Origin of the sequence: Azospirillum sp. ST 5-10 (assembly GCF_051225715.1) — a bacterium.
GTDB lineage: Bacteria > Pseudomonadota > Alphaproteobacteria > Azospirillales > Azospirillaceae > Azospirillum.
In genome coordinates this window covers 57,024-113,312 of sequence record NZ_JBPJSP010000006.1, presented here as the reverse complement: position 1 = coordinate 113,312, position 56,289 = coordinate 57,024, and the positions used below count along the sequence as shown (strand labels likewise).

Sequence of the window (56,289 nt, the reverse complement as noted above, 5' to 3'; positions counted from 1 at the left end):
CGTCGAGGCCGAGAGCTACCGCGGTCCGTCGCTGGTCCTGGCCTACAGCCACTGCATCGCCCACGGCTACGACCTCGCCAACGGCCTGGCGCAGCAGAAGCTGGCGGTGGACAGCGGCCACTGGCCGCTCTACCGCTACGATCCGCGCCGCCTCGACCGCGGCGAGGCGCCGCTGGAGCTGGACAGCGACGCCCCGTCGGTGCCGCTGGCGACGTTCATGGCCAACGAGGCGCGCTTCCGCATGGTGGAGCGCGACAACCCCGAGCGCTACCGCGCCCTGGTGGCCGCGGCCGAAGCCAACAACCACCTGAAGCTCGACCTCTACCGCCACCTCGCCGGCTTCACCGAGCCGGTCGCCGGCGAGGACTGAAGGGGGACGGGCGATCCGCGACGCCGTGTCCGCGGGCTGAGCCTCTCTCCTCCGGGGGGCCCGGCCCGGCGGCGGGTGCGATGGCGTACCGGGGGGCGCTATGCCCCCCGGTACGCCGGCGGCCGCTTCTCCAGGAACGCGGCCGGACCTTCACGGGCGTCGGCGCTGGACATCACCCGCTCGCGCGCCGCGTCCTCCAGGCGGAACGCCTCCTCCTCGGAGCGCCCGAGGCTGGCCCGGACGGTGCGCTTGATCTCGCGCACGGCCAGCGGCCCGTTGCCGGCGATGCGCTCGGCGACCTGCAGGGCGTGCGGCAGGACCGCGTGCGCGGGCACCACCCGGTTGACCAGGCCGAGCCGCAGGGCGTCGGCGGCCGGCAGCGGGTCGCCGACCAGCATCATCTCCATCGCCGCGCACAGCGGCACCTGGTGCGGCAGCCGGCTGAGCGCGCCGGCGAACGGCACCAGGGCGTGGCGCACCTCGGGCAGGCCGAAGACCGCCTCCTCCGCGGCGATGCGGATGTCCGTGCCGAGCAGGAGCTCGGTGCCGCCAGCCAGGCAATGGCCGTTGACGGCGGCGATGACCGGCTTGTCCAGGGCGTCGCGCAGCGCGGCCCGGACGAGCAGGTCGGGGTCGGCGGCCACCCGGCGCTCGAACTCGTCCTGCGGCTGCCGCGCCCCGGTCAGCAACGGCAGGCTCTTCTCCAGGTCGCCGCCCGAGCAGAAGGCCGGCCCGGCCCCGGTCACCACCAGCACCCGCACCTCCGGGTCCTCGGCGGCCCGGGCGTAGGCCTCCACCAGGCGGCAGGCCATTTCGGGGTCGATGGCGTTGCGCACCTCCGGCCGGTTGAGGGTGATCACCGCCACCGCGCCGCGTCGCTCCCACAGCACCACGCCCATTCCGCTCGACTCCCATATTGATTTTCGCAAACTTGTTCGATAGAAACCTATCTTGTGAAAACCAATCAGCTCTGTCAATCATCGGCGCCGGAGGGACGGCGAATGGATTTCAGCTTCATCGGCGATCTCGTCAGCTTCCGCATCCGCCTGGTGCAGATCGCCGCCTTCAAGGATTTCGAGGAGGGGCTGCGCCGGTTCGGCGTGGTGCCGCGCTATTTCGGCCTGCTCACCCTCATCGAGAACAACCCCGGCATGCCGCAGGCCCGGCTGGCCGAGGCCGTCCACCTCATGCGCTCCAGCCTGGTGCCGATCCTCGACAAGCTGGAGGCGGAGGGGCTGGTGGCGCGCCGCGACTCGCCCACCGACCGCCGCGCCAAGGGGGTGTGGCTGACCGCCAAGGGCGCCAAGGCGCTCGCCCGCATCCGCCCGCTGGTCCGCCAGCACGAGGAGCGCCTGACCCACGGCATGACCGAGGAGGAGAAGGCGGCGCTGCTGGGCCTGCTGCGCCGCGTCGACGACAACCTGCGACAGGCCAAGGCCGCCCGGAGCGCGGCCTGACCCGAACACGGGGGCCGCGGCCAACGCGGTCCGATCCACGGGACACGGGAGGAAGACGGTGCAGGAAGGATTCCGCCTGCGCGGCGCCGAGGACGTCGCCGCCATCGAGGCCCTCGGCATGGACGCGTTCCTGCCGGAGCCGACGCCCTTCGCCCTGCTGCGCGCCGCCGCGACGGCCCGACCGGACGCCACCGCCCTCCTCCACCTGCGGCGCATCGGCGCGCCGGAGGAGGACGAGCGGATCACCTTCGACGCCCTGTACCGGTCGGTGTGCCGGGCCGCCAACCTGTTCCGCCGCCTCGGCGTCGGCCCCGACGAATCGGTGGCGCTGCTCATGCCGCACGTCCCGGCCGGCCAGGTCGCCCTGTGGGGCGCCGAGGCGGCGGCCCGCGCCTGCCCCGTGAACCCCATGCTGCGCCCCGACCATCTGCGCGGCATCCTGCGGGCGGCGCGGGCGAGCGTGGCGGTGGTCTGCGGCCCCAACCCGGACGTCGACATCTGGGACCGCGCCGTGCCGGCGATCCGCGAGGCCGGCTGCGTGCGCCACATCCTCGACGCCGGCGCCGAGGCCGACGCCCCCGGCTCCGACGGGCGGTTCGAGGACCTGCTGGCCGCCGAGTCCGACCGCTTCGACGACGCCCCGCCGCCCGACCGGCTGGCCGCCTTCTTCCACACCGGCGGCACCACCGGCGCGCCCAAGCTGGCCCGGCACAGCCACCGCAACCAGGCCTTCGTCGCCCGCGGCGTCGCGGCGATGGGCGACCTCGGGCCGGCCGACGTGGTGGTCAACGGCTTCCCCCTGTTCCACGTCGCCGGCAGCTTCGTCTACGGGCTCGCCGCCATCGCCGCCGGCGCGGCCACGCTGATCCCGACCCGGCTGGGCATGCGCAACCGCGCCTTCGTCTCCACCCTGTGGCGGCAGGTGGAGCGCCATCGCGTCACCTGCCTCGGCGCGGTGCCGACCTTCATCGCCGCCTGCAACGCGGTGCCGGTGGACGCCGACATCGCCTCGCTGCGGCTCACCCTGACCGGCGGCTCGCCGCTGCCGGCCGAGCTGGCCGACGCCTTCGAGCGCCACACCGGCGCGCCGGTGCGCAACGTCCTCGGCATGACGGAGTGCGCCGGCGTCGTCACCGTCGAGCCGTTCCACGGCCCGCGCACCCCCGGCTCGACCGGCGTGCGCCTGCCCTTCACCGAGGTGCGCGCCTTCCGCCCCGGGGCCGGCGGGGCCGACCTGTCGGCGCCCCTGGCGCCGGGGGAGACGGGGATCATCGCCCTGCGCGGCCCCAACGTCGGCCCCGGCTACAGCGACGTGTCACGCAATCCCGGCACGTTCGAACCGGGCGGCTGGCTGGTCAGCGGCGACCTCGGTCACGTCGACGCCGAGGGGCGCGTCCACGTCACCGGGCGCGCCAAGGACGTGATCATCCGCGGCGCCCACAACATCGACCCGGCGGTGATCGAGGACGCGCTGCTGCGCCATCCCGACGTTCTGGTCGCCGCCGCGGTCGGCCAGCCCGACGCCTACGCCGGCGAGCTTCCGGTGGCCTACGTCACCGTGCGCGAGGGAAGCCGTGTCGGCGGCGGCGACCTCGCCCGCTTCGTCGAGCCGCTGGTGGCCGAACCGGCGGCGCGGCCGCGCCACGTCACGGTTCTGGACGCGCTGCCGCTCACCCCGGTCGGCAAGATCTTCAAGCCGGCGCTGCGCGTCCTCGCCGCCCGGCGCGGCGTCGAGGACGCGCTGCGCACGGCCGGGATCGATCCCGCCGCCTGCGCGCTGGAGGTGTCGGATTCCGGCGCCACCGTCCGCGTCGCCGCCGCCGACGCGGAGCGGGCGCGGCGCGCCCTGCTCGGCATGCCCATCCCCTACACCATCAGCGCCGCGTGAAGACGGCGAAACCGCAAGGAGGGAACACATGAAGAGGACCATTCTGGCCGCCGCCGGCCTGTCCGCCCTGGTGGCCGCCACGGCGCCGGCGCGGGCCGAGATCCGGCTGGGCGCGGTGCTGTCCGTCACCGGGCCGGCCGCCTTCCTCGGCGAGCCGGAGAAGCGCACGCTCGAGCTCTACGTCGACGCCATCAACGCCGCCGGCGGCGTCGACGGCGAGAGCATCGCGCTGACCGTCTACGACGACGGGGCCGACGCCAACAAGGCGCGCCTCTTCGCCCAGCGCCTGATCGAGGACGACGGGGTCGTGGCGATCGTCGGCGCCACCCTGACCGGCCCGTCGCTGGCCGTCGGCGCCGTCGGCACCGAGGCCAAGGTGCCGGTGATGGCGCTGGGCGGCGGCGTGCAGATCGCCGAGCCGCTCAAGCCCTGGGTCTTCAAGATCGGCCACACCGACCGCATGCAGTGCCAGAAGATCTTCGAGACCCTGAAGGCGCGCGGCCTGACGCGGATCGCCCTGATCTCCGGCACCGACAGCTACGGCAACTCGATGCGCGGCGAATGCCTCGCCAAGGCGCAGGACTACGGCGTCGCCATCGCCGTCGACGAGCGCCACGGGCCGCAGGACAGCGACATGACGCCCCAGCTCACCAAGGTGCGCGGGGCCGACGGGGTGCAGGCGGTGGTGCACACCGGCTTCGGCGAGACCGCGAGCGTCCTCGCCCGCAACTACCGCCAGCTCGGCATCGCCCTGCCGCTGTACGAGAGCGCCGGCGTCGCCTCGCCCGGCTACATCGCCCTCACCGGCCCGGCGACGGAAGGCGTGAAGCTGCCGGCACCGGCGGTGCTGGTGGCCGACCAGCTCCCGCCGGACGACCCGCAGCACAAGGTGGTCACCCGCTACGCCGCGGAATACAAGGCAAAGTACGGCGAGCCGGCGGGGATGTTCGGCGGCTTCGCCTACGACGCCCTGAACCTCCTGATGACGGCGTGGCGGAAGGCCGGGACGACGGATCCGGCGAAGACCCGCGACGCGCTGGAGACGCTGGGGCCGCAGGTCGGCGTCACCGGCACCTTCATCATGACCGCCGAGGATCACCTGGGCCTCGATCTCTCGGCCTTCCGGATGGTCGAGGTGAAGAACGGCTCCTTCGTCATCCTCGAGGATTGAGGGCGGGCGGCGATGGCCGAGTTCCTGCAGTTCGGCTTCTCGGGCGTCACGGTCGGCTCGGTCTACGCCCTCGTGGCCCTGGGATTCACCCTGATCTACAACGCGTCGGACGTCGTGAACTTCGCCCAGGGCGAGTTCCTGATGATCGGCGGCATGACCTCGGCGGTGCTGTTCGCCGCCGGGGTGCCGCTGCCGCTGGCCGCGGTCACCGCCGTCGCGGCGGCGGCGGCGGCCGGGTTCCTGCTGGAGCGCCTGGCGATCGCGCCGGTGCGCGACGCGCCGCCGGCGACGCTGATCATCATCACCATCGGCGCCTCGCTGCTGCTGCGCGGCATCGCCCAGATCGTCTTCGGCAAGCAGATCCACCGCCTGCCGTCCTTCACCGGCGACGCCGCCATCGCCGTCGGCGGCGCCATGCTGCCGGTGCAGAGCCTGTGGGTGCTCCTCGGCGCCGGCGTGATGTTCGTGGCGCTGCGCGCGCTGCTCGGCGGCACGCTGGTCGGCTTCGCGGTGCGCGCCACGGCGGCCAACCGGCTGGCGGCGCGCCTCGTCGGCATCGAGGTGCCGCGCATCTTCGCGCTGGCCTTCGTCGTCTCGGCGGTGATCGGCGCCGTCGGCGGCATCCTGGTCACGCCGATCACGCTGACCCGCTACGACATCGGCACCCTGCTGGCGCTCAAGGGCTTCGCCGCGGCGATGCTGGGCGGCATGGGCAACCCGCTGGGGGCGGTGGTCGGCGGCCTCTCCATCGGCCTCCTGGAATCGTTCGGGGCGGGCTACGTCAGCTCCACCTACAAGGACGCGGTCGCCTTCGTCGCCATGCTCGGCGTGCTGATGTTCCTGCCCGGCGGCCTGCTGGGCGCCTCCAAGCTCGAGAGGGTCTAGCCATGCGGCGCCTGCTGATGTCCAGCCACGGCGGCCTTCTCGTGCTGGTCGGACTGATCGTCCTCGTGCCGCTGCTGTCCGGCAGCGGCTTCCACCTGCGGCTCGCCGCGCTGGTGTGGGTCTACGGCCTGGCGGCGGTGGGGCTGAACGTGCTGATGGGCGAGGCCGGGCAGGTCAGCCTGGGGCACGCCGCCTTCATGGGGATCGGCAGCTACACCGTCGCCATCGGCCCGGCCCACCTCGGCCTCGACCCGCTGGCGTGCGCAGCCCTGGCGACGGCGCTGTCCTGCCTGGTCGCCTTCGCCATCGGCCGCCCGGTGCTGCGGCTGAAGGGCCATTACCTGTCGCTCGGCACGCTCGGCTTCGGCTACCTGGTGGCGCTCGTCATCGTCAGCGAGCCGGCGCTGACCGGCGGTCCCGACGGCATGCCGGTGCCGCGCGTCGTCCTGTTCGGCACGCGGCTGGCCGGGGCCAGCGTGTGGTACTGGATCACCGCCGCCTTCCTGCTGGCCGGCACGCTGCTGGCGCTCAACCTCAAGGCCAGCCCGAGCGGACGCGCCTTCCGCGCGCTGCACGACAGCGAGGTGGCGGCCGGCGTGCTGGGCATCGACGTGGCCGGCCGGAAGCTGGCCGCCTTCGTCATCGCCGCCGGCTACGCCTCGCTGGCGGGGTCGCTGCTGGCGCTGATGAACGGTTTCGCGGCGCCGGCGACGGCCGGCTTCCTGCAGTCGGTCGAGCTGGTGACGATGGTCGTCGTCGGCGGCATCGGCTCGGTGTTCGGCGCCATCGTCGGCGCCGCCTTCATGGTCCTGCTGCCGCAGGTGCTGACGGTGTTCGAGGACTACGAGACCGGGCTGATCGGCCTCACCATCATCCTCTTCATGATCTTCATGCGCCACGGCATCGTGCCCGGCCTGCGCCGCGCGCTGGAGCCGGCGCGATGACGGCGGTGCTGAGAGCCGACAACGTCGGCATCCGCTTCGGCGGCGTGCAGGCGCTGGCCGACGTGAGCTTCACCGTCGCGGCGGGCGAGATCTTCGCCATCATCGGTCCCAACGGGGCGGGCAAGACCACGCTGTTCAACATCGTCTCCGGGCTCTACCGGCCGGGGTCCGGGCGGATCGAGCTGCTGGGCGGCGACGTGACCGGGCTGGCGCCGCACCGGCTGGCCCGCCGCGGCCTGTCGCGCAGCTTCCAGAACCTGCAGATCTTCTTCCGCATGACGGTGGCCGAGAACGTGATGGTCGGCCGCAACCGCGCCGAACGCACCTCGCTGCTGGCCGACCTGCTCGGCCTGCCGTCGGTGCGCCGCCAGAACGCGGCGACGCGGCGCGACGCGCTCGACCTGCTCGACCGGGTCGGGCTGGCGCACCGGGCCGACGAGAGCGCCGCCGCCCTCGCCTACGGCGAGCTGAAGCGGCTGGAGATCGCCCGCGCGCTGGCGGCCGAACCGCGCCTGCTGCTGCTCGACGAGCCCGCCGCCGGCTGCAACGCCACCGAGACGGCGGAGATCGAGGCGCTGGTCCGCGCCATCGCCGGGCCCGACCTGACCGTCGTCCTGATCGAGCACGACATGCGCCTGGTGATGACCCTGTCCGACCGCATCCTGGTGCTCAACCGGGGCACGGTCCTGGCGTCCGGCACCCCGGCCGAGGTGCGCAACGATCCCCGGGTGATCGAGGCCTATCTCGGCCGCCACGGCACGAAGGAGGCGGGCGTCCATGCTGCGGGTTGAGGGGCTGCGGAGCGCCTACGGCCGGGTCGAGGTGCTCAAGGGCGTCGACCTCGCCGTCGCGGCCGGCGAGGTGGTGGCGCTGGTCGGCTCGAACGGGGCGGGCAAGACCACCCTGCTGCGGGCGATCTCCGGCGTGCAGCCGATCACCGCCGGCCGCATCCGCTACGACGGCGAGGCGATCGAGCGGCTGCGGGCGTCGCAGCGCGTCGCCCGCGGCATCGCCCAGTCGCCCGAGGGGCGGCAGGTCTTCGGGCCGCTGACGGTCGAGCAGAACCTGCGCCTCGGCGCCTACGCCCGCCGCGACCGCGGCGTGCGCGGCGACATGGAGCGCGTCTACGCGCTGTTCCCGGCGCTGGCGGAACGCCGCGGCACGGCGGCCGGGGCGCTGTCGGGCGGGCAGCAGCAGATGCTGGCCATCGGCCGCGCCCTGATGGCGCGGCCGCGGCTCCTGCTGCTCGACGAGCCGTCGCTCGGCCTGTCGCCGCTGCTCGTCGACCAGGTGTTCGACGCCATCGCCGCCCTCCGGGCGGACGGGGTGACCATGCTGCTGGTGGAGCAGAACGCCGCGGCGGCGCTGGCGGTCTCCGACCGCGGCTATCTGCTGCGCACCGGCGAGATCGTCCAGTCCGGCGCGGCCGCCGCCCTGCTCGACGATCCGGCGGTGCAGCGGGCGTATCTCGGCATGTGAGGCGGCGTCCGTCCGACGCGAACGGGGGAGGAACGACGTGGGAAAGCTCGACGGAAAGGTGGCCCTGGTCAGCGGCTCCGGCCGGGGAATCGGCCGCGCCATCGCGCTGAAGCTGGCGTCCGAGGGGGCGTGGGTGGTCGTCAACGACCTCGACGAGGCACCGGCGGCGGAGACCGTGGCCGCGGTGCGGGCGGCCGGCACGCAGGCGCTCGCCGTGGTCGGCGACGTCGTCGCCGCCGACTTCGGCGCGCGCTTCGTCGGCGCCGCCCTCGACCGCTGGGGCCGCATCGACATCATCGTCAACAACGCCGGCTACGCCTGGGACGCCGTCGTGCAGAAGGTCGAGGACGAGCAATGGCAGGCCATGCTCGACGTCCACGCCGCCGCGCCGTTCCGCATCCTGCGCGCCGCCGCCGGCTACATCCGCGCCGCCGCGAAGGCCGAGGCGGAGGCCGGGCGGGTGGTGTCGCGCAAGGTGGTCAACGTCTCCTCGATCGCCGGCCTGTCCGGCAACCCCGGGCAGATCGCCTACGCCGCCGGCAAGGCGGCGGTGGTCGGCATGACCAGGACCCTGGCCAAGGAGTGGGGACGCTACAACGTCTGCGTCAACTGCGTCGCCTTCGGCTGGATCAGGACCCGCATGACCGAGCCGGTCGGCTCCGGCGGCGGGACGGCGGTGATCGCCGGCAGGTCGGTGCCGATGGGCCTTCCCCCGGAGACGATCGCCCGCATGGAGGGGCTGATCCCGCTCGGCCGCGGCGGCACGCCGGAGGAGGCGGCCGGCGCGGTCTATCTGCTGTGCCTGCCGGAGGCGGACTACATCAGCGGCGAGGTGCTGGTGGCGGGGGGCGGGTTCCGCGGCTGAGCGCGGGAGCGGCGCCGACCGTCCCGGGGCCGCCCGCTTTCGGCTTGGCAACGGGCCCCGGTCGCCGCCATCCTGTCCGCCTCGCCACGGCGCTGCGACGGGTGTCCCCATGGCCTTCGATCTCCTGCTCCGCGGCGCCCGCCTCGACAGCGCCGGTGGTTCCGGCCCCGGTGCCTCGGGCCCCGGTGCCTCGGGCCTCGTCGACATCGGCATCCGCGGCGGACGCATCGCCGCGGTGGCGCCGGACCTGCCCGGCGACGGGCCGGTGGAGGAGCTGGGCGGCCGGCTGGCGATGGCGGGGTTCGTCGAGACCCACATCCACCTGGACAAGTCCTGCATCCAGGAGCGCTGCGCCTGCCGCGAGGGCACGCTGGCCGAGGCCATCCGCGAGGTCGCCGCCGCCAAGCGCGCCTTCACCGAGGAGGACGTGGCAGCGCGCGGCGCCCGCACCCTGGAGCGGGCGATCGTCCAGGGGACGACGCGCATGCGCACCCACGTCGAGGTCGACCCGCGCGTCGGCCTGCGCGCCTTCCGCGCCGTGCGCGGGCTGAAGCGCGCCTACGCCTGGGCGGTCGACCTGCAGGTCTGCGTCTTCCCGCAGGAGGGGCTGACCAACGATCCCGGCTGCGAGGAGCTGCTGGAGGCGGCCTGCGCCGAGGGCGCCGACGCGATCGGCGGCTGCCCCTACACCGACAGCGACCCGCACGGGCAGATCGCCCGCGTCTTCGCGCTGGCCCGGCGCTTCGACCTCGACGTCGATCTCCATCTCGACTTCGACACCGATCCGAGCTGGATGCACCTGGACGAGGTGTGCCGGCAGACCGCGGCCCACGGCTGGGGCGGGCGCGTCGCCGTCGGCCACGTCACCAAGCTGTCGGCGGTGCCGCCGGCGCGGCTGGCCGCCGTCGCCCGCCGGCTGGCCGACTGCGGGGTCGCGGTCACCGCCCTGCCGGCGACCGACCTGTTCCTGATGGGGCGCGGGCACGACCACGCGGTGCCGCGGGGGGTGACGCCGGTGCACCGGCTGGCCGCCGCGGGGGTGACCTGCTCGCTCGCCACCAACAACGTGCTCAACCCCTTCACCCCGTTCGGCGACGCCTCGCTGGTCCGCATGGCCAACCTCTACGCCAACGTCGCCCAGGTCGGCCGGCCCGACGACCTCGCCGCCTGCTACGCCCTGGTCACCCGCGACGCGGCGCGGCTGATGAACCTGGCGGACTACGGCATCGCCCCCGGCGCCCCGGCCGACGTCGTGGTGCTGGACGCGCCGGACCCGGCGGCCGCCGTCGCCACCCTGGCGCAGCCGCTCTTCGGCCTCAAGGCCGGACGGCGGAGCTTCACCCGCGCCCGGCCCGTGCTGCACCACCCGGCGGGCGCCTGACCGCCCCGCTCGCGCTCTTTCGGGTGGGCGTCGCGAAAACTGTTGTGTACCGCCGATTGCGGCCCGACCATCCGCGGCGTGCGATCCGGAGGCGACCATGGTGCGCTCACGCCGTCTGGCCTTCCTTCCCGTCCTGTGGCTGCTGCTCGCCGGCGCCGCCGCGGCGCAGCCGGTCGGCGAGGTGGTGACGCTGATCGGCCAGGCCGAGCGGGTGCGCGGCGGCGCGGCGGAGCCGGTCGTCCGCGGCATGGCGGTGGAGCCCGGCGACGTGCTGAACACCGGCCCGGCGGGGCGGCTGCGCATCCGCTTCGTCGACGGCAGCACCGGCGTTCTCGGCGTCGAGTCGACGCTGACGGTCGCCCGCTTCGCGCAGCCCGGCGGCGCCGGCACGCGCGACGCGGCCCTCGAGCTCGGCCGGGGCATCCTGCGCAGCATCGCCGAGACGGTGCGGCCCGGCCAGCGCTTCGACGTGCGCACGCCGACCGCCGTCGCCTCCGTGCGGTCCACCGAATGGATCGTCGTGATCACGCCCGAGGGCACCGGCGTGCTGGCCCTGGACGGCCGCGTCGCCGTCCGCGGCACCGCCGCCGGCGCCGCCCGCCCAGTGGTGCTCGAGCCCGGCGAGGGGACCGACGTCGCCCCCGGCCGGCCGCCCACGCCGCCGGCGCGCTGGAGCCCGGCGCGGGTCGGCGGGGTGACGGACGCCACCGCCCTGCCCTGAGGCGCCGCGGCCATGCGCGCCGGCCTCGCCGTCACCCTCCTCCTCGTCGTGCTGCAGGTCGTGGCCGGCGACGCCGGGCCGCTGGCGCGGCTGGAGGCGCTGACCCTCGACGCGCGCTTCCATCTGCGCGGCGCGCAGCCCGTCAGCGGCGAGGTGGTCGTGCTGATGGCCGACGACGCGGCGGTCGAGGCCGCCGGGCGCTGGCCCTGGCCGCGCCGGCGCCTGGCCGAGCTGGTGGACCGGCTGCGCCTGGCGGGCGCCGGGCCGATCGTCCTCGACCTGCTGTTCGTCGAGCCCGACCCCGATCCCGGCGGCGACGCCGCGCTCGCCGCGGCGATGGCACGCTCGGGCGCCGTCGTGCTGCCGATCTACGTCGACACCGGCGCCGGCTTGGGGGCCGGCACGGAGGGCGGCACCGGGGGCGCCGCCGCGGACGGCACCGACCCGGACAGCCTCGCCGCGGTGCGCGCCTCGGCCTTCCCCGACGTCGATCTCGGCCGGGAGCAACTGGCCGCCCTGCCCGGCGCCGCGCGGGTCGTCGTGCCCGTCCCCAGGCTGGCGCGGGCCGCCGCCGCGGTCGGCCACGCCAACCTGTTCCCCGACGCCGACGGCCAGGCGCGGCACGAGGCGCTGGCCGTGCGCGGCGGCGACGCCGTGTACCCGGCCCTCAGCCTCGTCACCGCCCGCCTGCGCCTGGGCATCCCGCACGACGCGATGCGGCTGGTGCCCGGGCTCGGCGTCGACCTCGGCGGGCAGCCGGTGGCGACCGACGGCGCGCTGCGCCTGCCGGTGAACCATCTCGGCCCCGCCGGCACGGTCGAGACGATCAGCCTGGCGGACCTCTGGCAGGGGGCGGTCGTGCCGGAACGGCTGCGCGGCCGCACCGTCCTGGTCGGCGCCGCCGTCACCGGCCTGGCCGACCGCCTCGCCAGCCCCTTCGGCGAGGCCCTGTGGGGTGTGGAGCGGCACGCCGCGGTGGTGGAGAGCCTGCTGACCAACCGCCTGCTGCGCCGCGACGCGGTGACCAGGCTGGCCGACCTCGGCGTCACCGCGCTCGCCGGCGCCGCGGCGGGCGCGCTGGCACTGCTGCCGCCGGCGGCGGCGCTGACGGCGCTGGGCGCCCTGGCTTTCGCGGTCGCCGCCGCCGTCCATCTGGCGTTCGTCGCCGGGGGCCTGATCCTGACCGCGACCTTCCCGCTCGCCGCGGTGGTGGTGGGCGGTGCGGCGGTGCTCAGCGGCACCCTCATCCGCACCCGGCGCGAGCAGCGCCGCATCCGCGACGCCTTCGCCCAGTACCTGCATCCCGCGCTGGTCGAGCGCCTGGCCCGCCACCCCGGGGAGCTGCGCCTGGGCGGCGAACTGCGCACGTTGACGGTGCTGTTCGCCGACGTCCGCGGCTTCACCGGCCTGTCGGAACGGCTGGCGCCCGAGGCGCTGGTCGGGCTGATGGGGGACTATCTGGAGGCCATGGCCGCCGAGGTGCTGCGCCACGGCGGCTACGTCGACAAGTACATGGGCGACGGGATCATGGCCATCTTCGGCGCCCCCGTCGCCGGCCCGCAGCCCGAGCTGGACGCCTGCCGCTGCGCGCTGGCCATGCAGCGCGCCGCCGCCGCCGGACGGGAGCGCTGGCGGCGCTGGGGGGTGGAGGAACTGCGCATCGGCGTCGGCATCCACACCGGGCCGATGGTGATCGGCAACGTCGGCGGCGCCGGGCGCCTGAACTACACCGTGGTCGGCGACAGCGTGAACATCGGCGCGCGGCTGGAGGCGGCGACCAAGAGCCTCGGCGTGGCCGTCGTCATCAGCGACGACACGCACCGCCGAGTCGGCGACCGGCTGCCCGCCCGGCCGCTCGGCGCGATCGCGCTGGCCGGCCGCACCGCCGCCGTCGAGGCCTGGGAGCTGGTGGTCGAGGCGGACGCGCTCGCCGGGGACGCTCCCCGGCAGCCCGCGGCGCGGCGGCGCAGCGGGACCGCCTGACGGCGCCGGCGCGACGCCGTCCCGTGCCGTCCCTCGCCCGCCCCGCTGCGCACGGACGCGTCGGCGCAAACGACGCCACCGTCTTTGCACGGCCCGATAAGATACATTGAAGGATCTTGACGAGCACGGAAAGCGCGATAGGATGCGCAAATGGATCTTATATCGGGGGCTTTCCAATGCCATCACGAATCTCGAACGGCACCCTCCCGACGCCAAGCCCCTTGCCGGCGGCCGGCGGCCCCGGTCGCGGCGCCGCGGCCGTCTTCCTGCTGGCGCTGCTGGGCTGCGCGCAGGTCCCGGCCGATCCGCAGGCGCGCGCCGCGTACGAGGAGGCGAACGACCCCGCCGAACCCGCCAACCGGGTGATCTTCGCCGGCAACCAGTGGGTCGACCGCAACGCCCTGCAGCCGGTCGCCCGGGCCTACCAGGAGCATGTGCCGGACGGCGTCCGCGACCGTCTGGGCAACTTCGGCCGCAACCTCGCGGCGCCCGGAGTCCTGGTGAACGACGTGCTGCAGGCGAACTTCGACCGCGCCTGGGTCACCACCCAGCGCTTCGTCGTCAACACCACGGTCGGCGGTGCCGGCCTGTTCGACGTCGCGACCGACTGGGATCTTCCGCACCACGACGCCGATTTCGGACAGACCTTCGGCGTCTGGGGGCTGGGTCCGGGCCCGAGCCTGCAGGTTCCGCTGATGGGGCCGTCGAACGTTCGCGATCTGGCCTGCGAGGTGGCGGGAATGGTCGCCAATCCGCTCGGCTTCGTGCCCGGCGACGCGATCGAGACCGTTCAGATGGTCAACACCGGTGTCGGCACCGTGCACCAGCGCGCCGGCATGCTCGCCATGACCGACGATCTGGAGAAGAACTCCATCGACTATTACGCCGCGTTGCGCAGCGTGCACGCCCAGCGCCGCGCCGCCCTCGTCGAGGAAGGCCGGGCCGGCGGGCCGGCGGGCATCGTGGAGGTCGGTCCCGTGATGCCGCTGCCGGACGCGCCCCCGACGCCGGACGAACCCTGAAAATCGGGACGGTCCCGGCTCAACCGGTCCTGACGAGCGGCAGGAAGATGGCGTCGACCCAGTCCACCCGCAACGCCGGTGGCGGCGGCGAAAACGTCATCAGAACATGACAACGGAACAGATCGCCCAGCACCGTGGTGACCGGAGGAACGAGCTTCCGGGGATCGATCTCGCCACGCTCCACGGCCCTGTTGAAGATCTGCGAAAGCGCCTCCGTATCACCCGCCCGCAACGTGGCTCGCAAATCTTCCGGCGTCGATGACGTCTCCTGAAAATACCCGCTCGAGAACAGGGTGAAGACGGCGGTGATCGCGGTGGCGCGGGCGGAGGCGCGCTCCAGGTACTCCAGCAGCTCGGTGCGAACGTCACCGTGGTCGGCCACGTCGAGCGGGTGTTTCGCCATCTGCCGTCGGATCGCCGCGATCGCGAGCTCGGCCTTCCCGTTCCAGCGCCTGGCGATCACCGGCCGGCTCGTCCCGGCCCGTGCCGCCACGCCCTCCATCGTCAACCCGCCGCCACGCTCCGTCAGCTCCATCCAGGTGGCCTCCAGAAGGGCCTCCTCGAGATCCGTTCCCCGTCGACGTCCCTTCATCGGATCTTCGCTCCAATAAGATACATTAACGCATCTTGACGGCCACGCTGGCGGCTGTTAGGAGATGCGCCAGCGCATCTTACTCGCGGAGTGAAGGAATGACGACCGTCTTTGCGCTGCGGCGGCCGATCGCCGTCGGCGCGTGGCTCACCCTGGCTGCGGCGATTTTCGGCGCTCCGACGACCGCGGCGGCGGGACCGGGCATCGATGTCGAGCCACCGGACGAACTGGATCTCGGCGCGGGCGCGCCCGACCGGGACGACTCGGATCATTGGACGCTCGGGGCGGGCGTCGCGGTGGTCCCGCGGTTCCTGGGGTCCGACGCGTACACGGCGCAACCCGTGCCGCTCATCGACGTGCAGGTCGGACGCTTCTTCGCCAAGACCGGCGAGGGCATCGGCGTCACCGTCATCGAAACCCCGACCTTCACCGCCGGTGCGAGCGTCAACTGGGTGCAGGGCTACGACGGGGACGACGTCCCCGACGGCATCGACGGCGTGGATTCGGCTCTGGGCGCGCGCCTCTTCGCGTCGGCGCGAGTCCGGGGAGCGGTGGCCACGCTCGCCGCCACCCAGGCCGTGACCGACACCGACCGCGGCCTCCTCGTCAACGCCGGTCTCGCGTACCCCATCCACGCGACCGGCCGTCTGACGATCACGCCGATGCTCGGCCTCACCTGGGCAAACCAACGGTACATGCAGGGCTATTTCGGCATCGATCGGTCCGAGGCCGCGGCATCGGGACTCGATCGCTACGACCCAGCGAGCGGCTTCAGGGATGCCTCCTTCCGCGTCGCCGCCAACTACCGCATCACCGACAGCATCAGCGCGGTCGGCGCCATCGGCGTCGCCCGCCTGCTCGGCGACGCCGCGGACAGCCCGCTCGTCGAGCGGCCGACACAGCCGACCGCTCTGTTCGGCCTGACCTACACCTTCTAAGGAGAGTGGTGCAGGCCGGGCGAAGCTTCTTAGGCCCTGTCGGCGCTTGATCCAATCGAGAGCCGCCCTGAGACGGAGCACGCCCATGAAGGAGTTGGCGGTCTTCCCACAGCGGATCGCTATGGCGCGTCACTCCTTCGTCCTGGCCCGGAAGCGCTCGACCCGCATCGCGCCCCTTTTCATTTCCGGGCCGTGTCGATAGAAGCCCACCATCATGAAATCGGCAGATTGTACCACCTCCATCGCGCTTCGCTCGGCCTGACGTCCGACGCTTGAAGCGCATCCGCCGGGCGGGGCGCCGCCAGCCCTGAGCCTGCGCGCGTTCCCGATTGGTACGACCGGCAGCCTTCTTCGCGCTGTCCGATTTCAGGATTCAGTCATGACCAACTTTTTCGAAAGCCCGTTCAAGGGCAAGCTGCTCTCCGAGCAGGTCAGCCACCCCAACATCAGTGTGGGCCGCTATTCCTATTATTCGGGCTATTACCACGGCCACCGCTTCGACGAGTGCGCCCGCTACCTGCTGCCCGATCCCGATGCCGACAAGCTGATCGTGGGCAGCTTCTGTTCCATTGGTTCGGGTGCGGCCTTCATCATGGCCGGCAATCAGGGCCACCGGAACGAATGGGTTTCCACCTTCCCGTTCCACTTCATGCCCGAAGTGCCCGCCTTCGCCGGCGCCGCCAACGGTTATCTGCCTGCCGGCGACACCGTCATCGGCTCGGATGTCTGGGTGGGCTCGGAAGCCATCATCATGCCCGGCATCACCATCGGCCATGGCGCCGTGATCGGCACCCGCGCGCTCGTCACCCGCAATGTCGAGCCGTACACCATCGTTGGCGGCAATCCGGCCAAGCCGATCCGCAAGCGGTTCTCCGAGGAGCATATCGCCATGCTGCTCGACATGGCCTGGTGGGAATGGGGCGACGCGCTGCTCGCCCAGGCCATGCCCCTGATGACGACGGGCGACATCGACGCGCTCTACGCCTTCTGGCAGACCAACCGCTGATCAACGGCCCGCGCGCCAGGGGGCGATGCCCCCGCGCGCGGGTCACCCCCGGGTTGACGGGCCCCAAGGCTTGCCTATAGTGCCGCCCATGTTCATGACGTCCACCAAGTTCGCCGTCTTCCTGACCACCTGATCGGCGCTTCCCCGGAAGCACAGAGCGCAGGCCTCGCCGGCCTCTCCCGCCGCACACGCTGCGGCCATGCGAACTTGTGGATCATCTTATGCCCGCTGCAGCAAAAGCGCTGACCGAAGCGCAGATCGTCTCCTTTGTCACTGATGGCTTCGTCCGCATCGACAACGCCTTCCCGCGCGACGTCGCCGAGCAAGGCCGCGTCTTACTTTGGCGCGCTACCGGCTGCGATCCTCACGACCCCGCCACCTGGACCAAGCCGGTCGTCCGCCTTGGCGGCTGTCACGACAAGCCTTTCCGCGATGCCGCCAACACCCCAACCCTCCACGCCGCCTATGACGCGCTGGTGGGTGAAGGCCGCTGGATCGCGCCGCAAGGGCTCGGCACCTTCCCCATCCGCTTCCCCTCGCCCGAGACGCCGGGGGACGATGGATGGCACATCGACGCCAGCTTTTCGCTGCCCCGGGACGATCCCAACGACTTCCTCTCCTGGCGGGCCAACGTCAAAAGCAGCGGCCGGGCGCTGCTCATGCTGTTCTTGTTTTCAGACGTCCGTCCAGAGGACGCCCCCACCCGAATCCGGGTGGGCTCGCACGCGGCCATTGCACGCCAGCTCCTTCCCCACGGGGAAGCGGGCCTGACCCTTGGCCAATTGGCGGCCGACGACTTCGCTGCTACCGCCGATTGCGAGGAAATCCTGGCCACTGGGCCAGCCGGCACCGTCTATCTCTGCCATCCCTTTCTCGTCCACGCCGCTCAGCCGCATCGCGGCACGCAGCCGCGCTTCATGGCCCAGCCGCCCCTGGTGCCAAAGGGCGAGTTCGATCCCGCCCTGCCCCCGTCCCCGGTGCAGTTCGCGATCCGCAGGGCCTGCGGCCTGCCGTTTTAGTCCAAACGTCTTCAGATAAGGACAGCAGACCCTGGCCCCGAAAAGGCGCCGTCCCGCGCCGCGCTGCGCTGCAGCGGCGCGGGACGGGCTATCCCGGCGCGCCGAGGACGACGACGTCGGCGGCGGCGAGGGTGCGAACGTTCAAGGTGGCGATGGCGACCGCCGCCCCGGCCCCCGCACCGTCGGCGTCGAACGACAGAACGCCGCTGGCGGTGTCGAAGACGAACCAGTCGTCGGCGTCGCCCGGCCGGTCCAGGGCGAAATTGCCGACCGCCACGGCACCGGCCGGAAGGGCACCGAAATTCGGGCCGACGATGGCGACGCGATCCTCGCCCGCGGTGAAGTCCGCGATCACGTCCACCCCGGCGCCCGGCGCGCCGATGACGAACAGGTCCGCGCCCAGCCCGCCGTACAGGGTGTCCGTCCCGAGATTGCCGGCGAGCTCGTCGTCGCCCTGACCACCGAACAGGACGTCGTCCCCCTGCCCGCCGAACAGGGTGTCGCCGCCGCGGTTGCCGTACAGCGCGTCGTGGCCCCGGTTGCCGTAGACGAGGTCGCCGTCCTGGCCGCCGAAGACGGTGTCGCGATCCTGGCCGCCGAACAGGGTGTCCGCCCCCTGGTTGCCGTACAGCAGATCGTCCTGCTGGTTGCCGTAGAGGACGTCGGCGCCGACGCCGCCGGTGACGGTGTCGAAGCCGGTGTCCCCATAGAGCACGTCGTCGCCGCCTTCGGAGCCGACGACGTCGTCGCCGCCGCCGCCGTTCAAGGTGTCGTCGTCGGCCCCGAGCACGATGCGCTGCGCCGCGCCGTCGCCGACCACGTGCTGGGACCCGGCGCCGCCGCCGAGCTGCACGGCGCCGACGATCACCGCGAAACCGACGTCGTCCAAGTTGAGAATTGTGCCGGCCGGCAGGGCGCGGGCGTCGACGACGATCGCCTCGCCGCCGGCGCCGCCACCGGTGATGGTGAGCGGCGTGCCCGGTGCCGCGCCATCGACCGTCGGGGTCACCGTGCGCACGGTCAGGGTCGCGCCGGCCGGCAGCGTCGCGGCGAAGGCGGTGATCGCCGCCGTGAGGGTCGCCCCCTCGGCCGGGTCCGCCGCCAGCGCGGTCACCGCCGTGGTCAGGGTCTGCGCCGCCTCGGCCGGATTCTGCGGGTTCTGCGGTCCCGACGCGGCGAGACCGACCCCCGCCGGCACGGCGGCGTTGAGCACACCCGTGCCCGTGCCGCCCAGGCTCACCGCGATCGGCGTCGGCGAGGTCGGCGGCGTGATCGACACCGACACGGTCGGCGTGCCGCCGACGGTGGCGAGCGTCGTCCGCACGGTGGCGCCGCCGACGGTTTCCGTCCGCGTGCTGCCGTCGCCGCCGCCTTGCTCGCCGCCGCTCTGCGGGGGCGGGGGCGGGGGCGGGGGCGGCGGCACGTAGACGATCGCGCCGTCCGACAGCGCGAAGGAATCGACGCCGTAGGTGCCGCCCAGGGTCACGCTCAGCTCGGCGGCATCGGCGACGCCGTCGGTGTCGATGAAGAGGGTGGTGACGCCGCCCACCGTGCCGACCTGCAGCGCGTCGGCGGCGACGAGCGTTCCGTCGCCGGCGCTCACCGGTCCGACGAGGGTGTGGCCGGCCACCCGGACGGCGTCGCCGGCGCCGAAATCGGCCAGCGTGTCGCCGCCGTCGCCGGCCGCGGCGAAGAGGAAGAGGTCGTCGCCGGCACCGCCGGACAGGGTGTCGGCGCCGCCGCCGCCGGACAGCGTGTCGTTCCCGGCACCGCCGAGGACGAGGTCGGCATCGGCCCCGCCGTCGAGCGCGTCGGCGTCGGCCCCGCCGTCCAGCGTGTCGGCGCCGGCGCCGCCGGAGAGGACGTCGGCACCGGAACCGCCCGCCAGGAGGTTGGCACCGCCGTCGCCGGTCACGCTGTCGGCGAAGACGGAGCCGACCACGTTCTCGATGCCGACCAGCGTGTCGCCGGCGGCATCGCCGCCGCTGGCGGTCGCCAGATCGGTCGCCACCGCGGCCGCCGAGGCCGCGTAGTCCGCCGTGTCGATCCCGGCGCCGCCGACCAGGGAATCGCTGCCGGCGCCGCCCGCCAGCGTGTCGTCGCCGTCGCCGCCCTCCAGCGTGTCGTCCCCGCCGTCGCCGGACAGGCGGTCGCCGCCGCCGCCGCCGGACAGCCGGTTGGCGGCGCCGTCGCCGGTGAGAACGTCGGCGAAGGCGGAGCCGGCCAGGTTCTCCACACCGCCCAGCGTGTCGCCGGCGGCGTCGCCGCCCGATCCGGCCGCCAGCCCCGCCACCACGGCGGCGGTGGCGGCGCCGTAGTCGGCGGTGTCGCTACCGGCCCCGCCGTCCAGCGCATCGTTCCCGGCGCCGCCGGCCAGCGTGTCGTCGCCGTCGCCGCCGGACAGCACGTCGTCGCCAGCACCGCCGACCAGCGAATCGCCGCCACCACCGCCATACAGCGTGTTGGCGCCGGCGTCGCCGGCGAGGGTGTCGGCATGGGCCGAACCGACCAGGTTCTCGACGCCGCTCAGGACGTCGCCCGCGGCCTCCCCACCGCCGCCGCCGGCCAGACCGGCCGTCACGCCGGCGCCGGCGGCGCCGTAGTCCGCGGTGTCGATCCCGGCCCCGCCGGACAGGGTGTCGGCGCCGGCGCCGCCGGACAGCACGTCGTCGCCATCGCCGCCGACCAGACTGTCGGCGCCGCCGTTGCCCCACAGCAGGTTGTCGGCGAGGTTGCCGACGATCGTGTCGGCGCCGCTGCCGCCCCGGGCGTTCTCGATCAGCGACCGCGGGTCGCCCTCGTGGAGGTAGGGGTTCGCCAGGTTGGCGTCCGCCAGCACGTCGCCATCGAGGGCCGCGTATTGCCCGCCCAAGTCGGACCAGGCGCCCGGCTCCAGATTGATCGACAGATCGGTGGTGTAGCTCGCGAAGCTGTAGATATCGGTGCCGCCGCCGTCCCAGAGCGTCTGCAGAATGACGGCCGTCGCAGGGTTGAAGGTGTAAACGGTGTCGCCGGCGTTGGTGCTCCAGTTCGCGCCGTAGAGATGCTGGAGCGCGGCGATGTCGTTGAGCATCGGCCCGTACGGATAGCTGCCGTCCAGTATCGAGTATCCGCTCATCGGCCCACCGCGGAAGCTGCGGTAGCTCATCACCGAGACTTCGACGGAATCCTCCGCCGCGGCGGCGGCCGGAAACCCGTTCACCGCGTCGTGCGGGTGCTTCAGACCGAGGGCGTGGCCGATCTCGTGAAGCACCGTGAAATAGGAGTAGCCGCCGGTGCCCAGCGCGCCGGGGTTTATCGCCGAGCCGAGTTGGACGTCGCCGCCTTCGGGCTGATCGGAGGGGAAATCGAGGACCCGGGCGGTGAGATTGCTCCCGTCCTGGTACCAGTAGATCCGCAGGTCGCCGCCGCCCGGCTCGGCCGCTTCGGTGAAGGTCAGGCCGGACACCCTGCTCCAGAGCTCCAAAATCCCTTCGATCATCTGTTGCTGGTCCGACGTCAGCGCGCCGAAGTACGACGAGTCGAGTGGACCGGCCGACGCGTAGTCCGACACGTCGCCCACCGACGTGGGAAAGCTGTAGGTCAGCGTCGTCGTGCTCCACTTCGTGCCGTAGAGCGTCGTGTCGATTTCCGTGTCGCCGGAGCTGACAACGGTCACAGCCGTGGCGCCAGACATGCCACCTTCCCTTCCGTACTTCGGTTTGCCGCGCCAGAGGTGCCGGGGTCGGCATCGAATTGCCGACCTGTCATTCGACGCACGGCCCCTTGCTGCCCTCGACTTCGCCGGAGGGGGGACGCTGATCCACTATAGATAGGGTTGCCCTTACTACAGCAATGTAAGCTTGTAAACGCCGGGCGTGCGGCCGCGGGTGATCGCCCCGGGGTGCCGGTCCCGCCCCGGGCGACGGCGGCCGTGCGGGACCGTTACCGTTCGTGAACGGAATCGTCGACGCCGGACGACCGTCGCCCGACTCCGACGACCAGCTCCTCAAAGCAGCCGCAGCTCCGCCGCCACCCGGTCGACGACCGGGCCCCAGTCGCCGGGCGCCGCCTGGTGGAACAGCCGCATGGTCGGGTACCAGGGGCTGTCCTCGCGGTTGTCGAGCCAACGCCAGCAGGCGTCGAAGCGCGACAGCACCCACACCGGCCGTCCCAGCCCGCCGGCCAGATGGCACATCGAGGTGTCCACCGTGATCACGAGGTCGAGCTGTTCGACCAGCGCGGCGGTGTCGGCGAAGTCGCCCACCTCGTCCATCCAGTCGGTCAGCCGCAGCCCCGCCGGCGGCATCTGGCGGGCCGCCTCGCCCTTCTGCAGGCTGTAGAAGGCGACGCCCGGGACGGCGGCCAAAGGCGCCAGGGCCGCCAGCGGCAGGCTGCGCCGGCGGTCGACGGCGTTGGCCTTGAAGTCGTCCGGGCGCGGCTCGCCGGCCCACACCAGCCCGACCTTCAGGCGCTCCTCCCCGGCGAGCCGGTCCCGCCACTTCGGGCGATCGGCCGCGACGGCGCGCAGATAGGGGGCGGCCGGGACACTGTCGAGCCGCGTGCCGACGAGGCCGGGCACGCTCATCAGCGGGGCGCACAGGTCGGCCGACGGCGGCGGCTCGCCGAAGCCGGTCACCGTCGCCACGCCGGGCATGCGGGCCAGCAGGCGCTTCAGGCCGGGCTGGACGTGCAGCGCGACGCGCCCGCCCATCGCCGCCAGCAGCGGGGCGTAGCGGGCGAAGTGCAGGGTGTCGCCATGCCCCTGCTCGGCGGTCAGCAGGATGGTCCGCCCGGCCAGCGGGCTGCCGTCCCAGGCCGGGGCGTGGTCGGGAAACGCCGCCCCGGCCATGCGCCAGCGCGCCTCGTACAGCGGCCAGCCGCGGGCGAAATCGCCGAGCGCCAGCAGCGTCATCGACAGGTTGAAGCGGGCGACGTCGCTCGCCGGGTCGACGCGCAGGGCGCGCCCGCCCCAGGCGCGGGCCTCGCGAAGCCGGCGCAGGCTGTGCGCCATCAGGCCGGCGTTGATCAGGTTGGTCGGGCGGTCGGGCGCCAGGGCCAGGGCCCGCCGGGCGAGCGCGTCGGCGCGCCCGAGATCGCCGTGCAGCAGCCAGAGCTGGGAGTCGGTGGCGTCGGCTTCCGACGCGGCGGGATCGATCCGGCGGATGCGCCGGGTGAGCGCCAGCGCGCCGTCGGCGTCGCCCAGGCGCGTCGACACGCCGGCGAGGCCGCCCCAATGGGCGGGGTCGGCGGGAGCCAGCGCCAGCGCCCGGCGCAGGCCGGACGCCGCGGCGGCGTGCCGGCCCTCCTCGCACAGCGCGAAGCCGAGGGCGGCCTGCATGGCGGGGTCCCGTGGGGCCAGCAGCGCGGCGCGGCGCATCATGCGGCAGGCGGCGTCGGCCCGGTTCCGGCCGTGCGCCAGCATGCCCAGGGCGTGCCACGCGGCGGGCAGGCCGGGATCGAGCGCCGCCGCCCGCGCGAGGCCGCGCGCGGCGGCGCCCTTCCGCCCCGCGGCCTTGTGGAGGATGGCGAGCGCGGCCGTCGCCTTGGCGTGGTCGGGACGCAGGCGCAGCGCCCGCCCGAACGCCACCCCCGCCTGCTGCGGACGCCCGGCCAGACGCAGGGCTTCGCCCAGGTTGTGCAGCGCCGCGGCCCGCTCCGGCTCCAGCAGCATCAGCCGCGCGAAGCAGCGCGCCGCCACCCGCGGCCGGCCGTCGCCCAGCGCCAGGCCGCCGAGCCGCAGCCAGGCCTCGCCGACCGTGCCGTCGGCCGCCAGGACGCCGCGCAAGAGGCGTTCGGCTTCGCCGGCCGCCCCCTCCCGCGCCAGTCGGACGGCGGCCCTCACCGCAGCGGCGATCGTCTCGGGAGCCGGGTTGGCGCTCATGGCGGCACGCGTCGGGCAGGGGAAGGCGGCCGAACTTGTCGGTTGCGCGGCTCGCGATGTCAACATCGCTGCCGCACGCGGGCCGGATGGGGCGACGGGGGCCGCGGCCGTCCGCGTTCGCGACGACCCTGTCGGAACGGGCGTCCCCGTTCAGCGATCCTCTGTGAACGATCATTTTGCGGGGGCGCTGCGCATCTTAATCCGGTACCGGGTTTCTCGTCCCGGTGAGGGCGGCCATGATTCCCGGAGGCCGCCGGTGCGGCCGTCGGTTGGTCTCCCGCCGGAAAGCCGGGCCATGCCAGGACGGGCAGCGCGGGTGCAGGTCTCGCCCCACGGGCCGCAGCCGCCCGCGTCCGTTTCTTCCGCCCGGCGGCGTCAGCGCCGCGCCAGCAGCTCGTGCCGCAGCGCCGCCGACGCCTCGTCCAGGCGCTGCTGCAGGATGGCGGTGAACTCGTCGCCGCCGAGGCCCGGCGGGATCGGCGGCAGGAACTGGATCAGGACGACGCCCGGCCGCACCGATCGCGCGCCGCGCGGCCAGTGGCTGCCGGAATTGAGGGCCACCGGCACCACCGGCACCTTCAGCGACTTGTAGAGCGCCGCCACGCCCGGCCGGTGCGGCGCCGACGAACCGGGCGCCACCCGCGTGCCTTCGGGGAAGATCAGGATCGGCCGGTTCTCGGCCGCCGCCGCCCGGGCCCCGCGCAGCAGGCCCTTGAGCGCGCTGGCCCCCGACCCGCGATCCACCGGGATCATGCCGGCGCGCACCAGGAAGCGCCCCCACAGGGGCACCCGCAGCAGCTCGCGCTTGACGACGATCGCCGGATCCTCCAGCAGCAGCGGGAAGCGGAAGGTCTCCCAGGCCGCCTCGTGGCGCGAGGCGACCACGCAGGCCCCGGGCGGCAGGTGCTCCAGGCCGCGCACCTCGGCGCGCAGGCCGAGGAACACCGCCTCCAGCCAGACGGTGACCCGGCAGAAGACGCGGACCGACCGGGCCGCCCAGATCCGCGGCATCACCAGGGCGGGCGCGCACACCAGGCAGACGAGGGAGGACGCCGCCACGAAGGCGACGCGGAACGCCGCGAGGCGCATCGCGCCCCACGGCCCATGCACCTGAACGGCATCCATGCTTTCGGTGGGCATGCAGGATTCCTGGCGATCGCCGCCCCCGCGCGCAAGCCCCATCTTGCCGTCGGCGGATTCTTTTGCTGCAGCGGCGGATTCGGCCGCGCCCCCGGAGCCGGCCCTTGCGCAGCGCGCCGGCGGTCCCCATCTTCATGCAGTCGAAGTTGCTCTGGGCCATTCGATTTCCGGTCTCACGCGGTGGGCCCGGGTCCTTTCCCCAAGTGAATTTGATGCCCCCCACATGTCGTGCGGGGCCACGCCAGCGAGGGGAACGACCCATGGCTATCGGTACCGTCAAGTGGTTCAACACCACCAAGGGTTTTGGCTTCATCCAGCCGGAGGACGGCTCGGCCGACGTCTTCGTCCACATCTCCGCCGTCGAGCGCGCCGGCATCGGCAACCTCAACGAGGGTCAGAAGCTCTCCTACGAGGCGGTGCGCGACCCGCGCAAGGGCAAGGTCGCCGCCGAGAACCTGCGCGCGCTCTGACCGCTCCGCCGATCCGGCCAGCAGGGGGCGGCTTCGGCCGCCCTTTTGTTTTTCAGCCCTTCACCGCCGTCACGACAGGATGCCCATGACCGACATCATCCCTCCCGCCGCGGGACCGTCGCGCCCACCGCGCCAGGACCTCGCCGCCGCCGCACCGCCCGGACCGCGCGCCCCGGAATGGCCGCGCCTCACCCGCAGCGAGGTGCGTCGGATCGTTCTCGACGTCCTGGGCTGAGGCGGGCGCCCTTGAAGGCACCCCCCACCCCAGGCCCGGCCGACCCGTGGACGCGCGCCGCCTACCGCAGCGGCGAGCTGGCGGCGCTCGGAGGATCGCCGCGCTCGGCCAACCCGCACCCCACGGGAAGCCGGTCGGCGCGGAGCTGGTCCGACGGCTGGCGCGCCCGCACGACACCGGCCCGGACACGCGTTCCCAGCCGCCAACACAGCGAGGCCGACATGACTCTCCTGGAAAAGCTGCCCGAGATGGCCGACGACGCGCTGCAGACGCTGAGCGCGAACGCCGAGCGGCTCGCCGCCTCGGGAACGCCCAAGCAGATGAAGGACGCCCAGGCGGCACTTCCGGCCATCCACGCCGAGCTTGCCACGCGCCGCGAGCGCAAGGCGGCGGAGGCGCCGCGCCGCACCACCACCGGCCGCAAGACGGTGAAAACCGCCAAGGCCAAAGCCAAGGCCGACGTCTGACCGGAACGGCCGGCGCTCAGGCCGGCGCGACGGCGAACAGCCGCAGCACCATGAGGTGCTCGTAGATCTCCCCCGGGTCCAGGCGCACCGACGGGAAGTCCGGGCGGTTGGGCGAGTCCGGGAAGGCCTGGGTTTCCAGCGCCAGCCCGGCGAACGGGCGGTAGCGCGCACCGCCCTTGCCCGGCACGGCGTCGCCGAGCTTGCCGCCGGCGTAGAGCTGGAGCCCCGGCGCCGTCGTGGCGATCTCCAGGCCGCGGCCCGAGACGGGGTCGACCACCCGCACCCGCGGCCGCGCCGGGTCGGGGCCGCCGTTGAGCACCCAATTGTGGTCGAAGCCGCCGGGCACGCCGGCCATGGCGTCCCCCAGCGCCACCGGGATGCGCAGGTCGAAGGGCGTGCCGGCGACCGGCGCCGGTGCGCCGGTCGGGATCAGCGTGGCGTCCACCGGCGTGTAGCGGTCGGCGTCCACCCGGACCACGTGGCCCAGCACGTCGCCCGAGCCGTGGCCGCCCAGGTTCCAGTAGGAGTGGTGGACCAGGTTGAGCACCGTCGGCCGGTCGGTGGTGCCGCGCATGGTGATGCGCACGGTGCCGTCGCCGCCCAGCGCGTAGGTCGCCTCGACCTCCACCGCGCCGGGATAGCCCTCGTCGCCGTCGGCGGAGCGGTGGCGGAAGCGCACCGCGTCGGCCTGCCCGTCCGGCTCCGGCTCGGCCGTCCAGACCGCGCGGTCGAAGCCGCGCACGCCGCCGTGCAGATGGTTGGGCGGGTCGTTGCGCGCCAGCGCGTGGCGGATCCCGTCGAGGGTGAAGGCGCCGCCGGCGATGCGGTTGCCGTAGCGCCCGCAGATCGCCCCCATGTAGGCGTCGGAGCGGGCGTAGCCGGCCGCGTCGTCGAACCCCAGGACGACGTCGGCCGTCCGCCCGGCGGCGTCGGGCGCGTGCAGCTCGGCCAGCCGCGCGCCGAACGGCAGCAGCACCGCGCTCAGGCCGCCGGCCTCGATGCGCAGGCGCCCGTCGGGCAGGACGGCGACACTCACACCACCGTCTCCCCGGTGATCGGGTTGCGGCCGAGGATGATCATGCCGAGCAGGTCGTCCTTGGTGACGTCCTTGGTGCGCACCACCCCCACCAGCTTGCCGTTCTTCATCACCGCGCAGCGGTCGGCGAGGTCGTAGACGTCGTGGATGTCGTGGCTGATCAGGAAGATGCCGATCCCCTCGGCCTTGAGCTGCTTGATCAGGTCGGCGACCATGCGCGTCTCCGCCGGCCCCAGCGCCGCCGTCGGCTCGTCCATGATGAGGATGCGGGCGTTGAAGTGGATGGCCCGCGCGATCGCCACGGACTGGCGCTGGCCGCCCGACAGCGACTGCACCGGCGTCGTCAGGTTGCGGAAGTTGGGGTTGAGGCGCTGCATCACCTGGCGCGTCTCCGCCGCCATCCGCTCGTCGTCGAGCGTGCCCCAGGAGGTCATCAGCTCGCGCCCGAGGAACAGGTTGCCGGCGGCGTCGATGTTCTCGGCCAGCGCCAGGGTCTGGTAGATGGTCTCGATGCCGTAGCGCTTGGCGTCGCGCGGGTTGGCGATGTCGGCGCGCTCGCCGCTGATGAAGATCTCGCCGGATTCGCCCTGGTAGGCGCCCGAGAGCATCTTGATCAGCGTCGACTTGCCGGCGCCGTTGTGGCCGAGCAGCCCGACCACCTCGCCGGGATAGAGGTCGACCGAGACGTCGTCGACCGCCCGCACCCCGCCGAAGCGGATCGACATGTGGCGCATGGCGACCAGCGGCGTGCCCCGCTCCCCGGTGCCCGCGGCCGCGGCTTCTGTGGCGACGGTCATGTCAGAACCTCTTGCGGCGGTAGGACTGGTCGAGCCAGACGGCGAGGATCAGCACCATGCCGATGACGACGTTCTGCATCGGGCTGGGCAGGCCCAGCAGCACCATGCCCGACTGCAGGCTCTGCATGGTCAGCGCCCCCAGCACGGCGCCGAAGACGGTGCCGATGCCGCCGGCCAGCGAGGTGCCGCCGATCACCGCGGCGGCGATCACGCGCAGCTCGTCCAGCTCGCCGGTGGCGTTGAGGCCGGCCCTCAGGCGCGCCGTGGCGATGGCGGCGCCGACCGCCACCAGCAGGGCCATGACGACGAAGACCCACACCGTCGTGCGGCGCACGTCGATGCCCGACAGGGCCGCCGCCTCCGGGTTGCCGCCGATGGCGAAGACGTAGCGGCCGAAGCGCGTGCGGTTGGCGACGAAGGTCATCACCAGCGTGACCGCGATGACGATCAGCACCGGCACCGGGATGCCCATGGGCAGGCCGGTGCGCGGCTGGAGATAGGCGTTCATCACCACGACGAAGCCGATCACCGGCACGACCTGGGCCAGCAGCACCAGCGTCTCCGCCCACAGCGGCCGCACCGCGAAGCCGAAGCGCTCGCGGCGCCGGCGCATGTGCACGGTGCGCACGCACAGCAGCGCCACCGCGACGGCGCCGAGCACCCACGACCAGAAGGCGCCGATGGAGCCCTGGAAGCCGCCGCCGATCAGCTCGAACGTCGGGTTGAGCGGCGCCACCGTCTGGCCGCTGGTCATCCACCACGCCAGCCCGCGGTAGATCAGCAGGCCGGCCAGGGTGACGATGAAGGCCGGCACCCCGCGGTAGGCGACCCACCAGCCCTGGAAGGCGCCGATCACCGCGGCGAGGCCGCCGGCGAACAGCATGGCCAGGAGCCAGCCGTAGGCGCTGTCGACGGGAAAGACGCGGGTCTGGACCACCGCCATCACCATGCCGACCAGCCCGAGGAGGGAGCCGACCGACAGGTCGATGTTGCGGGTGACGATGACCAGCACCATCCCGGTCGCCATGGTGGCGACCGAGGAGGTCTGCACCGCCAGGTTCCACAGGTTCCGCGGGGTCAGGAACAGGCCGCCGGTGACGAGGTCGAAGACGACCCAGATGGCGGCGAGCGCGCCGACCATCGCCAGCATGCGGGTGTCGAGTTCGAGAGTGCCGAACAGGTTGCGGGAGGGGCCCCTGGCCTCCGCCCGGTTGGTGACGACGGCCATGGCCGCTCCCTCGTCGCGCGTCGGGGAATGGAAGCGTTCCGCCCCCCTGCCGAGGCGCACGGGCCTCGGCAGGGGGGCGGCAGCCGGCGGCTTACTTGCAGGCCGGCGGCGCCTTGGCGGCGTCGACGCCCTGGCAGACCACGTCCTTCGACACCCAGCCCGCTTCGATGATGGTGCCCAGGTTGTCCTTGGTGATCGGCACCGGCTTCAGCAGGATGGCGTCCAACTCGACCTTGTTGGGGCCGTTGGCGAACTTCGTGGCACCCTTGACCTCGTTCAGCTTGGTGCCCTTGGAGAGCTGCACCGCGATGTCGGCGGCCGTCTTGCCGAGCTCGCGCGAATCCTTCCAGACGCTGACCGTCTGCAGGCCGCGGGCGATGCGGTTCAGCGCCGCATGGTCGGCGTCCTGGCCGGAGACGGGGATGCCGGCCATGCCCTGGGCCGACAGCGCGGCGACGGCGCCGCCCGCCGTTCCGTCGTTGGAGGCGACCACCGCGTCGACCTTGTTGTTGGCGGCGGTGAGGATCTGCTCCATGTTGCGCTGGGCGTTGGCCGGCAGCCAGCCGTCGGTGTACTGCTCGCCGGCCACCTTGATGTCGCCCGCCTTGATGGCCGGCTCCAGCACTTCCATCTGGCCGGAGAACAGGAAGTCGGCGTTCGGGTCCTGCGGCGAGCCCTTGATGAAGACGTAATTGCCCTTGGGCTGGACCTTCTGGACCTCGCGGGCCTGCATGCGCCCGACCTCCTTGTTGTCGAAGGTCAGGTAGAAGACGCCGGGCACCTCGATGAGGCGGTCATAGCCGACCACCGGCACGCCGGCCCCGGTCGCCTGATCGACCGCCGGGCGGATCGCCTCGGCGTCCTGGGCGAGGATGATGAGGGCGTTGGCGCCGCGCGCCATCAGCGCCTCGACGTCGGAGAGCTGCTTGGCCGCCGAGCTCTGCGCGTCGGCGCTGACGTACTGGCAGCCCAGCTCCTGCAGGCGGGCCTTGATGGCCGCCTCGTCGGTCTTCCAGCGCTCCTCCTGGAAGTTCGACCAGCTCACGCCGACGACGCAGTTCTGCGCGGCGGCGGGCGCCGCGCCGGCGAACGATGCGGCGGAAATCACGGCCCCCGCGAGGGCCACGGACAGGGTCTTCATGACGTTTTCCTCCCTACACCACCGGACGGTCCCGAGGGGTGGTCCGCCGCCCGCCCGTCGGGTGGCGGCGGCGCTATTAGTTAGCCCCTCGAACATATCCCGATGCGGACTTCGGATCAACCGGTTCCGACACCGGTGCACCGTTCCACAAGAGGTCGAGTGGGAAGGCCGGTTTGCGCCGGCCGGGTCGCGACGGACGACCGGCCGCCGCACCTTCTGGGTGCGGCGGCCGGCTCCGCCATTCGGCATAGTAGCGCAGAACGCGAATCCCCCATCCGCGATCGTCGGTTCCGGGCGTGCGGCATAGTGTCCCCGGCGGCCGCGGCCGGCCGGCCCCGCCGCATGGAGGAAATCAAATGTTGCGCCAAGGCGGCCTCCATGCGGCGCCACCAGATGGGTGGTCATCGACGACCGCAACACAAACCGCAACACAAGGGGAGACCGACCACATGCGCACCCGTTTCCATGCCCTGGCCCTGGCCGCCGCGATCCTTCTGCCGGCGGGCACGGCCGCCGTCGCCCAGCAGCCGGCCGCCACCGCGCCGGCCGCCTCGCCGGCCGCCGGGCCGGCCGCCGCTCCAGCCGCCGATGTCGGCCTGGCCAAGGCCATCGAGGCGGCCCGCGGCGCCTTCGACGGCCGCGTCATCGAGGCCGAGCGCGAGATGAGGGACGGCCGTTTCGTCTACGAGATCGACCTGGTGAAGGGGGGCGACGTCCACCGCGCCATCGTCGACGCCCAGTCCGGCACCGTCGGATCGGTGGACAAGCGGATGCTGGCCAGCACCTGGCGCGGCTGGTTCGGCGACGACCACCGCGCCGCCGTGGAGTCGCTGTCCACCGACCTCGGGGCGCGACTCGCCGAGGTCGAGCGGCAGACCGGCGGCCGCGCCCACGAGCTCTCGCTGGAGGAGGAGGGCGGCCGGCTGTTCTACGAGGTCGAGGTGATCACCCCCACCGGCGACCGCGACGTGCTGGTCGACGCCGCCTCCGGGGAGATCCTGATGGGCGAGCTGGACGACTGACGGCGCGCCGCCGGCGGACCGGCTGCACTCCGGTGCGTCCGGTCCCATATGGTAGGCTCCGCTCCCCGGAACGCCGAGAGACCCGATGCGTGTGCTGCTGATCGAGGACGACCCGCGCGTGGCCCGCCACGTGGCCAAGGGCCTCGGCGAGGCCGGGCACCGGGTCGACCATCTGGCCGACGGGCGGGAGGGGCTCTACCGGGTGGCGGCGGAGCGCTACGACGCGGTGGTCCTCGACCGCATGCTGCCCAACGTCGACGGGCTGACCATCCTGCAGACCATGCGCGCCGCCGGCGACCGCACGCCGGTGCTGATCCTCAGCGCGCTCGGCGAGGTCGACGAGCGCGTGCGCGGGCTGCGCGCCGGCGGCGACGACTATCTCGTCAAGCCCTTCGCTCTGTCGGAGCTGACCGCCCGCCTCGACGCCCTGCAGCGGCGCTCCGCCCCGGAGGGCGCCCCCACCCGCCTGGCCGTCGCCGACCTGGAGATGGACCTGCTGGGCCGGCAGGTGCAGCGCGGCGGCCGACGCGTCGACCTCAGCCCGCGCGAGTTCCGCATCCTCGAGCACCTGCTGCGCCACGCCGGGCAGGTGGTCACCCGCAGCATGCTGCTGGAGGCCGTCTGGGACTATCATTTCGACCCGCAGACCAACATCATCGACCAGCACGTCAGCCGGCTGCGCCAGAAGGTCGACCGCGATTTCCCGACCCCGCTGATCCACACCGTGCGCGGCGTCGGCTACGTGCTGCGCGGCCCGGGCTGACGGGCCGGTCGGACCATGGCCGCGTTGCGCATCCTGCACAGCCTGACCTTCCGGCTGGCGCTCGGCTACCTGGCGCTGTTCACGGTGTCGGTGGCGCTGCTGCTGGGCGGCACCTACTGGGCGGTGGTGTACGATCCCCTGCGCCGGGTGCGCGCCACCCTGGCGGCGGAGACGGCGACCCTCGACGGCGTGCTCGGCGACATGGCGGTGCTGGCCGCCCGGCTCGCCGCCCGCGCCGACACGCCGGCCGAGCGCCGGCCGTTCCACGCCCTGGTGGCCGGGGACGGCACGGTGGTGAGCGCCAACCTGCCGCGCTGGCCGCACCGCCGGCCCGGCGAGTCCTGGCTGCGCTTCGAGCTGGAGGACTTCTCCGAATCCGACGACGACGAGTACGAGATCCTCGCCCACGACGTGCCCCTGCCCGGCGGCGGCCGGCTGCTGCTGGGCCGCGACACCGAGGACATCGACGAGCGCGAGGAGCTGATCGGCCAGGCCCTCGCCTGGGGCACCGGGGTGACGGTCTCCCTCGGCCTGGTCGGCGGCCTGCTGATGAGCCTGGCGGTGGCCCGCCGCATCGAGGCGGTCAACCGGGCCGCCCGGCTGGTGATGGACGGCGACCTCTCGGGACGGGTTCCGGTGCGCGGCGCCGACGACGACTTCGACCATCTCGCCGACACGCTGAACGCCATGCTCGACCGCATCGAGGCGCTGGTGCAGTCGGTGAGCCGCGTCTCCGACAGCATCGCCCACGAGCTGCGCACCCCGCTGACCCGCCTGCACGCCGACCTGGAGGAGCTGGTGCTGGCCCACGACGGCGACCCCGTCCGGCGCCGCCTGGCCGAAGAGGCGCTGGAGGAGACCGTGCGCCTGCACGCCACCTTCGACGCCCTGCTGCGGATCGCCCGCATCGAGACGGGACGCCACACGGTCGCCGGCCGGCCGGTCGCCCTGGCGACCCTGCTGGAGGACGCCGCCGAGCTGCACGCGCCGGCGGCGGAGGAGCGGGACCAGCGCATCGCCGTCGCCGCCGATCCCGGCCTCGGCGGTTGGGGCGACCCCGACCTGCTGTTCCAGGCCGTGTCGAACCTGCTGGACAACGCCATCAAGTACGGTCCGCGCGGCGGCCTGGTGGAGGTCGCCGGGCGGCGGTGCGGCGGCACGGTCGAGATCGCCGTGCGCGACGCCGGTCCCGGCATCCCCGCCGAGCACCGCGCCCGCGCCACCGAGCGCTTCTACCGCGTCCCCGGCAGCGAGGCGGTGGCCGGCACCGGCCTCGGCCTGAGCCTGGTCGCCGCCATCGCCGCCGCCCACGGCGGCGCGCTGCGGCTGGAGGACGGGGCCCCCGGCCTGCGCGCCGTGCTGCGGCTGCCCGGCGGCCCCGTCACCCCAGCCAGCGCTCCAGCACCGGCAGGAGGCGCTCCGCCGGCTGGTAGCCGCGGGTGACCGCGGCGTAGCGGTTGCCGGCGCCGTCGCCGGCGAGCAGGGTCGGGAAGCCGGCGACGCCGGAGCGCTGGGCGATCCCGTAGTCGCGCCAGGTCTCCTGCTTGGCCTCCTCGCCATGGAACGCCTCCAGGAAGGCGTCGCGCGCCGCCCCGGCCGGGGCGGCGAGCTCGGCCAGCACCGCCGCGTCGGTGACGTCGCGGTTGCCGGCGTAGAACGCCTCCTGGATGCGGCTGAGGCACTCCAGCCCGGCGTCCTGGCCGCCGCGGCGGGCCACCACGACGGCGCGGGCCGCCGGATCGGTGTCGTAGACGAAGCCGTCCCGCTCGAAGAAGGCGAAATCGAAGGGCTGGCCGGAGGCCTCGTGCACGTGCTGCCAGTGGCCGCGGACGTCGGCCTTGGCCGCCGCGTCCATCGGCTTGTCCGTACCCGGCCGCAGGCCGCCCATCAGGACGCGGACCGGCAGGGCGTCGGCGAAGCGGGCGCGGATCGCCGCGATCACCGGCGCGAAGCCCCAGCACCAGGAGCACATGGGGTCGGCGACGTAGACGAGGTGCGGTCCACTCGGCGCGTTCATCGAAAGCCCTCCGGAATCGGCGTCCTGCGGAAGATGGGCGCCGGCGCCGCGGTTGCCCAGGCCGCCGGCCGTCGGCGGGCGGCCGTCAGCGCAGGGCGCGCAGCCGGCCGAGCGGCAGGGGCTCGTCCTCGTAGTCCGCGTCGTCGTAGCGCACGCGGCAGCGCCTGGCGCTGCCCTTGACGATGGTGGCGGGGTACCACACCCCGTCCTCCTCGGCGACCACGGCGAGGCCCGGCCGGCAGGCGGCGACCGGCACGCCCGGGCCGGCGGCGGCCCAGGGCCGCATGCGGTCGGGGCCGACCACCTCGTCCTCGGCGGCGGAGTAGCCGTCGAAGCGCACGCTGCAGGTGCCCGGCCGCCGGCCCGGCGCGCGCGCCGTCGCCGGGTACCACGCCCCGTCGGAAAGGACGAAGAAGCGGGCGCGCACCGGACAGCCGTCCACCGGCGCCGCGGCCGCCGGCGGTTGCGGCGGCGCCACGGCGGCTCCCGTCGGCGTCCCCGCGGCCGTCCCGGCGGTCGCCGTTTCGCCGACGAAGCGGGCGGCCGGAAACACCGAGGCGATCCAGGGGCCGAGCCCGGAGACCCGGGCGAACCAGGAGGTGTCGCCGTAGCCGGCGTTGCCGTCGCCCGAGGTGTTGATGCCGACGACGGCCCACCGCCCCTCCACCGGCATCCAGGCGGAGCCGCCGCTGTCGCCGGAGCCGAGCAGCCCGGACAGCGGCGGCACCGCCTCCCCCTCGCCCTCGCGCGGCAGGACGATCGAGAGATGGTTGCCGGGATCCTCGGCCGAGCGGCGCAGCGGCGCCGCGTCCCGCACCACGCCCTGGGCGGCGGCCTTGGCGGAGCCGCGGTGGAACCGCTCGTCCTCGCCGGTCGAGCCGATGCCGCGCATCCCGAAGCCGACGAAGGTGATGGTCCGTCCCCGCTCCGCCGTGCCGGCGTACAGCGGCGGCGGCGGGCCGGCGTCGGTCACCGGGCGGACCAGCCGCACCACGGCGGCGTCCATCCCGGTGCGGTCCTCCTCGGGATCGTAGCCCGGGTGGATCCACACGCGGTCGGCGGCGAGCACGGTGCCCCCGTCGGTGCGGAACAGCACCTCCTCGGCGGCCGCCTCGTCGAACAGATGGGCCGAGGTCAGCGCGTAGCCGTGGCCGCCGTCGTTGCCGATCCAGGTGGCCGAGCCGTCGCCCCACACCGTCCCGCCGTCGTAGGACAGCGCCATCAGCGCGCGGAACTGCGGCTCGCCGGCCAGCCGCAGGTGGGCGCCGAAGCCGTCGGCCTCGCGGCCCGGGGCGCCGCCCTCGGCGCGCCAGGTGCTGTCGAGGATGACGACCGCCGGCACCGCCCGCGGCGCCAGCGCGGCGACCGCAACGGCCACAAGCCACACCGGCACGCGCATGCGACGATCCCCCCGGCCGCTGAACGCCCCACTCTAGGCACGGCAACCGGGATCGCGCCAGAGGCGGGCGCGGCGGCGCCGGGCCGGCCGAAGGGAGGCCCGCCCTACCGTCCGGCCCGCAGCCAGCCCTTCTTCTGGCCGAGGAACCAGCCGTAGAACGGCCATTCCGTCTGGGCGTGGTCGGGGCCCAGGCGGCGGAAGCGGTCGAGGGTCTCCGGGCCGGGCGGGCCGCTGGTCTCGAACTCGGCCAGGAGATCCGCGCGCTCGTCCTCGTCCAGCGCGGCGAAGCGGGCGCGCAGGGCCGCCACCGCCATGCGGTGGTCGCCCTCGCCGTCGGCCGGCGCGGGCGCCGCGGCGGTCTCGATGTCGCCGCTGGCGGCGTAGTCGTCGCGCAGCGCCGCCTTGAGGTACGCCTTGCCGAGCTTGCGGCCGCCGCGGCCGCGCTGCGCGCGCACGTACTCGACGTTGGCGGCGAGGCGGCGCGCGTCGTGCTCGCCCACCGCCTTGGCGGCCTCCGCCTCGGTGAAGCCGAACTCCTGGCGCAGGCAGTCGAGCCAGGGGCGCTTGGCCTCCTCCACGTCGGCGCCGATGGCGGCGGCGCGGGCGGCGAACTCGCCCGGCGTGCTGGTGCCCTTGAGGCAGCTGCGGACGTAGGCGTTCTTGTTCTGCGGCTTGTAGCCCGCCTTGAAGTCGGCCTCGCAGAGGCGGATCACCTCCTCCACCCGGGCCAGGCCGATCTTCTCGATGTATTCGACCGCCGCGGCCTTGTTGATGTTGTAGCTGGACAGGCGGCGCACGACGTGGCCGCGCTCGGCGTCGTTGCGCTTCTCCAGCATGGCCTGGCGGAACAGCTCGGGCAGGGTGTGGGCGTCCAGCGCCAGGGAGAACTGGAACTCCCGCTTGCGCGTCACCGTGAACTCGATGCCGTAGGCGGCGCGGTTCTGGCGCAAGGTCTTGGTGGCGACCTGGATGTCGGAGGCCTGGGAGATCTCGTCCACCGCCGGCTTGAGGACGTAGCGGTTGAGGTCGGCGAAGACGGGATAGCGGTCGGGGCCGACCCCGAGCAGGATGCGCAGGTCGGCGACGCGGATGATCTCGGTGGGCGCCGGCTTGTCGGGGTTGCGCTGCAGGGTGCGCTGCAGCACCTCGTAGAGCTTCTGGCTGTACTGGAAGGTGAAGGCGCGCTGGGTCACCAGGTTGATGTTGGTGACCAGCCGCTTCTCCCGCATGATCTGGTGGATGCGCGGGTTCAGGCGGTACTTTATGAAGCCGCGCTCGGGCACCATGCCGTCCTTGGAGCGCACACGGTAGGCGTACTCGCTGAGGAAGGTGGTGGCGGTGACCGTCATCTCGCCCTCGGGATCGACGTCGGTCTCCACCTCGGCCTCGCCGTCGCCGTCCATCTCCGGGTCGCGCTCGCCCGGCCACACCAGCTTGCCCCAGGTGATCTTGGTCAGCAGCAGCTCGTCCAGCACGCGCTCCAGGAACTGCGTGTTGTGGGAGTTCTCCGCCCCCAGCAGCAGCCGCACGTCGCGCACCGGGATGCGGCGCACGGTGTTCTCCTCGCTGGGGTTCAGCTGCTCGTTCAGCAGGATGGCGTTGACCAGGTAGGCCGCCGCCATGGAGACGTAGTTCGGGCTGTTGATCAGGTCGTCGGGCTTGCCCAGCTCGATCCGGCTGATCTCCGTCTTCATGGTCGCTGCTGCCTCCGGTCGCGTCGCGGGGTTCACCCCGGCCCATTGTCGGGCGGCGGGCCGCCCAGTCAAGCCCTAACCATGGAATCGCGATTCCACCTTTCGAATCGCGAATCCGCTCGTCCCGCTGCACGCCGGGGTGGGCCAACCATGGAAGACGGTGGGAAAGGGGGGCGGCGGCGGAAAGGGGACAAAGATGGAAAACGGTGGGAATGCGACTCCGAGTCCCCACCGCCGCCCGGTCTCCCCGCCGACCCGGACTCTCCGCCTGGAATCAAGCTTTTGCGCGCGTTTCACGACGTTTCACGGAAACATCGGCGGACAACCGCGGGGTGCGCGGCCGGGCCTGCGCGTCCCACGGGTTTCCATGTTTGCCGGGCGTTCCCACCGCTTTCCACATTTCGCCGCGGCCCGGCGGCCGGCCGTTCCCACCGGCTTCCATATTTGGCGGCCGCCCGACTCCCCTGCGGATCCGCCGCCGCCGCCGCCGCCCGTCCGCTTCCCACGGGCTTCCACATTTGGCCGGTTCCGGCCGCCGAATCGCCGGATCCCCCGAGTCTCCCACGGCGTTCCACAGTTCCTTCCCACCGCTTTCCATGTTTCGTTCCGTTTCCCACCGGCTTCCAGAATCCATTCCCATGCTCTTCCACCGGCGTCCCCCGGCGTTTCCCCGCCCGTTCCAGAAATGGCCGGACGCCATTCCCATGGGGCTCCACCTTTGCCGCCCGCAGTCCCACGGACTTCCATCCCCCATGTTCCACATATCAACGATTCCAAATACTTGTAAGGCGGTGCGCCACCGCTTTGAGAGAATATGGTCAGATTGAATCAGACTCACATATCTCTCGCCCGGGCGGACCGGCTCGGCTAGAACAGGACGGCGGTCTCACAGCGCAGGGCCCATCACCGCGTCCGGCAGCCAGGTCGCCAGGCCGGGGAACAGGCAGAGGAGGAGGATCGACAGGATCATGCAGCCGACGTAGGGCAGAGCGCCGCGCATCACCGTCTGCAGCGGCACGTCGCGGGCGATGCCGTTGATGACGTAGAGGTTGAGGCCGACCGGCGGGGTGATCAGCCCGACCTCCATGTTGATGGTCAGCACGACGCCGAACCAGACGGGATCGAAGCCGGCGGCGGTGACGATCGGCATCAGGATGGGCGCCGTCATCAGGATGATGGCGGCCGGCGGCAGGAAGCAGCCCGCCGCCAGCAGGAACAGGTTGATGAAGGCCATCAGCACCCAGCGGTTGACCTCCAGGGCGGCGATCCACTCCGCCAGCGACTGCGTCAGGTAGAGCGAGGTCAGCATGTAGCCGAAGAGGATCGAGGTGCCGATGATCATCAGGATCATCACCGATTCGCGCGTGGTGTCGCGGAAGATCGCGGCGATGTCGCGCAGGCGCCACATGCGGTAGAGCACGACCGCCAGCACGACGCAGAACAGGGCGCCGACGCCGGCCGCCTCCGACGGCGTCGCCACCCCGCCGTAGAGCGCCCACATCACCGCGGCGACGATGGCGAGGAAGGGCAGCACCTTGGGCAGCGATTCGAACTTCTCGCGCCAGGAGTAGCGGAAGCCGGCGGCGTAGGGGCTGAAGCCGGAGCGGCGCACCGCGAACCAGGTCCAGGCCATGAACAGCGCCGTCAGCAGCACCCCCGGCACCGCGCCGGCCAGGAACAGGCGGCCGATCGAGGTCTCGGTGGCGATGCCGTAGAGGATGAAGGTCAGGCTCGGCGGGATGAGGATGCCGAGCGTGCCGCCGGCGGCGATGGAGCCGGTGGCGATGGCGTCGGGATAGCCGCGCCGGCGCATCTCGGGGATGCCCATCTTGCCGATGGCGGCGCAGGTCGCCGGCGAGGAGCCGGTCAGCGCCGCGAAGATCGAGCAGGCGCCGAGGTTGGAGATGACGAGGCCGCCGGGCACCCGGTAGAGCCAGCGGTCGAGCGCCTCGTAGAGGTCCTTGCCGGCGCGCGAGGAGGCCACCGCCGCGCCCATCAGCACGAACATGGGGATCGACACCAGGGTGAAGTCGTCGAGGCCGCCGAAGAAGCTCTCGGCCAGCAGGTCGATGCTGTCGATCCCCTCGAAGGCGATCAGCGCCCCCACCGAGACCAGCCCCAGCGCGAAGGCCACCGGCATGCCGGTCATCAGCACGGCGAGGGTGGCGAGGAGGACCGTCAGGCCCGTGGCGAGCGCGCCCATCAGCGGGCCTCCGCGTGCAGCGGCGGGGCGGCCCGCCCGTCGCCGTCGCCGTGCGGCAGGTCGAACGGCAGCGCCCGGCCGGTGAGCAGGCCGGCGATGTCGGCCACGTACTGCAGGCACAGGATGCCCATGCCGAGCGGCAGGGCGGCGTAGGGGATCCACAGGGGCACCCGCCAGACGGTCTCGGAATGCCAGTTCCCGGCCCACGCCTCGTGCCACAGCCGGGCCCCCTGGACGGTCAGCAGCAGGCAGAAGGCGAGCGCCCCGGCCGCGGCCGCCAGCGCCAGCCAGAAGCGGGCGCGGCGGCCGGCGTGGAGCGCCACGATGTCCATGTTCACGTGGCCGCGGTGCAGCGCCACGTAGGGGCTGCCGATCAGGGTCGCGGCGACCAGCGCGTAGGTGACGAACTCGGTCTGCCAGATCGTCGGCGCGCCGAAGACGTAGCGCGACGCCACCATGTGGCTGACGACCAGCACCGACACCGCGATGAGAAGGGCCGCGACGACGCCGCACAGGCGCGACACCGTCGCCACGGCCCGGATGAAGACAGTCATGTGGTTCGGTTCCCAGAATGCCGGATGGCGGCGTGGTCGCGGCGGTCCCCCACCCGACCCTCCCCCACTGCGCGGGAGAGGGCCTGTTCCTCCCCCGTCGAAGATGGGGGAGGTTAGGAGGGGGGCCGACTCAGCCACGCCTCCTGTCTTGCCTCACTTCACCGCCAGGGCCTTGTCCAGCAGCTCCTTGCCGCCCTTCACCTCGTCGGCGAAGGCCTTGTAGGAGGTCTCCGCCGCCAGCTTGCGCCAGGCGTCGGCCTGCGGCTCGGTCATGTAGACGATCTCCACCCCGGCCTTGGTGAAGCGGTCGACCATCTCCTTGTCCGACTCCTCGGCCTTGCGGTAGCCGTAGTCCTCCGCCTTCTTGGCCGCCGCCATCAGGGCGTCGCGCTGCTCGGGCTTCAGGGAGTCGAAGGTCTTCTTCGACATCAGCAGCGGCTCGTACATGAACCACAGGGCGTGCTCGCCGGGCGGCGTCATGCACTTGACCTGCTCGTGCAGGCGGTAGGAGGAGAAGCTCTCCGACGAGGTGTTGGCACCGTCGAGCACGCCGGTCTGCATCGCCGTGTAGATCTCCGACGACGGCATGGAGGCGAGCGACGCGCCGGCCCCGGCCAGCATCTTCTCGAACATCGGGCCGGCGGCGCGCATCACCTGGCCCTTGGCGTCGTCGGGCTCGAGGATGCAGGTCTTCTTCGAGGCGAAGCCGCCGGCCAGCCAGCCGTCGGCGATGACGACGATGCCGGCGTCCTCGACGATCTTCTTGATGTCGGCCATGAAGGGCGAGGCGGAGAGGCGCCTGGCGTGCTCGTGGTTCTTCACCAGGCCCGGCATCAGGGTGGCGCTGAACTCCGGGTTCTTGCCGGCGGCGTAGTCCAGCGGGAACAGCGCGATGTCGATCTGCCCCTTGGCCAGCGCGTTCCACTGGTCGCGCGGCTTCACCAGCGAGGAGCCGGGGAAGATCTTGACGTCGAGGTCGACGCCGGCGGCGGCCACCTCCTTGGCGATCATCTGGATCATCTCGTCGCGGAAGTCGCCGGTGCCGCTCGGCCACTGGTGCGAGGCCTTCAGGGTGGCGGCGGCGGCCGGGACCGCGCCGAGGCCGACGATAAGTGCCGCGGCGGCGAGCCGGCCGGCGAAGCGTGCATGCATGTCCGTTTCCTCCCTTTCGTTGTCGTCCCTATCCCCGGACGCCGTCAGCCGTAGACCAGCCGCGGCAGCCACAGCACGACCTCCGGGAACAGGATGCAGACCGCCAGCCCGGTCGCCTGGATGCCCAGGAACGGCAGGGCCGAGCGGAAGATGGCGGCGGTGCTGATCGACGGCGGCGCCACGCCGCGCATGTAGAAGAGCGCGTAGCCGAAGGGCGGGCTGAGGAACGCCATCTGCATGTTGACGAGGTAGAGCACGCCGAACCACAGCGGCACCTCCTCCTGGACCACGCCGGGCAGGCCGAGCAGGCCGGGGAAGTGGAACTGGTCGATGATCGGGATGAAGATCGGCACGGCCAGCAGCAGGATGCCCACCCAGTCGAGGAACATGCCGAGGAAGAACAGGATCAGCATCATCAGCCCGAGCACGCCGTAGGCGCCGAGCCCGGTGCCGAGGATCAGCTCGGAGACGAAGTCCTGGCCGCCGCGCAGGATGTAGAAGCCGACGAAGATGGTGGCGCCGAAGATGATCCACAGCACCATGGCCGAGGCCTTGGCGGTGCCGATGCAGGCCTCCTTGACGCTGCGCAGCGACAGCCGGCCGTGCAGGGCGGCCACCACCATGGCGCCGAAGCTGCCGATGGCCGCCGCCTCCACCGGTGTCGCGGCGCCGGTGAAGATCACCCCCAGCACCAGCACGATCAGCACCATGGGCGCCGCCATCTGGCGCAGCAGCAGCAGCTTGTCGCCGAAGCTCACCCGCTCCGCCGGCGGCAGGGCGGGGCCGACCCGCGGGTCGAGCCAGGCGCGCACGCCGACGTACAGCACGTAGAGGCCCGACAGCAGCAGGCCGGGCAGGATCGAGCCGATGTAGAGCTCGCCCACCGACTGCTGGGCGACGACGGCGTAGATGATGGCGAGGATCGAGGGCGGGATGAGGATGCCGAGCGTGCCGCCGGCCATGATCGAACCGAGCGCCACGCCGGGGTCGTAGCCGCGCTTCAGCATCGCCGGCAGGGCGATGATGCCCATGGTCACCACCGCGGCGCCGATGACGCCCACCATGGCCGCCAGGATGGTCGAGGCGACGACGGTGGCGATGGCCAGCCCGCCGCGCACCCCGCCCATCCATTTGTAGAGCACGTCGAACATCTCGTCGATCAGCCCGGCGCGCTCCAGCATGCTGGCCATGAAGATGAACAGCGGGATGGCGGAGAGCTGGTAGTCCGTCATCATCGGGAAGATGCGCGTCGGGATGATGTTCAGCATGAACTGGTCGCCGACGAGATAGATGAAGATGACGCCGAGCGAGCCGGTGACGAACACCAGCGGCATGCCGGCGAACAGCAGCGCCAGGAGCGAGCCGAACATCAGGATCGACAGCCAGCCGATGGAGATGTTCGCCAGGGTCCCCTGCAGGGTGAAGAGGAAGGGCGGTTCGCTGTAGGGATCGACGAAGGCGATGTTCAGCGCCTCGACCAGGATGAGGGCGGCCAGCGCCGCGCTGACCAGCAGCACCGCCCAGCCGCGCCCGGTGCGCGGCAGCAGGCCGGCGGAGCGCCGGCCGGCCGGCCCGCCGCGCTCGTTCAGGACACTAGCCATGGGCCCCCTCCCCGCCGTCCATGGTGAAGACCTGGATGTCCTTGACCAGCCGCGCCAGCCCCTGCAGCAGCAGCAGGACGCCGCCCAGCACCAGGGTGAACTTGACCGGCCAGTAGGCGACCGCCCACTCGGTGAAGGAGACCTCGTCGGCGTAGCCGCTGGCCCACGGCCAGCGGTTCTGGTCCATGGCGCTGGCGAAGAAGGTCCAGGCCGTCCAGATGAAGGCCAGCGCGAAGACCAGGAAGAAGAAGTGGGTGACGATGTCGATCGCCGCCTGCCCGCGCGGGCTCGCCTTGGCGTAGAACAGGTCGACGCGCACGTGCGCGTCGTGCAGGTAGGCGTAGGCGCCGGCCAGCAGGTACTGCATGCCGAACATCAGGAACATGGACTCGTGCGCCCAGTTGGTGGGCATGCGCAGGAAATAGCGCGAGACCACCTCGAAGAAGTAGACGAGCACGGCGATCACCGTCCAGTAGGCGACGAAGACGCCGGTGAACTGGGACAGCGCGTCGACGGCGCGGGTGAAGCGGTTGCCGGGGATGGAGGCGAGGATGCGGCTCTTGGCGCCGGCCTGGTCGTCGAGGTCGGCGGCGGTGATGCCCTCCTCGGCGGCGTGCCGGTGCTCGCGCCAGCCGGCGAGCGCGATGTAGACCAGCGGGAACAGCAGCAGCGCCCCCCAGTAGAGCCAGTGGGGCAGCACGAAACTGTGGGTGACGTTCATGGGCGGGGGTCCGTCGTCGGTGGGCGGTCGGGCGCACGGGAAAGGGGGGCGGGCGCCGCGGCGGCCCCGCACCCCGATCGGCGGTCGACGGACCTCAGAGCTTCAGCTCATGGCCCTTGATGTCCTCCGGCGTCAGGTAGGCGACCTCGGGGTCCTGCATGACGTCGAGGTGCAGCTTGAACAGGCGCGCCGCGTCCTTGTCCTTGTTGGCCCATTCGAACCACTTGCCGATCGCCACCTTGCGGAAGCGGGCGGCGTCCTCCTCCGACAGGCGGGTGACGGTGGTGCCGGCGCTGGCGAACTTGCCCCACGCCTCCTTGTTGGCCGCCTGGATGGCGCCGTAGTGGATCGAGGAATAGGCGGCGACGAGGTGGGGCAGCAGCTCCTTCATGCGCGGCGACAGGCTGTTCCACACCCGCATCGACAGCGAGAAGTCCATGAGGTCGACCGGCTGGTGCAGGCACGGCGTCGAGGCCGGGCCCATGACGATGTACTGGGTCACCTGCTGGAAGCCGAGGTCGTAGTTGACCGCCGGTCCGGTGTAGTCGGCCGCCTCGATGGTGCCGCGCTCCAGCGCCGGATAGACCTCCGAGCCCGGCAGCAGGGTGGTGCGGGCGCCGATGGCGGCGAAGCAGTCGGCGACGATGCCGCCGGGCACGCGCAGCAGCAGGCCGTTGAAGTCCTCGAGCGAGCGGATCGGCTTCTTGGAATGGATCAGGTTCATGTCGTGGTGCACGTGGCCCACGAAGTACATGCCCTGCTTCTGGTACAGCTCGCGCGCCAGCTCGTTGCCGCCGTAGCTGTTGAACATCATGTCCCACTGGTGCGGGTGGTTCAGCCCCATGGGATAGGAGGAGAGGAAGACGCCCGCCGGCATGCGGCCCGCCCAGTAGACGGTGAACAGGTTCATGCCGTCGAGCACGCCGTTGCGCACCGCGTCCGTGAGCTGGAAGTCGCCGGCCACGGCGCCGGCCGGGAAGGTCTTGACCGACAGCTCGCCACCCGTCAGCTCGGGCACCGTCGCCGCCCACTTCTCGAAGATCCTGTAGCCGCCGGTGCCGGGCGGCCAGGAGGACTGGATGCGCAGGGTCTTGCCCTGGGCCTGGGCGTTGGCGACGTGGGGGGCCGCCACGGCGCCGACGGCGGCGGCGACGCCGGCCGTCGCCGCGGAGCCGGCCAGCCCTTTCAGGAAGTCGCGGCGGGCTTCGACCACGCCGCCGACGGATTCGCGTCCCTTGGTCTCGTTCGTCAATGGATCCTCCCTCGATTCGACGATCCGTCCCCCGGTCGTTGTTGCGACGGGCGGTCCATGCCGCCCTTTGGTGTCGGAGGACGCAGGCATCAGACATGCCGAGGAAAGAGTATCACCGGATTGTTTGGTAGGCCACCGATTTGGTCCTACCACTTGGTCGCTAGTCCGCCGCCTCCACCGCGTCCTCGAGCGCGAAGGTCTTGCCCGCCGTCCGCTCCCGCATCGGGCGGCCCGGGCGGCGGGCGCAGCGGACACCGGCGCCGTCGCCCCGGACGCAGGGAGCCGCGCCGGGCATGGACGGTCCGGCGACAGTCTTGTACTATCCGGTCAATCTTCCGTTCCCCGGGGAGGACCCGACCATGCCGGCGCTCGCCCGTGCCGTCCCGCTCTACGCCCTCTACGGCGAGGAGAGCGCCGTCGAGGACCGGGAGTTCGTGCACCTGGAGGCGCTGGCCAGCCGCAGCTCCCTCTACGACTGGGAGATCAAGCCGCACCTGCACGCCGCCCTGTTCCAGGTGCTGGTGGTGTCGGACGGCCGCGTCGGCGTGACCGTGGAGAGCGACCGCCGGGCGGTCAGCGGGCCGGCCGCCATCGTCGTCCCGGCCGGCATCGTCCACGGCTTCCAGATGAGCCCGGACACGCGCGGCATGGTGGTGTCGGTGGCCGTCGACCTGCTTCAGCCGGCGCACCATTCGCCCGACGCCCGGATCCTGGCGGACGTCCTGGCGGCCGCCGCGGTGTTGGACTTTTCCGGCTCGCCCGACCGGTTCGCCGCGGTCGAGGGCGCGGTCGCGGCGCTGCACGACGAGGTGCGCTGGCCGCAGCCCGGGCGTTCCGCCATGGTCGATGCGCTGCTGCGCCGCGTGCTGGTGCTGCTGTGGCGCCAACTCGCCGTGCCGGGCGACGGCGACCGCCGGGCCGGCCAGCACCGCCTCGTCTTCCAGCGCTTCCGCGCCCTGGTGGAGGAGCATTACCGCGAGCGCTGGCTGGTGCCCGACTACGCGGCGGCGCTGGGCACCTCGGAGAGCAAGCTCAACCGCATCTGCCGGGCGCTGGCCGGGCGGAGCGCCTTCGAGCTGCTGCAGGACCGCGTGCTGCTGGAGGCGCAGCGCTACCTCGTCTACACCGCGGCCCCCGTGTCGCAGGTCGCCTACGACCTGGGCTTCAGCGACCCCGGCTATTTCTGCCGCTACTTCCGCCGCCGGACCGGCGAGGCGCCGGGGGCGTTCCGCGCCGCCCGGGCCGGATAGGGCCGCCGCCTCCCCACCCTGCCCCGAACCCGTCCGGAACGCTGCTCCCGCTGTGAGGAAATTGGGGCGGCCGCGGCCCGGCAAGACTTTGTTGACCGTTCGTCCGTACACGCAGGGATGGTTCCTCGCTTCCGGGTCATCCACTCATGCGCAAGCTCGTCAAACTGGCCGCCGGTCTCGCTCTCGCTGGGGTCGGCGGATACGTCGTCCTCATGGAGGGGGTGGCGGTCGTCAGCTCCGACGCCGTCGTCAACGCCCGCGTGGCGGTCGTCCGCGCCCCCATCGACGGGCTGCTGACCCTGCAGCCGCGCTCGATCGGCGAACGGGTGCAGGGCGGCCAGCCGCTGGGCGTGCTCAACGACGTCCGCGCCGACGAGGCGCGCCTGCTCGAGCTGGAGCGCGCCGCCGGCGCCCTGGAGGCCGACATCGCCCGCCTGCAGGCCCAGGTGGCCAGCAACACCGCCAGCCGCGACCTCCTGCGGGAGCGGACGGAGGCCTACCGCGACGGCCGCATCCGCCAGCTCAAGTCGCGCATCGACGAGCAGCAGGCGCTGCTGTCCAGCGCCAAGGCGCAGTCGATCGAGTCCGGCGCGGCGCTGCAGCGCGCCGAGGAGCTGCGCGACCGCGGCGTCCAGTCGGCCGCCGTCCTCGACAAGGCGCAGGCGGCGAACGAGGTGAACGCCCTCACCATGCGCGCCGCGACGGCGCGCCTGGAGTCCCTGCGCACGGAGCTGGAGGCGGCGAACAAGGGGATGTTCCTCGGCGACTCCTACAACGATACGCCCTATTCCAGCCAGCGCGCCCAGGAGCTGGACCTGCGCCTGGCCGAGCTCGACGCCGACCTGGAGGAGCGCACCCGGCGCCTCGCCACGACCCGCGAGCAGATCGCCCTGGAGCGCCAGCGCGTCGCCAGGCTGCGCGACGCCTTCCTCGCCTCGCCGGTCGACGGGCTGGTCTGGGAGACGCTGCTGGGCAACGGCGAGCACGCGCGCAAGGGCCAGGACCTCCTGCGCCTGCTCGACTGCTCGACCGTCATGGTGACCGCCAGCGTCAGCGAGAGCGACTACAACCGCCTGAAGGTGGGCGATCCCGCGCGCTTCCGTCTGTCCGGCACCGACCGCACCTTCGACGGGCAGGTGCTGCGGCTGGCCGGGTCGGGCGCCGCCACCATCTACAACAGCCTGGCCATCGCCCCCGGGCCCGAGCACCTCAAGCGCTTCGACGTCGCCCTGGCGGTGCCGGGCCTGCTCGACGACCCCGAGGCCGGCTGCGCCGTCGGCCGCACCGGCAAGGTGGTGTTCTCCGGCACGCCGCGCGAGCTGCTGCGCACCGTCGGCTCCTGGCTGGGGATGCTGTGATGGTGCTCTCGCCGCTCGAGGCGAGCGTCGCCCCGGCCCTGCTGGTGTGCGGCATGGCGCTGGCCGTGCTGCCGTTCTGCGACCGCCGCGACACGCGGGTGCGGGCGGTGCTGTTCGGCCTGTGCGCCCTTCTCGCCTGGCGCTACGTCGCCTGGCGCTTCGCCGTCTCGATCCCGCCCCTGTCGTGGAGCGCCGAGGCCCTGGGCGCCTGGGCCTTCGCCACCCTGGAGGCGGCGGCGACCGTCAGCTCCACCTTCGCCTTCGTGCTGCTGTCGCGGACCCGCGACCGCAGCGCCGAGGCGGACGCCAACGCCGGCTGGTGGCGCGCCGGCGAGCCGCCCCAGGGGGCGCCGCAGGTGCCGCCCCAGGTGGACGTGCTGATCGCCACCTACAACGAGGAGGAGACGATCCTCGCCCGCACCATCGCCGGGGCGCTCGGCATCGACCACCCGCGCCTGCGCGTCTGGGTGCTCGACGACGGCAAGCGGGACTGGCTGGCCGACCTGTGCGCGCGCAAGGGCTGCGGCTACCTGCGCCGCCCCGACAACCGCCACGCCAAGGCCGGCAACATCAACAACGCCCTGCGGCACCTGGCGACGCTGCAGCGTCCGCCCGACTTCGTGGTGGTGCTCGACGCCGACTTCGTGCCCCATGCCGAGTTCGTGGCGCGGGCGCTGGCGCTGTTCCACGATCCGTCGGTCGGGCTGGTGCAGACGCCGCAGCACTTCTTCAACCCCGACCCGGTGCAGGCCAACCTGCAGATCGCCCGCGCCTACCCCGACGAGCAGCGCTTCTTCTTCGACCACCTCATGGCGTCGCGCGACGCCTGGGGGATCGCCTTCTGCTGCGGCACCTCGTCGATGATGCGCTGGGAGGGGCTGCAGGCCATCGGCGGCTTCCCCACCGACAGCGTCACCGAGGACTTCCTCGTCACCGTCCGCCTCAAGGAGCGGGGCTGGCGCACCGTCTATCTCAACGAACGCCTCAGCGAAGGGCTGGCGCCCGAGGGACTCAAGGAGTACGTGACCCAGCGCGGCCGCTGGTGCCTCGGCATGATGCAGATCGTCCGCGGCCCCTCCGGTCCCTTCTCGCGCGGCCGCCTCGGCCTGCTCGACCGCCTCGGCCTGATCGACTCCTTCCTCTACTGGTCGACGACCTTTCCCTTCCGCATGTTCTGCCTGCTGGCGCCGCTGCTCTACTGGTGGTTCGGGATCAGCGTCGTCAACGCCACGGCGCCGGACGTGGTCGCCTATTTCCTGCCCTACTACGCGGCGGTGATGATCGCCTTCAACTGGACCTCGCGCGGCCAGATGGTGCCGGTGCTGCACGACGTCGGCCAGATGCTGACGATGTTCGAGATCCTGCGGGCGGTGACGACCGGGCTGCTGAAGCCCCAGGGGCACGCCTTCAAGGTGACCGCCAAGGGCGGCCAGCGCGACCGCGTCACGGTGCAGTGGGGCATGCTGCGCCGCTTCGCGGTGCTGGCCGCGCTGACGGTCGTCGGCATGGCCTACGCGGTGCTGTCGGACTACGCCGCCGAGGGCGGGGCCGGCGACGGCAAGCTCATCGTGCTGTTCTGGAGCCTCTACAACCTGGCGGCCCTGGTGCTGGCGATGGCGGTCTGCGTCGAGCTGCCGCGCTACCGCCAGGACGAGCGCTTCTGGACCGACGAGCAGGCCGAGATCGAGGCGGACGGCCGCCGGCACCGCGTGCGGGTGCTCGACATCTCGCTCTCCGGCATCCGCCTGTGGGGTGCCGTCGACGTTCCGCCCGGCGCGCCGCTGGTCGTCCGCATCGAGGACATCGGACCGGTGGCCGCCCTGCCGGTGCGGCAGGAGGAAGGGGTGCTGGCGCTGCGCTTCGACGCCGACGAGGCGACCCGCGACCGCCTGATCCGCAAGCTCTATTCCGGCCGCTACAGCGGCGCCGCCCCGTCGATCAGCCTGGAGCGGATCCTCGCCGGGCTGCGCCTGCGCGCCGCGCGCTGACCGGCCCGGGCACTTTCGCCCCTGGAGGACGTCGCGGGACCTCTGTTCGGCAAGCAGCGCTGAGGTCGAACCATGGCGGCGACCGCACCGAGCCGGCCTCGCCCCGGCAGCGGCCGTTCGACGGTGCACCGCACGCCGTCGGGACCAAAGCCCCGGCTCGTGGCGGCGTCCCGCTCATGGGGCAGGATGTCTTCAGCCCGCTCCCGTCCGAAGCCGCGCCTCGACGGCGGAACCGTCTCCAATCATGCAACGCCCATCTCCACCCATTGCGGCCGCAGACGCCGCTCGGGGGCCGGCACTCGGACCTCCGCCCGGTCAGTTCGACCTTCGCCCTGGTCGGCACCGGCCTCCACGAGACGGGCAGCGTCTGGGACCGGTCCGGTGCGCCGATCAGCGCCTCCGACCCTTTGCGGACGCGCGTCGGTCCGCCGGCCTGTTGGAACTCCGCTGACATCGCGTCGTCTCGGCTGGGGTTTGACTGAGGTGGTTTCTTCGACGGTCGACGCTGTTCACCGGCATTTGGTGAACGGGCCGTCCACCGCATCACCTCACTCTGCCCATTGACTCATAACGCGGACCTTGATAGGTAGCGTTATGAATGATGATGAAAATTCTTTCGAAGTGAACCGCACAGCAATGCCGGACGCCGGCACTTTTGGCCGTCGGAAGGGGGCGCTGAGCCTCTATGGAGTATCGGTCGAGTACAGCCTGCATACCCTGCTTTGGCTGCTGGCCGAGCACCCCAAGCGCCCCAGCAGCCGCGATCTGGCTGAGATGCAGGGCGTTCCGGCCGCCATGCTGGCGAAGATCATGCCGAAGCTTGAGAAGGCCGGCATCGTCAATTCGAGCGACGGAATCACCGGCGGCTACGCTTTGGCGAAGCTGCCGTCCCAAGTCACCGTCCTCGACGTCGTCGATGCGGTCGATGGCGACCGCAAGTTGTTCGATTGCAAGGAGGTGCGCCGCGGCTGCGTCCTCTTTGGCGGTTCACCGCCCGCTTGGTCGATCTCGGGCGTGTGCCGAATTCATGCCGTGATGCTTCGCGCCGAAAAGCAAATGCGGGCGGAACTTGCCAGGACGACTCTCGCCGACCTCGCGCACGGCGGGCGACCGCCCGAGTTCGAAGCGTTGGTCGCCGACTGGTTCCGTGATCGCGGCGACGCCCGTGAAACCGCACGCATTACTGCTGTCAAGAAGGGGCGCCGCTCTCCACGCTGACGCGGTCCACCATCACTCCAACCATCCCAACGCCGAGCCAAGTCCCGGCGAAGGATGGATCACCTCTGATCAACAGAAGGAAAGGTAAGAAAATGTCGCGTCTGGCTTGGTATGAGGTCGCCCCGGATAGCGCAAAGGCCGTGAGCGGCCTCTATCACTACGTCACGAAGAGCACGAACCTTCCCGAGGAACTCATCCATCTCGTGTTTCTCCGCGCCTCCCAGATTAACGGCTGCGCCCATTGCATCGACAAACATGGCCGCGATCTGCGCAAGACCATGTCGATCGACAAGGTCGCGCTGGTTCCTGTTTGGGGCGAGGTTCCTCATCTGTTTTCCGACCAAGAGCGCGCGGCACTGGCTTGGACCGAGGAGGTAACCAACCTTAGCAAAACTCACGCGTCTGACGAAGCGTATGCGGCCGTCTCGTCGGCGTTCGAGCCGAAGGAACTCGTGGATTTGACGGTGGCCATCGCAGCGATCAATGCCGTCAACCGGTTGGGTGCGCCTTTCCGCCTACCAGTGGCGGCCAAGGCCTGACCATCTTGCGTAGGATCCGTCTCGCTGGACGAGCAGGGAGACGGATCTTCCAAGGCTGGCTTGACCTCCGTTCCTTACCTGGGTTTTCTGTTCCGCAGCTATTCGCATCCCGAGAACGGGGCGATCACGTCAGTGCTTGCCCAAAAATCGCAACAGCATGAAGCGGTCCGTCTTCTGTTGAGTCTGCTGTGACAAGCGATCGCCTTCGCGGCTTACAAAGTCAACTGCTTGACAACTGCTTGAGTTGAGCCGCCGTGCTAGGGAGACTCACGAGCGGGCGGCTGCGCGAGCGAGCAGGGCAGCGGAGGCTCGTATCAACGCCAATGCACCGCGAGCGGATGCCGAAAGAGCTCTGCGCCGCGCAGTATAGACACGCCAACAATTGGCTGCCATTATGAGTAGCTATCCACATTCTTGGCAGGATATATGTAAATACAAATAATATCAACGATGTCGTGGCGTGAGCGGGCTCTTCTTGTCGGATGGGGGTTGGCAATTACGGTTGCGTTGCTGTGTATGATTTCCGTATCAGATTTGCGAAGGGTGGAGATCAGACGGTGATCTTGATCATGCGGGTTTCCGGATCGTTCAAATCTCGGAAGCGTGCGGGAGGCCGACCCTTGTGGCGCTGCAATGATCGACCCTTCCCCCATTCGCCGCTGTCGAGTTTCGGCACACCGAGGTTCTCAAAGCGTTCGTGCGTGCCATTGTCTGTCTGACGCTCGGCGCCATGCCCCCCTACGGGTGCCGGCGGCCGGCCAGCGCGTCGGCGAGGCGGGTCAGGCTGCTCGCCAGGGTCACCGCTTCGGCGAAGGCCCGGGTCGGCGGGACCGTGACGGTGAGATCGCCGTCGGCGAGGCGCCGGGCCCGCTCGGCCAGGGTCGCCACGGGGCGGGCGATGCGCCCGGCCAACGTCCAACCCACGGCGCAGGCCAGCAGCGCCGCCACGGCGGTCACCGCCAGGATCCGCCGCTGGATGGACGTCGCCGCGGCCAGCGCCGTCTCGGCGTGGTCGCGCACCAGCACGATCCAGCCCACGCCGCGGTAGTCGCCCTCGCCGCGGGTCGGCGCCGCCGCGCTGTAGTACCGCCGCCCGTCCGGCCAGACGTCGAGCGATCCCTGCGCCACGCCCTGCTGGCCGGCCCGCACGCTGGGCAGGTCGAGCGTGCGCCCGCGCAGCTCGGACGGCCCCATCAGGACGGTCCCCTCGCGGCTCACCACCAGGGCCTCGGCCCCGTCCTGCCGGCCGCCGTCCCAGGCGAGCACCGAGCGGCTGACCTCGTCGACCCACGACCAGCTGAGATGGGCGCCGAGCACGCCGAGCGGCACCCCGTCCGCCCGCACCAGCGGCATGGCGATGTCGACGAAGCGCAGGGGCTCGCCGTCCTGTGGCGCCGGCAGCGCCTTGGCGAGCAGCACCGCCTCGTGGACGTCGCCGGCGAAGGGGCCCTGCATGCCGGCGCGGAACCACGGTCGGCCGGAGACGTCGGCGCCCTCGAGCAGCCCGCCGGTGCTGGCGCTCACCCGCCCCGCGGTGTCGGCGACGCCGATCCAGGCGTAGACGGGGGACTGGCGCTGCACCGCCTCGAGATCGCCGCGCAGCTCGCCGGCACCGCCCCCGGTGGCCAGCATGGTCGCCGCCAGCGCCATGTCGCGCCAGCGTTCGTGCATGCCGAGATCGAGCTTGCTGGCGATCTGCGCGCTCATGTCCAGCAGGGTCTCCTCGGCGTCGCCGCGGGCGTAGTCGCCGACGCCGGCGCTGGCGTAGAGGCCGACGGCGAGGATCGGCGCGGCGCACAGGCCGATCAGGCCGATGCCGAGGAGGGGCTTCAGGGTCTTGGGCTTGCCGATCATCGTTCCGTTCCGCTGGAACCTTTGCGAAGGGGGCACGACACCAAGAAATCCTGTACGCATCCTTAAGCCGGTGCCGTCGCCGCCGCTGCGACCCACGCTTGTCCCAGGCCGAGGCCCCCGTCGTTGGCCGGCGCCTTGCGCGGCAGCAGCGCCTCGACCCCGGCCGCCGCGAAGCCCGCCGTCAGCGCCTCCGCCAGGACGCCGTTCATCAGGCAGCCGCCGGACAGCGCCAGCCGCCGCAGGCCGCGTTCGCGCAGCGCCGGCACCGCCCAGTCCACCAGGGCCGCCGCCAGGGTGCCGTGGAACAGCTCGGCCCCCGCGGCGGCGTCCTCCACCGACAGCAGGCGCTCCAGCAGCGGCGTCAGGTCGAGCTCGCCGCCGGCGATGCGCCACGCCCCGGCCGCCACCCGCGGCCGCCGCACCAGGGACTCCAGCGCCATCGGCGCCTCGCCCTCGTAGCCGGCGACCGCCCGCACGCCGAGCAGGCCGCAGGCGGCGTCGAACCAGCGCCCGCAGGAGCTGGTCGGCGGCGCGTTGATCCCGGCCTCGATCATCCGCCGCACCCCCTCGGCCGGGCCGAGGGCGGCGAAGCGCGGGGCGATCTCCGCCGCCCGTCCCATCCGCGCCAGCGCCGCCGCCGCCATGCGCCAGGGCTGGCGCGCCGCCACGTCGCCGCCGGGCTGGGCGAGGCGCGCCAGATGGCCGACCCGCTGCACCGCGGCGCCGTCCACCAGCAGCAATTCGCCGCCCCAGGACTCGCCGTCCGTCCCCAGCCCGTAGCCGTCCAGCGCCAGCCCCAGCGCCGGCCCCTCCACGCCGTGCTCGGCCAGCACCGCGGCGACGTGGGCGTGGTGGTGCAGCACCGGCACGGCGGGGATGCCGCGCTCGGCGGCGAACCGTTCGGCGAAGCGGGTGGACTGGAAGTCCGGGTGGCGGTCATGGGCCACCGCCGCCGGGGCGACGCCGAGGACGTGCAGCAGGTGCTCCACCGTCTCCTCCAGGAAGCCCACGGTGGCGGCGTTGTCGAGGTCGCCGATGTGCTGGGACAGGAAGGCCTCGGCGCCGCGGGTGACGCAGACCGCGGCCTTGAGGTGGGCGCCCACCGCCAGCAGCGGCGGCACCGGCCGGGGCAGCCGGATCGGCTCGGGCACGAAGCCGCGGCCGCGGCGCAGGAAGGCCGGCGCCCCGGCCAGCCGGCGGACCACGGAATCGTCGGCGCGGACCAGGATGTCGCGGTCGTGGTCGACGACGACGTCGGCGATGCCGGCGAGCCGCCGGCGCGCCTCGTCGTTGGCGATGGCCAGCGGCTCGCCGCCGGGGTTGGCGGACGTCATCACCAGGGTGAGGTCCTGCGCCCCGTCCAGCCACGCCGTGCCGTCGGGCCGGCCGGCGGCCTCGTGGAACAGCAGGTAGTGCAGCGGCGTGTAGGGCAGCATCACGCCGAGCCAGGCGAGGTCCGGGGCGATGTCGGGGGCGAGCGCCGGCGCGTCGGCGCGCCGGCGCAGCAGGACGATCGGACGCGGCGTGCTCTCCAGCAGCGCCCGCTCGCCCGTGTCGAGATGGACGTACCGGGCCGCCGAGGCGGCGTTGGCGACCATCAGCGCGAAGGGCTTGCCGTTGCGCTGCTTGACCCGGCGCAGCCGCGCCACCGCGTCGGCGCGCGTCGCGTCGCAGGCGAGATGGAAGCCGCCCAGCCCCTTGACGGCGACGATGCGGCCGGCGGCGAGGTGGGCGAGGATCGCCTCGGGCGGGTGCGACAGGCGGGGGCCGCAGGCCGGGCAGGCGGTCGGCTGGGCGTGGAAGCGGCGGTCGGCCGGGTCGGCGTATTCGGCGGCGCACGCCGGGCACAGCGGGAAGCCGGCCATCGAGGTCTGCGGCCGGTCGTAGGGCAGTCGCCGCGTGATGGTGTAGCGCGGCCCGCAATGGGTGCAGTTGAGGAAGGCGTAGCGGTAGCGGCGGTCGGCCGGATCGAACAGCTCCGCCAGGCAGGCGGGGCAGACCGCGGCGTCGGGCGCCACGCCGGTCGCCACGGCGCCGCCCCCGGCGCTGTGGCGGATGGCGAAGCCGGCCTCGCCGGGCAGCGTCGGCACCGCCTCGCTTTCCACGGAGTCGATGCGCGCCAGCGGCGGCGCCTCGCCGCGCAGCGCCGCGAGGAAGCCGGCGACGTCGGTCCCCTGGACCTCCAGCAGGACGCCCTGGGCGTCGTTCAGCACCCAGCCGGCGAGGGCGAAGCGCCGGGCGAGGGCGTGCACGTGGGGGCGGAAGCCCACCCCCTGCACCTGCCCGCGCACCCGCACGCGCACGCGCCGCACCTCGTCCCGATCCATCCGCCGCCCCCTCGCTCCGGACTCCGTCGCGCAGTGTACACCCGCGCCGCCGCGGCCGCTGCCGCGGATCGCTCAGGCCACCGGCGCGGTAACGACGGTGCGCAGGCCGGGGGCGTCGTCGTGCTCCTCCAAGGTGCCGCGGATGTGGCGCACCAGGGTGCGCAGCATGCGCGTGCCGAACCCCTCCTTGCCGCCGGCCTTGCCCGTACCGGCGTCGGCGACGGTGAGGCGGAAGCGGTCGTGGTGCTGTTCGAGGCGGATGCGGACCGGCCCCGGCCGGCCGCCGTAGGCGTACTTGGTCGCGTTGATGATCAGCTCGGTCAGGATCAGCCCGACGTTGGCCGCCAGGTTGGTGGCGATGAGGACCGGGCTGAGGTCGAGGCTGAACGCCGACCGCCACTCCTCGCCCAGCGACGAGCGCATGTCGGCGCAGATCTCCTCGAGGTAGCGCGCGAGATCGATGATCTCGACGTTCTCGTCCACGTAGAGCCGCCGGTGCACCAGGGCGATGGCGGCGATGCGGCTCTGCGCCTCGCCCAGCTCGCGCACCACCGCGGCGTCGCCCGACCCCTTCGCCTGCATGCCGAGGAAGGCCGAGACCATCTGCAGGCTGTTCTTGACGCGATGGTTCACCTCGCCGATCAGGCACTCCTTCTGGCGCAGGAGGTGCTCGTTCGTCGTGTTGGTGGCGGCGAGCTGGCGGTTGAGCTCGCGGATGCGCTGGTTCTGCCGGGCCTCCAGGAAGACCCGGGCGAGCCGGCGCGCCGCCTCGAGCTCCACCAGCGTCCATGGCCGCGAGCGGCCGCGCACCGTCTCGCTCCACGCCGCGAACGATCCGCGCGGCGTCAGCTGCCCGGCCGGGCCGACGGCGGCCGGCTTGTGCGGGTTGCCGGCCCAGTTGACCACCTCGACCCGTTCGGCGCGGAACCATAGGAAGAGGATCGGCACCTCGGCGGGAACGGCGACGGCCAGCACCCCGCTCGCCAGCGCCTGGTCGTCCCGGGCCGGCGGGAAGGCCTCCGGCAGGGCGCTGGTGCTGAAGACCGGCGCCGGCGCCTGGGCGGCGATCCAGGCGGCGATCGCGCGGAGCCGCTCGGGCTCGGGATGGCGGCCGCCGAGGTGCAGGTCGGCGCCGTGCAGGGCGGCGAAGCCGTCGCCGTCGAGCATCAGCCGCAGCCGGTCGCTCGCCTCGTCGAGGAAGCGGCGCAGGTCGGCGGTGACCGCCAGATGGCCGACCACCTCGTCCTCCGCCGCCCGCACCCGCACCCGCTCGCGGTGC

Annotated in this window: 49 protein-coding genes (2 of these 49 running past the window's edge); 27 read left to right on the top strand and 22 right to left on the bottom strand. The window is 72.5% G+C overall.

Annotated elements, in window-relative coordinates:
* A protein-coding gene (nifJ, locus tag ACSBPG_RS09430) for a pyruvate:ferredoxin (flavodoxin) oxidoreductase (protein WP_435536894.1) crosses the window boundary here: on the top strand, positions 1–370 show its final stretch. The gene continues 3,194 nt to the left of window position 1, outside the view; the window shows 370 of its 3,564 coding nt (coding positions 3,195–3,564); its start codon lies off the left edge, out of view; the stop codon is at positions 368–370.
* A 98-nt stretch (positions 371–468) separates the two neighbouring features.
* Here nifJ and ACSBPG_RS09425 read toward each other — a convergent pair whose 3' ends face one another.
* Complete coding sequence (locus ACSBPG_RS09425) at positions 469–1,269, bottom strand: enoyl-CoA hydratase/isomerase family protein (protein WP_435536893.1); 801 nt, start codon at positions 1,267–1,269, stop codon at positions 469–471.
* A 102-nt stretch (positions 1,270–1,371) separates the two neighbouring features.
* Between ACSBPG_RS09425 and ACSBPG_RS09420 the strand changes: the two genes are divergently transcribed.
* The 12 genes from ACSBPG_RS09420 to ACSBPG_RS09365 all read left to right on the top strand — a co-directional run bounded on the left by ACSBPG_RS09420 (position 1,372) and on the right by ACSBPG_RS09365 (position 14,166).
* Complete coding sequence (locus ACSBPG_RS09420) at positions 1,372–1,827, top strand: MarR family winged helix-turn-helix transcriptional regulator (protein WP_435536892.1); 456 nt, start codon at positions 1,372–1,374, stop codon at positions 1,825–1,827.
* A 58-nt stretch (positions 1,828–1,885) separates the two neighbouring features.
* Positions 1,886–3,715: an AMP-binding protein gene (locus tag ACSBPG_RS09415; protein ID WP_435536891.1), complete on the top strand. Its 1,830-nt coding sequence runs from the start codon at positions 1,886–1,888 to the stop codon at positions 3,713–3,715.
* A gap of 28 nt (positions 3,716–3,743) precedes the next feature.
* Positions 3,744–4,886, top strand: coding sequence for an ABC transporter substrate-binding protein (locus tag ACSBPG_RS09410; RefSeq protein WP_435536890.1), 1,143 nt, complete (start codon positions 3,744–3,746; stop codon positions 4,884–4,886).
* A gap of 12 nt (positions 4,887–4,898) precedes the next feature.
* Complete coding sequence (locus tag ACSBPG_RS09405; RefSeq protein WP_435536889.1) at positions 4,899–5,771, top strand: branched-chain amino acid ABC transporter permease; 873 nt, start codon at positions 4,899–4,901, stop codon at positions 5,769–5,771.
* A 2-nt stretch (positions 5,772–5,773) separates the two neighbouring features.
* Entirely contained in the window at positions 5,774–6,715 is a 942-nt protein-coding gene (locus tag ACSBPG_RS09400) for a branched-chain amino acid ABC transporter permease (protein ID WP_435536888.1), read from the top strand.
* Positions 6,712–7,506 (top strand): ABC transporter ATP-binding protein, encoded by a 795-nt coding sequence (locus tag ACSBPG_RS09395; protein ID WP_435536887.1) that lies wholly within the window; start codon positions 6,712–6,714, stop codon positions 7,504–7,506. Before ACSBPG_RS09400 ends, ACSBPG_RS09395 begins: the two co-directional genes overlap by 4 nt.
* Positions 7,493–8,194: an ABC transporter ATP-binding protein gene (locus ACSBPG_RS09390; RefSeq protein WP_435536886.1), complete on the top strand. Its 702-nt coding sequence runs from the start codon at positions 7,493–7,495 to the stop codon at positions 8,192–8,194. The genes ACSBPG_RS09395 and ACSBPG_RS09390 overlap by 14 nt, the downstream gene beginning before the upstream one ends.
* Positions 8,195–8,231: 37 nt before the next feature.
* On the top strand, positions 8,232–9,059 hold the full coding sequence (locus ACSBPG_RS09385) for an SDR family NAD(P)-dependent oxidoreductase (RefSeq protein ID WP_435536885.1): 828 nt from the start codon (positions 8,232–8,234) through the stop codon (positions 9,057–9,059).
* Between the two features lie 109 nt (positions 9,060–9,168).
* Positions 9,169–10,440, top strand: a complete 1,272-nt coding sequence (locus tag ACSBPG_RS09380) for an amidohydrolase family protein (protein ID WP_435536884.1) — start codon at positions 9,169–9,171, stop codon at positions 10,438–10,440.
* Between the two features lie 97 nt (positions 10,441–10,537).
* On the top strand, positions 10,538–11,161 hold the full coding sequence (locus ACSBPG_RS09375; RefSeq protein ID WP_435536883.1) for a FecR family protein: 624 nt from the start codon (positions 10,538–10,540) through the stop codon (positions 11,159–11,161).
* Positions 11,162–11,173: 12 nt separating this feature from the next.
* A complete protein-coding gene (locus tag ACSBPG_RS09370) occupies positions 11,174–13,144 on the top strand; it encodes a CHASE2 domain-containing protein (protein WP_435536882.1) in 1,971 nt (656 codons plus the stop codon).
* A gap of 176 nt (positions 13,145–13,320) precedes the next feature.
* Positions 13,321–14,166 carry an MlaA family lipoprotein gene (locus ACSBPG_RS09365; protein WP_435536881.1) on the top strand — a complete coding sequence of 282 codons (846 nt, stop codon included), beginning with the start codon at positions 13,321–13,323 and terminating at the stop codon, positions 14,164–14,166.
* A gap of 19 nt (positions 14,167–14,185) precedes the next feature.
* Here ACSBPG_RS09365 and ACSBPG_RS09360 read toward each other — a convergent pair whose 3' ends face one another.
* Positions 14,186–14,758, bottom strand: a complete 573-nt coding sequence (locus tag ACSBPG_RS09360; protein ID WP_435536880.1) for a TetR/AcrR family transcriptional regulator — start codon at positions 14,756–14,758, stop codon at positions 14,186–14,188.
* Positions 14,759–14,856: 98 nt separating this feature from the next.
* Here ACSBPG_RS09360 and ACSBPG_RS09355 point away from each other — a divergent pair, with 98 nt between their 5' ends.
* From ACSBPG_RS09355 to ACSBPG_RS09345, 3 genes are all read left to right on the top strand, one after another.
* Positions 14,857–15,696: a MipA/OmpV family protein gene (locus tag ACSBPG_RS09355; RefSeq protein ID WP_435536879.1), complete on the top strand. Its 840-nt coding sequence runs from the start codon at positions 14,857–14,859 to the stop codon at positions 15,694–15,696.
* Between the two features lie 379 nt (positions 15,697–16,075).
* Positions 16,076–16,702 (top strand): type B chloramphenicol O-acetyltransferase, encoded by a 627-nt coding sequence (gene catB, locus ACSBPG_RS09350; RefSeq protein WP_435536878.1) that lies wholly within the window; start codon positions 16,076–16,078, stop codon positions 16,700–16,702.
* Between the two features lie 221 nt (positions 16,703–16,923).
* A complete protein-coding gene (locus ACSBPG_RS09345) occupies positions 16,924–17,721 on the top strand; it encodes a phytanoyl-CoA dioxygenase family protein (RefSeq protein WP_435536877.1) in 798 nt (265 codons plus the stop codon).
* An 88-nt stretch (positions 17,722–17,809) separates the two neighbouring features.
* Here ACSBPG_RS09345 and ACSBPG_RS09340 read toward each other — a convergent pair whose 3' ends face one another.
* From ACSBPG_RS09340 to ACSBPG_RS09330, 3 genes are all read right to left on the bottom strand, one after another.
* Positions 17,810–21,397 (bottom strand): M10 family metallopeptidase C-terminal domain-containing protein, encoded by a 3,588-nt coding sequence (locus tag ACSBPG_RS09340; protein WP_435536876.1) that lies wholly within the window; start codon positions 21,395–21,397, stop codon positions 17,810–17,812.
* A 312-nt stretch (positions 21,398–21,709) separates the two neighbouring features.
* Positions 21,710–23,584: a tetratricopeptide repeat protein gene (locus ACSBPG_RS09335; RefSeq protein ID WP_435536875.1), complete on the bottom strand. Its 1,875-nt coding sequence runs from the start codon at positions 23,582–23,584 to the stop codon at positions 21,710–21,712.
* A 375-nt stretch (positions 23,585–23,959) separates the two neighbouring features.
* A complete protein-coding gene (locus tag ACSBPG_RS09330; RefSeq protein ID WP_435536874.1) occupies positions 23,960–24,724 on the bottom strand; it encodes a lysophospholipid acyltransferase family protein in 765 nt (254 codons plus the stop codon).
* Positions 24,725–24,984: 260 nt separating this feature from the next.
* Here ACSBPG_RS09330 and ACSBPG_RS09325 point away from each other — a divergent pair, with 260 nt between their 5' ends.
* The 3 genes from ACSBPG_RS09325 to ACSBPG_RS09315 all read left to right on the top strand — a co-directional run bounded on the left by ACSBPG_RS09325 (position 24,985) and on the right by ACSBPG_RS09315 (position 25,896).
* Positions 24,985–25,194, top strand: a complete 210-nt coding sequence (locus ACSBPG_RS09325) for a cold-shock protein (protein WP_435536873.1) — start codon at positions 24,985–24,987, stop codon at positions 25,192–25,194.
* An 85-nt stretch (positions 25,195–25,279) separates the two neighbouring features.
* Positions 25,280–25,429: a hypothetical protein gene (locus ACSBPG_RS09320; protein WP_435536872.1), complete on the top strand. Its 150-nt coding sequence runs from the start codon at positions 25,280–25,282 to the stop codon at positions 25,427–25,429.
* Positions 25,430–25,650: 221 nt separating this feature from the next.
* A complete protein-coding gene (locus ACSBPG_RS09315; protein WP_435536871.1) occupies positions 25,651–25,896 on the top strand; it encodes a hypothetical protein in 246 nt (81 codons plus the stop codon).
* A 16-nt stretch (positions 25,897–25,912) separates the two neighbouring features.
* Here the strand turns inward: ACSBPG_RS09315 and ACSBPG_RS09310 are convergent, their stop codons facing one another.
* The 4 genes from ACSBPG_RS09310 to xylF form a co-directional block, all read right to left on the bottom strand.
* The gene (locus ACSBPG_RS09310; protein ID WP_435536870.1) at positions 25,913–26,932 is read right to left on the bottom strand and encodes an aldose epimerase family protein; all 1,020 of its coding nucleotides are present in this window, start codon (positions 26,930–26,932) and stop codon (positions 25,913–25,915) included.
* Positions 26,929–27,729, bottom strand: coding sequence for an ATP-binding cassette domain-containing protein (locus tag ACSBPG_RS09305; RefSeq protein WP_435536869.1), 801 nt, complete (start codon positions 27,727–27,729; stop codon positions 26,929–26,931). Before ACSBPG_RS09305 ends, ACSBPG_RS09310 begins: the two co-directional genes overlap by 4 nt.
* A 1-nt stretch (position 27,730) precedes the next feature.
* Positions 27,731–28,957, bottom strand: a complete 1,227-nt coding sequence (locus tag ACSBPG_RS09300; RefSeq protein ID WP_435536868.1) for a sugar ABC transporter permease — start codon at positions 28,955–28,957, stop codon at positions 27,731–27,733.
* 91 nt (positions 28,958–29,048) lie between these two features.
* Complete coding sequence (xylF, locus tag ACSBPG_RS09295) at positions 29,049–30,098, bottom strand: D-xylose ABC transporter substrate-binding protein (RefSeq protein WP_435536867.1); 1,050 nt, start codon at positions 30,096–30,098, stop codon at positions 29,049–29,051.
* Positions 30,099–30,547: 449 nt separating this feature from the next.
* On the opposite strand from xylF, the gene ACSBPG_RS09290 reads away from it, so the two are divergent.
* The 3 genes from ACSBPG_RS09290 to ACSBPG_RS09280 all read left to right on the top strand — a co-directional run bounded on the left by ACSBPG_RS09290 (position 30,548) and on the right by ACSBPG_RS09280 (position 33,326).
* On the top strand, positions 30,548–31,120 hold the full coding sequence (locus tag ACSBPG_RS09290) for a PepSY domain-containing protein (protein WP_435536866.1): 573 nt from the start codon (positions 30,548–30,550) through the stop codon (positions 31,118–31,120).
* A gap of 85 nt (positions 31,121–31,205) precedes the next feature.
* Positions 31,206–31,883, top strand: coding sequence for a winged helix-turn-helix domain-containing protein (locus ACSBPG_RS09285; protein ID WP_435536865.1), 678 nt, complete (start codon positions 31,206–31,208; stop codon positions 31,881–31,883).
* A gap of 15 nt (positions 31,884–31,898) precedes the next feature.
* The gene (locus ACSBPG_RS09280) at positions 31,899–33,326 is read left to right on the top strand and encodes an ATP-binding protein (protein WP_435536864.1); all 1,428 of its coding nucleotides are present in this window, start codon (positions 31,899–31,901) and stop codon (positions 33,324–33,326) included.
* Here the strand turns inward: ACSBPG_RS09280 and ACSBPG_RS09275 are convergent.
* The 10 genes from ACSBPG_RS09275 to ACSBPG_RS09230 form a co-directional block, all read right to left on the bottom strand.
* On the bottom strand, positions 33,265–33,900 hold the full coding sequence (locus tag ACSBPG_RS09275; RefSeq protein WP_435536863.1) for a DsbA family protein: 636 nt from the start codon (positions 33,898–33,900) through the stop codon (positions 33,265–33,267). The two genes, ACSBPG_RS09280 and ACSBPG_RS09275, sit on opposite strands and share 62 nt — an antisense overlap.
* A gap of 85 nt (positions 33,901–33,985) precedes the next feature.
* Complete coding sequence (locus tag ACSBPG_RS09270) at positions 33,986–35,299, bottom strand: agenet domain-containing protein (protein ID WP_435536862.1); 1,314 nt, start codon at positions 35,297–35,299, stop codon at positions 33,986–33,988.
* 104 nt (positions 35,300–35,403) lie between these two features.
* Positions 35,404–36,993 (bottom strand): replication initiation protein, encoded by a 1,590-nt coding sequence (locus ACSBPG_RS09265; RefSeq protein ID WP_435536861.1) that lies wholly within the window; start codon positions 36,991–36,993, stop codon positions 35,404–35,406.
* A gap of 886 nt (positions 36,994–37,879) precedes the next feature.
* Positions 37,880–39,196 carry a TRAP transporter large permease gene (locus ACSBPG_RS09260; RefSeq protein WP_435536860.1) on the bottom strand — a complete coding sequence of 439 codons (1,317 nt, stop codon included), beginning with the start codon at positions 39,194–39,196 and terminating at the stop codon, positions 37,880–37,882.
* Positions 39,196–39,750 carry a TRAP transporter small permease gene (locus ACSBPG_RS09255; RefSeq protein WP_435536859.1) on the bottom strand — a complete coding sequence of 185 codons (555 nt, stop codon included), beginning with the start codon at positions 39,748–39,750 and terminating at the stop codon, positions 39,196–39,198. The genes ACSBPG_RS09260 and ACSBPG_RS09255 overlap by 1 nt, the downstream gene beginning before the upstream one ends.
* Before the next feature lie 153 nt (positions 39,751–39,903).
* Positions 39,904–40,902, bottom strand: a complete 999-nt coding sequence (gene dctP / locus ACSBPG_RS09250) for a TRAP transporter substrate-binding protein DctP (protein ID WP_435536858.1) — start codon at positions 40,900–40,902, stop codon at positions 39,904–39,906.
* A gap of 44 nt (positions 40,903–40,946) precedes the next feature.
* A complete protein-coding gene (locus ACSBPG_RS09245; RefSeq protein ID WP_435536857.1) occupies positions 40,947–42,503 on the bottom strand; it encodes a TRAP transporter large permease in 1,557 nt (518 codons plus the stop codon).
* The gene (locus ACSBPG_RS09240) at positions 42,496–43,224 is read right to left on the bottom strand and encodes a TRAP transporter small permease subunit (RefSeq protein WP_435536856.1); all 729 of its coding nucleotides are present in this window, start codon (positions 43,222–43,224) and stop codon (positions 42,496–42,498) included. The genes ACSBPG_RS09245 and ACSBPG_RS09240 overlap by 8 nt, the downstream gene beginning before the upstream one ends.
* A 94-nt stretch (positions 43,225–43,318) precedes the next feature.
* The gene (dctP, locus tag ACSBPG_RS09235; protein WP_435536855.1) at positions 43,319–44,476 is read right to left on the bottom strand and encodes a TRAP transporter substrate-binding protein DctP; all 1,158 of its coding nucleotides are present in this window, start codon (positions 44,474–44,476) and stop codon (positions 43,319–43,321) included.
* A 160-nt stretch (positions 44,477–44,636) separates the two neighbouring features.
* Positions 44,637–44,771, bottom strand: coding sequence for a hypothetical protein (locus ACSBPG_RS09230; RefSeq protein WP_435536854.1), 135 nt, complete (start codon positions 44,769–44,771; stop codon positions 44,637–44,639).
* Positions 44,772–44,835: 64 nt separating this feature from the next.
* Here ACSBPG_RS09230 and ACSBPG_RS09225 point away from each other — a divergent pair, with 64 nt between their 5' ends.
* From ACSBPG_RS09225 to ACSBPG_RS09205, 5 genes are all read left to right on the top strand, one after another.
* Positions 44,836–45,726, top strand: coding sequence for a helix-turn-helix domain-containing protein (locus ACSBPG_RS09225; RefSeq protein ID WP_435536853.1), 891 nt, complete (start codon positions 44,836–44,838; stop codon positions 45,724–45,726).
* A gap of 146 nt (positions 45,727–45,872) precedes the next feature.
* Positions 45,873–47,084 (top strand): HlyD family secretion protein, encoded by a 1,212-nt coding sequence (locus ACSBPG_RS09220; RefSeq protein WP_435536852.1) that lies wholly within the window; start codon positions 45,873–45,875, stop codon positions 47,082–47,084.
* Positions 47,084–49,072: a glycosyltransferase gene (locus tag ACSBPG_RS09215; protein ID WP_435536851.1), complete on the top strand. Its 1,989-nt coding sequence runs from the start codon at positions 47,084–47,086 to the stop codon at positions 49,070–49,072. Before ACSBPG_RS09220 ends, ACSBPG_RS09215 begins: the two co-directional genes overlap by 1 nt.
* Before the next feature lie 594 nt (positions 49,073–49,666).
* Positions 49,667–50,290: an RrF2 family transcriptional regulator gene (locus ACSBPG_RS09210; protein ID WP_435536850.1), complete on the top strand. Its 624-nt coding sequence runs from the start codon at positions 49,667–49,669 to the stop codon at positions 50,288–50,290.
* 92 nt (positions 50,291–50,382) lie between these two features.
* Positions 50,383–50,829 carry a carboxymuconolactone decarboxylase family protein gene (locus ACSBPG_RS09205; protein ID WP_435536849.1) on the top strand — a complete coding sequence of 149 codons (447 nt, stop codon included), beginning with the start codon at positions 50,383–50,385 and terminating at the stop codon, positions 50,827–50,829.
* Positions 50,830–51,567: 738 nt separating this feature from the next.
* Here ACSBPG_RS09205 and ACSBPG_RS09200 read toward each other — a convergent pair.
* From ACSBPG_RS09200 to ACSBPG_RS09190, 3 genes are all read right to left on the bottom strand, one after another.
* Positions 51,568–52,683, bottom strand: coding sequence for a HAMP domain-containing protein (locus ACSBPG_RS09200; RefSeq protein WP_435536848.1), 1,116 nt, complete (start codon positions 52,681–52,683; stop codon positions 51,568–51,570).
* A gap of 62 nt (positions 52,684–52,745) precedes the next feature.
* The gene (gene hypF / locus ACSBPG_RS09195) at positions 52,746–55,010 is read right to left on the bottom strand and encodes a carbamoyltransferase HypF (protein ID WP_435536847.1); all 2,265 of its coding nucleotides are present in this window, start codon (positions 55,008–55,010) and stop codon (positions 52,746–52,748) included.
* A 72-nt stretch (positions 55,011–55,082) separates the two neighbouring features.
* Positions 55,083–56,289, bottom strand: partial view of a histidine kinase dimerization/phosphoacceptor domain -containing protein gene (locus ACSBPG_RS09190; RefSeq protein ID WP_435536846.1) — the 3' portion only. It continues 962 nt past the right edge of the window; the window shows 1,207 of its 2,169 coding nt (coding positions 963–2,169); its start codon lies off the right edge, out of view; its stop codon occupies positions 55,083–55,085.

Coding starts and splice junctions, on each gene's coding strand:
- ACSBPG_RS09270 (WP_435536862.1), bottom strand. CDS start 35,299: ATGCGCGTGCCGGTGTGGCTTGTGGCCGTTGCGGTCGCCGCGCTGGCG.
- ACSBPG_RS09265 (WP_435536861.1), bottom strand. CDS start 36,993: ATGAAGACGGAGATCAGCCGGATCGAGCTGGGCAAGCCCGACGACCTG.
- ACSBPG_RS09280 (WP_435536864.1), top strand. CDS start 31,899: ATGGCCGCGTTGCGCATCCTGCACAGCCTGACCTTCCGGCTGGCGCTC.
- ACSBPG_RS09405 (WP_435536889.1), top strand. CDS start 4,899: ATGGCCGAGTTCCTGCAGTTCGGCTTCTCGGGCGTCACGGTCGGCTCG.
- ACSBPG_RS09380 (WP_435536884.1), top strand. CDS start 9,169: ATGGCCTTCGATCTCCTGCTCCGCGGCGCCCGCCTCGACAGCGCCGGT.
- ACSBPG_RS09315 (WP_435536871.1), top strand. CDS start 25,651: ATGACTCTCCTGGAAAAGCTGCCCGAGATGGCCGACGACGCGCTGCAG.
- ACSBPG_RS09300 (WP_435536868.1), bottom strand. CDS start 28,957: ATGGCCGTCGTCACCAACCGGGCGGAGGCCAGGGGCCCCTCCCGCAAC.
- ACSBPG_RS09240 (WP_435536856.1), bottom strand. CDS start 43,224: ATGAACGTCACCCACAGTTTCGTGCTGCCCCACTGGCTCTACTGGGGG.
- ACSBPG_RS09260 (WP_435536860.1), bottom strand. CDS start 39,196: ATGGGCGCGCTCGCCACGGGCCTGACGGTCCTCCTCGCCACCCTCGCC.
- ACSBPG_RS09220 (WP_435536852.1), top strand. CDS start 45,873: ATGCGCAAGCTCGTCAAACTGGCCGCCGGTCTCGCTCTCGCTGGGGTC.
- xylF (WP_435536867.1), bottom strand. CDS start 30,098: ATGAAGACCCTGTCCGTGGCCCTCGCGGGGGCCGTGATTTCCGCCGCA.
- ACSBPG_RS09365 (WP_435536881.1), top strand. CDS start 13,321: ATGCCATCACGAATCTCGAACGGCACCCTCCCGACGCCAAGCCCCTTG.
- ACSBPG_RS09285 (WP_435536865.1), top strand. CDS start 31,206: ATGCGTGTGCTGCTGATCGAGGACGACCCGCGCGTGGCCCGCCACGTG.
- ACSBPG_RS09335 (WP_435536875.1), bottom strand. CDS start 23,584: ATGAGCGCCAACCCGGCTCCCGAGACGATCGCCGCTGCGGTGAGGGCC.
- ACSBPG_RS09360 (WP_435536880.1), bottom strand. CDS start 14,758: ATGAAGGGACGTCGACGGGGAACGGATCTCGAGGAGGCCCTTCTGGAG.
- ACSBPG_RS09375 (WP_435536883.1), top strand. CDS start 10,538: ATGGTGCGCTCACGCCGTCTGGCCTTCCTTCCCGTCCTGTGGCTGCTG.
- ACSBPG_RS09290 (WP_435536866.1), top strand. CDS start 30,548: ATGCGCACCCGTTTCCATGCCCTGGCCCTGGCCGCCGCGATCCTTCTG.
- ACSBPG_RS09245 (WP_435536857.1), bottom strand. CDS start 42,503: ATGGCTAGTGTCCTGAACGAGCGCGGCGGGCCGGCCGGCCGGCGCTCC.
- ACSBPG_RS09225 (WP_435536853.1), top strand. CDS start 44,836: ATGCCGGCGCTCGCCCGTGCCGTCCCGCTCTACGCCCTCTACGGCGAG.
- ACSBPG_RS09330 (WP_435536874.1), bottom strand. CDS start 24,724: ATGCCCACCGAAAGCATGGATGCCGTTCAGGTGCATGGGCCGTGGGGC.
- ACSBPG_RS09275 (WP_435536863.1), bottom strand. CDS start 33,900: ATGAACGCGCCGAGTGGACCGCACCTCGTCTACGTCGCCGACCCCATG.
- ACSBPG_RS09215 (WP_435536851.1), top strand. CDS start 47,084: ATGGTGCTCTCGCCGCTCGAGGCGAGCGTCGCCCCGGCCCTGCTGGTG.
- ACSBPG_RS09340 (WP_435536876.1), bottom strand. CDS start 21,397: ATGTCTGGCGCCACGGCTGTGACCGTTGTCAGCTCCGGCGACACGGAA.
- ACSBPG_RS09355 (WP_435536879.1), top strand. CDS start 14,857: ATGACGACCGTCTTTGCGCTGCGGCGGCCGATCGCCGTCGGCGCGTGG.
- hypF (WP_435536847.1), bottom strand. CDS start 55,010: ATGGATCGGGACGAGGTGCGGCGCGTGCGCGTGCGGGTGCGCGGGCAG.
- ACSBPG_RS09370 (WP_435536882.1), top strand. CDS start 11,174: ATGCGCGCCGGCCTCGCCGTCACCCTCCTCCTCGTCGTGCTGCAGGTC.
- ACSBPG_RS09210 (WP_435536850.1), top strand. CDS start 49,667: ATGAATGATGATGAAAATTCTTTCGAAGTGAACCGCACAGCAATGCCG.
- ACSBPG_RS09390 (WP_435536886.1), top strand. CDS start 7,493: ATGCTGCGGGTTGAGGGGCTGCGGAGCGCCTACGGCCGGGTCGAGGTG.
- ACSBPG_RS09420 (WP_435536892.1), top strand. CDS start 1,372: ATGGATTTCAGCTTCATCGGCGATCTCGTCAGCTTCCGCATCCGCCTG.
- dctP (WP_435536858.1), bottom strand. CDS start 40,902: ATGCATGCACGCTTCGCCGGCCGGCTCGCCGCCGCGGCACTTATCGTC.
- ACSBPG_RS09395 (WP_435536887.1), top strand. CDS start 6,712: ATGACGGCGGTGCTGAGAGCCGACAACGTCGGCATCCGCTTCGGCGGC.
- ACSBPG_RS09400 (WP_435536888.1), top strand. CDS start 5,774: ATGCGGCGCCTGCTGATGTCCAGCCACGGCGGCCTTCTCGTGCTGGTC.
- ACSBPG_RS09205 (WP_435536849.1), top strand. CDS start 50,383: ATGTCGCGTCTGGCTTGGTATGAGGTCGCCCCGGATAGCGCAAAGGCC.
- ACSBPG_RS09410 (WP_435536890.1), top strand. CDS start 3,744: ATGAAGAGGACCATTCTGGCCGCCGCCGGCCTGTCCGCCCTGGTGGCC.
- ACSBPG_RS09345 (WP_435536877.1), top strand. CDS start 16,924: ATGCCCGCTGCAGCAAAAGCGCTGACCGAAGCGCAGATCGTCTCCTTT.
- ACSBPG_RS09425 (WP_435536893.1), bottom strand. CDS start 1,269: ATGGGCGTGGTGCTGTGGGAGCGACGCGGCGCGGTGGCGGTGATCACC.
- ACSBPG_RS09325 (WP_435536873.1), top strand. CDS start 24,985: ATGGCTATCGGTACCGTCAAGTGGTTCAACACCACCAAGGGTTTTGGC.
- ACSBPG_RS09255 (WP_435536859.1), bottom strand. CDS start 39,750: ATGACTGTCTTCATCCGGGCCGTGGCGACGGTGTCGCGCCTGTGCGGC.
- catB (WP_435536878.1), top strand. CDS start 16,076: ATGACCAACTTTTTCGAAAGCCCGTTCAAGGGCAAGCTGCTCTCCGAG.
- ACSBPG_RS09305 (WP_435536869.1), bottom strand. CDS start 27,729: ATGACCGTCGCCACAGAAGCCGCGGCCGCGGGCACCGGGGAGCGGGGC.
- ACSBPG_RS09320 (WP_435536872.1), top strand. CDS start 25,280: ATGACCGACATCATCCCTCCCGCCGCGGGACCGTCGCGCCCACCGCGC.
- ACSBPG_RS09200 (WP_435536848.1), bottom strand. CDS start 52,683: ATGATCGGCAAGCCCAAGACCCTGAAGCCCCTCCTCGGCATCGGCCTG.
- ACSBPG_RS09230 (WP_435536854.1), bottom strand. CDS start 44,771: ATGCCCGGCGCGGCTCCCTGCGTCCGGGGCGACGGCGCCGGTGTCCGC.